The 55,754-nt window shown below is 66.0% G+C and carries 56 protein-coding genes and 1 tRNA gene (2 of these 57 only partly in view); 37 read left to right on the forward strand and 20 right to left on the reverse strand.

The window, feature by feature from the left end; translation table 11 throughout:
• Nucleotides 1-607, forward strand: partial view of an MFS transporter gene (locus AC1DIO_RS11140; protein ID WP_476853404.1) — the 3' end only. Its footprint begins 974 nt before the window's first position; the window shows 607 of its 1,581 coding nt (coding positions 975-1,581); its start codon lies beyond the left edge, outside the window; it ends in the stop codon at nucleotides 605-607.
• Nucleotides 608-962: 355 nt separating this feature from the next.
• Here the strand turns inward: AC1DIO_RS11140 and AC1DIO_RS11145 are convergent.
• A tRNA-Ser gene (locus AC1DIO_RS11145) sits at nucleotides 963-1,052 on the reverse strand.
• 150 nt (nucleotides 1,053-1,202) lie between these two features.
• On the opposite strand from AC1DIO_RS11145, the gene AC1DIO_RS11150 reads away from it, so the two are divergent.
• From AC1DIO_RS11150 to olsB, 8 genes are all read left to right on the forward strand, one after another.
• A complete protein-coding gene (locus AC1DIO_RS11150; RefSeq protein WP_441506292.1) occupies nucleotides 1,203-1,526 on the forward strand; it encodes a hypothetical protein in 324 nt (107 codons plus the stop codon).
• A gap of 81 nt (nucleotides 1,527-1,607) precedes the next feature.
• Nucleotides 1,608-2,264 carry a peptide-methionine (S)-S-oxide reductase MsrA gene (gene msrA / locus AC1DIO_RS11155; protein WP_476853405.1) on the forward strand — a complete coding sequence of 219 codons (657 nt, stop codon included), beginning with the start codon at nucleotides 1,608-1,610 and terminating at the stop codon, nucleotides 2,262-2,264.
• Nucleotides 2,265-2,367: 103 nt separating this feature from the next.
• On the forward strand, nucleotides 2,368-2,943 hold the full coding sequence (locus AC1DIO_RS11160; protein ID WP_441490419.1) for a TIGR00645 family protein: 576 nt from the start codon (nucleotides 2,368-2,370) through the stop codon (nucleotides 2,941-2,943).
• 163 nt (nucleotides 2,944-3,106) lie between these two features.
• Nucleotides 3,107-4,081, forward strand: coding sequence for a TAXI family TRAP transporter solute-binding subunit (locus AC1DIO_RS11165; protein ID WP_441506421.1), 975 nt, complete (start codon nucleotides 3,107-3,109; stop codon nucleotides 4,079-4,081).
• A 162-nt stretch (nucleotides 4,082-4,243) separates the two neighbouring features.
• Nucleotides 4,244-6,409 (forward strand): TRAP transporter permease, encoded by a 2,166-nt coding sequence (locus tag AC1DIO_RS11170; protein ID WP_441506294.1) that lies wholly within the window; start codon nucleotides 4,244-4,246, stop codon nucleotides 6,407-6,409.
• 69 nt (nucleotides 6,410-6,478) lie between these two features.
• Nucleotides 6,479-8,017: a YifB family Mg chelatase-like AAA ATPase gene (locus AC1DIO_RS11175; protein WP_441506295.1), complete on the forward strand. Its 1,539-nt coding sequence runs from the start codon at nucleotides 6,479-6,481 to the stop codon at nucleotides 8,015-8,017.
• Between the two features lie 113 nt (nucleotides 8,018-8,130).
• On the forward strand, nucleotides 8,131-10,233 hold the full coding sequence (locus tag AC1DIO_RS11180) for an ATP-binding protein (RefSeq protein WP_476853406.1): 2,103 nt from the start codon (nucleotides 8,131-8,133) through the stop codon (nucleotides 10,231-10,233).
• A gap of 188 nt (nucleotides 10,234-10,421) precedes the next feature.
• Entirely contained in the window at nucleotides 10,422-11,285 is an 864-nt protein-coding gene (gene olsB / locus AC1DIO_RS11185) for a l-ornithine N(alpha)-acyltransferase (protein ID WP_441506422.1), read from the forward strand.
• Nucleotides 11,286-11,292: 7 nt separating this feature from the next.
• Here olsB and AC1DIO_RS11190 read toward each other — a convergent pair whose 3' ends face one another.
• From AC1DIO_RS11190 to AC1DIO_RS11200, 3 genes are read right to left on the reverse strand one after another with little or no spacing between them, the layout of a single operon-like run.
• The gene (locus tag AC1DIO_RS11190) at nucleotides 11,293-12,159 is read right to left on the reverse strand and encodes an SDR family oxidoreductase (RefSeq protein ID WP_476767918.1); all 867 of its coding nucleotides are present in this window, start codon (nucleotides 12,157-12,159) and stop codon (nucleotides 11,293-11,295) included.
• Nucleotides 12,156-13,394 carry a tRNA epoxyqueuosine(34) reductase QueG gene (gene queG, locus AC1DIO_RS11195; RefSeq protein ID WP_441506298.1) on the reverse strand — a complete coding sequence of 413 codons (1,239 nt, stop codon included), beginning with the start codon at nucleotides 13,392-13,394 and terminating at the stop codon, nucleotides 12,156-12,158. The genes AC1DIO_RS11190 and queG overlap by 4 nt, the downstream gene beginning before the upstream one ends.
• Nucleotides 13,292-13,984: a glutathione S-transferase family protein gene (locus tag AC1DIO_RS11200; protein ID WP_441506299.1), complete on the reverse strand. Its 693-nt coding sequence runs from the start codon at nucleotides 13,982-13,984 to the stop codon at nucleotides 13,292-13,294. Before AC1DIO_RS11200 ends, queG begins: the two co-directional genes overlap by 103 nt.
• A 245-nt stretch (nucleotides 13,985-14,229) precedes the next feature.
• On the opposite strand from AC1DIO_RS11200, the gene AC1DIO_RS11205 reads away from it, so the two are divergent.
• Together AC1DIO_RS11205 and corA are read left to right on the forward strand one after the other, a co-directional pair.
• Nucleotides 14,230-15,027 (forward strand): undecaprenyl-diphosphate phosphatase, encoded by a 798-nt coding sequence (locus tag AC1DIO_RS11205; protein WP_113518344.1) that lies wholly within the window; start codon nucleotides 14,230-14,232, stop codon nucleotides 15,025-15,027.
• Nucleotides 15,028-15,201: 174 nt separating this feature from the next.
• Entirely contained in the window at nucleotides 15,202-16,170 is a 969-nt protein-coding gene (gene corA / locus AC1DIO_RS11210; RefSeq protein WP_476853407.1) for a magnesium/cobalt transporter CorA, read from the forward strand.
• A 20-nt stretch (nucleotides 16,171-16,190) separates the two neighbouring features.
• Here corA and AC1DIO_RS11215 read toward each other — a convergent pair whose 3' ends face one another.
• The gene (locus tag AC1DIO_RS11215) at nucleotides 16,191-17,921 is read right to left on the reverse strand and encodes an MFS transporter (protein WP_476853408.1); all 1,731 of its coding nucleotides are present in this window, start codon (nucleotides 17,919-17,921) and stop codon (nucleotides 16,191-16,193) included.
• Between the two features lie 59 nt (nucleotides 17,922-17,980).
• Nucleotides 17,981-18,877: a protein-methionine-sulfoxide reductase heme-binding subunit MsrQ gene (locus AC1DIO_RS11220; RefSeq protein ID WP_476853409.1), complete on the reverse strand. Its 897-nt coding sequence runs from the start codon at nucleotides 18,875-18,877 to the stop codon at nucleotides 17,981-17,983.
• Nucleotides 18,878-18,994: 117 nt separating this feature from the next.
• Here AC1DIO_RS11220 and AC1DIO_RS11225 point away from each other — a divergent pair, with 117 nt between their 5' ends.
• Both AC1DIO_RS11225 and AC1DIO_RS11230 read left to right on the forward strand, forming a co-directional pair.
• Nucleotides 18,995-19,609 carry an HAD family hydrolase gene (locus AC1DIO_RS11225; protein WP_441506302.1) on the forward strand — a complete coding sequence of 205 codons (615 nt, stop codon included), beginning with the start codon at nucleotides 18,995-18,997 and terminating at the stop codon, nucleotides 19,607-19,609.
• A 78-nt stretch (nucleotides 19,610-19,687) separates the two neighbouring features.
• Nucleotides 19,688-20,998, forward strand: coding sequence for an MFS transporter (locus AC1DIO_RS11230; protein ID WP_441506303.1), 1,311 nt, complete (start codon nucleotides 19,688-19,690; stop codon nucleotides 20,996-20,998).
• 87 nt (nucleotides 20,999-21,085) lie between these two features.
• Here the strand turns inward: AC1DIO_RS11230 and lepA are convergent, their stop codons facing one another.
• Nucleotides 21,086-22,891 (reverse strand): translation elongation factor 4, encoded by a 1,806-nt coding sequence (gene lepA, locus AC1DIO_RS11235; RefSeq protein WP_441506304.1) that lies wholly within the window; start codon nucleotides 22,889-22,891, stop codon nucleotides 21,086-21,088.
• Between the two features lie 114 nt (nucleotides 22,892-23,005).
• On the opposite strand from lepA, the gene AC1DIO_RS11240 reads away from it, so the two are divergent.
• Both AC1DIO_RS11240 and AC1DIO_RS11245 read left to right on the forward strand, forming a co-directional pair.
• The gene (locus AC1DIO_RS11240; protein WP_441506305.1) at nucleotides 23,006-23,605 is read left to right on the forward strand and encodes a helix-turn-helix domain-containing protein; all 600 of its coding nucleotides are present in this window, start codon (nucleotides 23,006-23,008) and stop codon (nucleotides 23,603-23,605) included.
• Nucleotides 23,602-24,141: a GNAT family N-acetyltransferase gene (locus tag AC1DIO_RS11245; protein WP_441506306.1), complete on the forward strand. Its 540-nt coding sequence runs from the start codon at nucleotides 23,602-23,604 to the stop codon at nucleotides 24,139-24,141. The genes AC1DIO_RS11240 and AC1DIO_RS11245 overlap by 4 nt, the downstream gene beginning before the upstream one ends.
• Here AC1DIO_RS11245 and AC1DIO_RS11250 read toward each other — a convergent pair.
• A complete protein-coding gene (locus tag AC1DIO_RS11250) occupies nucleotides 24,138-24,611 on the reverse strand; it encodes a MarR family winged helix-turn-helix transcriptional regulator (protein ID WP_441506307.1) in 474 nt (157 codons plus the stop codon). The two genes, AC1DIO_RS11245 and AC1DIO_RS11250, sit on opposite strands and share 4 nt — an antisense overlap.
• Before the next feature lie 89 nt (nucleotides 24,612-24,700).
• Here AC1DIO_RS11250 and AC1DIO_RS11255 point away from each other — a divergent pair, with 89 nt between their 5' ends.
• The gene (locus AC1DIO_RS11255; RefSeq protein ID WP_441506308.1) at nucleotides 24,701-25,180 is read left to right on the forward strand and encodes an anthrone oxygenase family protein; all 480 of its coding nucleotides are present in this window, start codon (nucleotides 24,701-24,703) and stop codon (nucleotides 25,178-25,180) included.
• A gap of 11 nt (nucleotides 25,181-25,191) precedes the next feature.
• On the opposite strand, the gene AC1DIO_RS11260 is transcribed toward AC1DIO_RS11255, so the two are convergent.
• The 3 genes from AC1DIO_RS11260 to hrcA form a co-directional block, all read right to left on the reverse strand.
• Entirely contained in the window at nucleotides 25,192-25,434 is a 243-nt protein-coding gene (locus AC1DIO_RS11260; RefSeq protein WP_069877953.1) for a DUF3297 family protein, read from the reverse strand.
• Between the two features lie 249 nt (nucleotides 25,435-25,683).
• Nucleotides 25,684-26,346, reverse strand: coding sequence for an ankyrin repeat domain-containing protein (locus tag AC1DIO_RS11265; RefSeq protein ID WP_441506309.1), 663 nt, complete (start codon nucleotides 26,344-26,346; stop codon nucleotides 25,684-25,686).
• Nucleotides 26,343-27,425 (reverse strand): heat-inducible transcriptional repressor HrcA, encoded by a 1,083-nt coding sequence (hrcA, locus tag AC1DIO_RS11270; RefSeq protein WP_441490437.1) that lies wholly within the window; start codon nucleotides 27,423-27,425, stop codon nucleotides 26,343-26,345. The genes AC1DIO_RS11265 and hrcA overlap by 4 nt, the downstream gene beginning before the upstream one ends.
• Nucleotides 27,426-27,567: 142 nt before the next feature.
• Here hrcA and rph point away from each other — a divergent pair, with 142 nt between their 5' ends.
• Genes rph through hemW form a run of 3 tightly spaced genes read left to right on the forward strand, consistent with a single transcriptional unit; the run spans nucleotide 27,568 to nucleotide 30,133 of the window.
• Entirely contained in the window at nucleotides 27,568-28,284 is a 717-nt protein-coding gene (rph, locus tag AC1DIO_RS11275; protein ID WP_069877955.1) for a ribonuclease PH, read from the forward strand.
• A 2-nt stretch (nucleotides 28,285-28,286) separates the two neighbouring features.
• Nucleotides 28,287-28,934: an RdgB/HAM1 family non-canonical purine NTP pyrophosphatase gene (gene rdgB, locus AC1DIO_RS11280; RefSeq protein ID WP_476776741.1), complete on the forward strand. Its 648-nt coding sequence runs from the start codon at nucleotides 28,287-28,289 to the stop codon at nucleotides 28,932-28,934.
• Nucleotides 28,931-30,133: a radical SAM family heme chaperone HemW gene (hemW, locus tag AC1DIO_RS11285; RefSeq protein ID WP_441506311.1), complete on the forward strand. Its 1,203-nt coding sequence runs from the start codon at nucleotides 28,931-28,933 to the stop codon at nucleotides 30,131-30,133. Before rdgB ends, hemW begins: the two co-directional genes overlap by 4 nt.
• 101 nt (nucleotides 30,134-30,234) lie before the next feature.
• Here the strand turns inward: hemW and AC1DIO_RS11290 are convergent, their stop codons facing one another.
• Nucleotides 30,235-31,446 carry a penicillin-binding protein activator gene (locus tag AC1DIO_RS11290; RefSeq protein WP_476853410.1) on the reverse strand — a complete coding sequence of 404 codons (1,212 nt, stop codon included), beginning with the start codon at nucleotides 31,444-31,446 and terminating at the stop codon, nucleotides 30,235-30,237.
• A 194-nt stretch (nucleotides 31,447-31,640) separates the two neighbouring features.
• Between AC1DIO_RS11290 and rsmI the strand changes: the two genes are divergently transcribed.
• From rsmI to gshB, 3 genes are all read left to right on the forward strand, one after another.
• Nucleotides 31,641-32,576, forward strand: coding sequence for a 16S rRNA (cytidine(1402)-2'-O)-methyltransferase (rsmI, locus tag AC1DIO_RS11295; protein ID WP_441490441.1), 936 nt, complete (start codon nucleotides 31,641-31,643; stop codon nucleotides 32,574-32,576).
• Entirely contained in the window at nucleotides 32,573-32,953 is a 381-nt protein-coding gene (locus AC1DIO_RS11300) for a YraN family protein (protein WP_069877958.1), read from the forward strand. The genes rsmI and AC1DIO_RS11300 overlap by 4 nt, the downstream gene beginning before the upstream one ends.
• Nucleotides 32,954-33,023: 70 nt before the next feature.
• Nucleotides 33,024-33,974, forward strand: a complete 951-nt coding sequence (gshB, locus tag AC1DIO_RS11305) for a glutathione synthase (protein ID WP_441506313.1) — start codon at nucleotides 33,024-33,026, stop codon at nucleotides 33,972-33,974.
• Between the two features lie 67 nt (nucleotides 33,975-34,041).
• Here gshB and AC1DIO_RS11310 read toward each other — a convergent pair whose 3' ends face one another.
• A complete protein-coding gene (locus AC1DIO_RS11310; protein ID WP_113518359.1) occupies nucleotides 34,042-34,830 on the reverse strand; it encodes a HesA/MoeB/ThiF family protein in 789 nt (262 codons plus the stop codon).
• A gap of 160 nt (nucleotides 34,831-34,990) precedes the next feature.
• On the opposite strand from AC1DIO_RS11310, the gene AC1DIO_RS11315 reads away from it, so the two are divergent.
• The 12 genes from AC1DIO_RS11315 to AC1DIO_RS11370 all read left to right on the forward strand — a co-directional run bounded on the left by AC1DIO_RS11315 (nucleotide 34,991) and on the right by AC1DIO_RS11370 (nucleotide 46,742).
• On the forward strand, nucleotides 34,991-35,992 hold the full coding sequence (locus AC1DIO_RS11315) for a BMP family lipoprotein (protein ID WP_476853411.1): 1,002 nt from the start codon (nucleotides 34,991-34,993) through the stop codon (nucleotides 35,990-35,992).
• A 61-nt stretch (nucleotides 35,993-36,053) separates the two neighbouring features.
• Nucleotides 36,054-36,791 carry an MBL fold metallo-hydrolase gene (locus AC1DIO_RS11320; protein WP_441506314.1) on the forward strand — a complete coding sequence of 246 codons (738 nt, stop codon included), beginning with the start codon at nucleotides 36,054-36,056 and terminating at the stop codon, nucleotides 36,789-36,791.
• Entirely contained in the window at nucleotides 36,788-38,314 is a 1,527-nt protein-coding gene (locus AC1DIO_RS11325; RefSeq protein WP_476853412.1) for an ABC transporter ATP-binding protein, read from the forward strand. Before AC1DIO_RS11320 ends, AC1DIO_RS11325 begins: the two co-directional genes overlap by 4 nt.
• On the forward strand, nucleotides 38,311-39,411 hold the full coding sequence (locus tag AC1DIO_RS11330) for an ABC transporter permease (protein WP_441506316.1): 1,101 nt from the start codon (nucleotides 38,311-38,313) through the stop codon (nucleotides 39,409-39,411). Before AC1DIO_RS11325 ends, AC1DIO_RS11330 begins: the two co-directional genes overlap by 4 nt.
• Nucleotides 39,412-39,413: 2 nt before the next feature.
• The gene (locus AC1DIO_RS11335; RefSeq protein ID WP_476853413.1) at nucleotides 39,414-40,388 is read left to right on the forward strand and encodes an ABC transporter permease; all 975 of its coding nucleotides are present in this window, start codon (nucleotides 39,414-39,416) and stop codon (nucleotides 40,386-40,388) included.
• A complete protein-coding gene (locus AC1DIO_RS11340) occupies nucleotides 40,388-40,801 on the forward strand; it encodes a cytidine deaminase (RefSeq protein WP_441506318.1) in 414 nt (137 codons plus the stop codon). Before AC1DIO_RS11335 ends, AC1DIO_RS11340 begins: the two co-directional genes overlap by 1 nt.
• A 57-nt stretch (nucleotides 40,802-40,858) precedes the next feature.
• Nucleotides 40,859-41,671, forward strand: coding sequence for a purine-nucleoside phosphorylase (locus tag AC1DIO_RS11345; RefSeq protein ID WP_476776745.1), 813 nt, complete (start codon nucleotides 40,859-40,861; stop codon nucleotides 41,669-41,671).
• Between the two features lie 2 nt (nucleotides 41,672-41,673).
• On the forward strand, nucleotides 41,674-42,435 hold the full coding sequence (gene deoC / locus AC1DIO_RS11350; RefSeq protein ID WP_476776746.1) for a deoxyribose-phosphate aldolase: 762 nt from the start codon (nucleotides 41,674-41,676) through the stop codon (nucleotides 42,433-42,435).
• Entirely contained in the window at nucleotides 42,435-43,763 is a 1,329-nt protein-coding gene (gene deoA, locus AC1DIO_RS11355; RefSeq protein ID WP_476776747.1) for a thymidine phosphorylase, read from the forward strand. Before deoC ends, deoA begins: the two co-directional genes overlap by 1 nt.
• Nucleotides 43,760-44,704, forward strand: coding sequence for a 2-hydroxyacid dehydrogenase (locus tag AC1DIO_RS11360; RefSeq protein ID WP_476776748.1), 945 nt, complete (start codon nucleotides 43,760-43,762; stop codon nucleotides 44,702-44,704). Before deoA ends, AC1DIO_RS11360 begins: the two co-directional genes overlap by 4 nt.
• A 102-nt stretch (nucleotides 44,705-44,806) precedes the next feature.
• Complete coding sequence (locus AC1DIO_RS11365) at nucleotides 44,807-46,165, forward strand: esterase-like activity of phytase family protein (RefSeq protein ID WP_476776749.1); 1,359 nt, start codon at nucleotides 44,807-44,809, stop codon at nucleotides 46,163-46,165.
• 214 nt (nucleotides 46,166-46,379) lie between these two features.
• Nucleotides 46,380-46,742: an SPW repeat protein gene (locus AC1DIO_RS11370; protein ID WP_441506323.1), complete on the forward strand. Its 363-nt coding sequence runs from the start codon at nucleotides 46,380-46,382 to the stop codon at nucleotides 46,740-46,742.
• Between the two features lie 66 nt (nucleotides 46,743-46,808).
• Here AC1DIO_RS11370 and AC1DIO_RS11375 read toward each other — a convergent pair whose 3' ends face one another.
• The 4 genes from AC1DIO_RS11375 to nth all read right to left on the reverse strand — a co-directional run bounded on the left by AC1DIO_RS11375 (nucleotide 46,809) and on the right by nth (nucleotide 50,792).
• On the reverse strand, nucleotides 46,809-47,615 hold the full coding sequence (locus AC1DIO_RS11375; RefSeq protein WP_441506324.1) for an ATP-binding cassette domain-containing protein: 807 nt from the start codon (nucleotides 47,613-47,615) through the stop codon (nucleotides 46,809-46,811).
• A 15-nt stretch (nucleotides 47,616-47,630) separates the two neighbouring features.
• Nucleotides 47,631-48,872, reverse strand: coding sequence for a sugar ABC transporter permease (locus AC1DIO_RS11380; protein ID WP_441506423.1), 1,242 nt, complete (start codon nucleotides 48,870-48,872; stop codon nucleotides 47,631-47,633).
• Between the two features lie 64 nt (nucleotides 48,873-48,936).
• On the reverse strand, nucleotides 48,937-49,986 hold the full coding sequence (gene xylF / locus AC1DIO_RS11385) for a D-xylose ABC transporter substrate-binding protein (RefSeq protein ID WP_441490455.1): 1,050 nt from the start codon (nucleotides 49,984-49,986) through the stop codon (nucleotides 48,937-48,939).
• Between the two features lie 104 nt (nucleotides 49,987-50,090).
• The gene (gene nth, locus AC1DIO_RS11390; protein ID WP_476767935.1) at nucleotides 50,091-50,792 is read right to left on the reverse strand and encodes an endonuclease III; all 702 of its coding nucleotides are present in this window, start codon (nucleotides 50,790-50,792) and stop codon (nucleotides 50,091-50,093) included.
• Nucleotides 50,793-50,812: 20 nt separating this feature from the next.
• Between nth and AC1DIO_RS11395 the strand changes: the two genes are divergently transcribed.
• Both AC1DIO_RS11395 and AC1DIO_RS11400 read left to right on the forward strand, forming a co-directional pair.
• Nucleotides 50,813-51,352 (forward strand): DUF2244 domain-containing protein, encoded by a 540-nt coding sequence (locus AC1DIO_RS11395; protein WP_476767936.1) that lies wholly within the window; start codon nucleotides 50,813-50,815, stop codon nucleotides 51,350-51,352.
• 68 nt (nucleotides 51,353-51,420) lie between these two features.
• Nucleotides 51,421-51,807, forward strand: coding sequence for a YybH family protein (locus AC1DIO_RS11400; protein ID WP_476767937.1), 387 nt, complete (start codon nucleotides 51,421-51,423; stop codon nucleotides 51,805-51,807).
• Between the two features lie 90 nt (nucleotides 51,808-51,897).
• On the opposite strand, the gene AC1DIO_RS11405 is transcribed toward AC1DIO_RS11400, so the two are convergent.
• A complete protein-coding gene (locus tag AC1DIO_RS11405) occupies nucleotides 51,898-53,109 on the reverse strand; it encodes an HD-GYP domain-containing protein (protein ID WP_476767938.1) in 1,212 nt (403 codons plus the stop codon).
• Nucleotides 53,110-53,269: 160 nt separating this feature from the next.
• A complete protein-coding gene (locus AC1DIO_RS11410) occupies nucleotides 53,270-53,872 on the reverse strand; it encodes a class I SAM-dependent DNA methyltransferase (RefSeq protein ID WP_476853414.1) in 603 nt (200 codons plus the stop codon).
• A gap of 199 nt (nucleotides 53,873-54,071) precedes the next feature.
• Between AC1DIO_RS11410 and AC1DIO_RS11415 the strand changes: the two genes are divergently transcribed.
• Nucleotides 54,072-54,974, forward strand: coding sequence for a methylated-DNA--[protein]-cysteine S-methyltransferase (locus tag AC1DIO_RS11415; protein WP_476776764.1), 903 nt, complete (start codon nucleotides 54,072-54,074; stop codon nucleotides 54,972-54,974).
• A gap of 12 nt (nucleotides 54,975-54,986) precedes the next feature.
• On the opposite strand, the gene AC1DIO_RS11420 is transcribed toward AC1DIO_RS11415, so the two are convergent.
• On the reverse strand, nucleotides 54,987-55,754 hold the final stretch of the coding sequence (locus AC1DIO_RS11420) for a hypothetical protein (protein ID WP_476853415.1). It continues 945 nt past the right edge of the window; only the last 768 of its 1,713 coding nucleotides appear in the window; its start codon lies beyond the right edge, outside the window — the gene reads right to left on this strand; the stop codon is at nucleotides 54,987-54,989.

The raw sequence follows: 55,754 nt of genomic DNA on the forward strand, positions 1-55,754 counted from the left end.
GATGGGGCCGCCCGCGCTTGCCATGGTCGCGGCCGGCGTCACGGCACCGCTGATTGCCCGGCGCGTTCGCCCCGGCTTCGTGGTGGCCGGAGCGCTGGGGTTGTCGGTTGCGGGCTATCTGATGCTGACCCAACTGGATAACAGCGCGTCCGGCGTGGCCATTGTCGTCGCCGGCTTCTCGTTGGCCTATCTCGGGCTTGGCACGATCGCTGCGCTGGGTACGGACCTCGTGGTTGGATCGGCCCCCGCCGACAAGGCAGGCTCGGCATCGGCGATGTCCGAGACGGTGCAGGACCTCGGCGTATCGCTCGGCATTGCAGTGCTTGGCAGCCTCRCCACCGCCATCTATCGCCGAGCCATGCTCGACCGCATGCCTGATCATCTCGGTCATCAAGCGCAAGAGGCCGTTGGAGACAGCTTGTGGGCGGCATCCTCGGTTGCGTCGCAGCTGCCTGTCGGCCTGATGGAAGAGGCGCAGGCTGCGTTCACAGCAGGGTTCAGCACCGCGGCCATGTTCAGTGCCGTGAGCGTTTCACTCCTCGCCATCCTCGCTGCCGTCTCGCTGCGGCATATTGGCGTCATTCACGGTAGCGAGCCGCCCCGGTGAAGCGGGTGGAGCCCTTTCGGGACGGTCCGGCGCTGAAGGGCCACATCACCGGCCCCGAGGCGATCCGGGATCAGGCGAGAGCCGGCGCCGACCGCGTGCGGACCCCGCTGGAACGTTCAGGGCAGAAGGTCGTCATGCCTCGCTGGTTCGCATATTCGCGAAAAGCGGCCAGAGCGCGAATGCAGCCCGCAGCGACGATTATCCCGCGGTCACCTCGGGGCGCCGCCCCAACGCGTCGAGGTTACGGGAAGCCAGATGCGCATCATGGCATCGAAAGGGGATCTGCTCAGGCCCCTTGCCGCAGGACCCGGCGCAAAAATCGACCACGCTCGACGTGGCCGGTTCTGTTTTGAAATGGCGGACAGGGCGGGATTCGAACCCGCGATACGGTTTCCCGTATACACACTTTCCAGGCGTGCGCCTTCAACCACTCGGCCACCTGTCCGGCGGGCTGCTTATGACCGCCGAGCCGGCTTCTTTCAAGGCCTGAAACGCGCTTTTCGTATTCTTGCGTGGAGAGCGCCGGACAAGGTTGCAAAGCCGTGCCCGAATGGGCACATCGGATGCGAAGGGCGCGTGCGGGGAATGGGGCGGGATGCTGCGTTTTTTCATCCGTTTGCTGGGTTATCTTGCTGTCGCCAGCGGATTCGTGGCGCTGGTCATCGACGGCGCGCGTTCGATCGCCAATTCCTCGCTTCAGTTCACGCCGCTCGGCGAAATCCTCCTCATTCTGCTGCCGACGCGCTATCCGCTGCTGCAGCCAGCCATCGAGCGCAATCTACATCCGCTGCTCTGGGACCCGATGCTGCTCTCGCTGATGCGGTCGCCCGTCGCGCTGGTCGCGCTGGTGCTCGGTTTCCTCCTGCTCTGGCTCGGCGCGAGGCCCGAGCCGCAGGTCGGTATCGTCACGCGACGGTGAAGGGCCATGCAGGGCGAGCGCCTGTCGGAACGGCGGCGCCATGCTTATCTCGGGAGCAACTGTTGGAGGATGGAGCCGATCATGTTCTCCCTGCGCAAGAAGACGACCCTGCCCAGCCCGGCCGAGGCCCTGCCCGGCCGGTCCGAGCCGATCCCGACAGCCGAGCGCCATTTCCTGAACGATCGCCCGTTGCAGGGCCCGTATCCCGCCGGGACGCAGAAGGCCCTGTTCGGCCTCGGTTGTTTCTGGGGGGCTGAACGCAAGTTCTGGCAGATCGAGCACGGCATCTGGGTCACCGCAGTCGGCTATGCCGGAGGCATCACACCCAACCCGAGCTATGAGGAGGTGTGCAGCGGGCTGACCGGGCATAACGAAGTCGTGCTCGTGGTCTTCGATCCGGCCAGGCTCTCCTACGAGGCCCTGCTCAAGACCTTCTGGGAGAATCACGACCCGACGCAGGGCATGCGGCAGGGCAATGATGTCGGCACCCAGTACCGCTCCGGCATCTATGTCTTCGACGAGGCACAGAAGCTGGCTGCCGAACGCAGCAAGGCAGATTACCAGAGCGCCCTCGCCTCGCGCGGCTACGGACCGATCAGCACGGAAATCCTCGACGCGCCCGCCTTCTATTTCGCCGAGGACTCCCACCAGCAATATCTCGCCAAGAATCCGGCAGGCTATTGCGGCCTCGGCGGCACCGGCGTCGCCTGCCAGATCGGCGTCGGCGTCGACGCCTGATCACGCCCAGCCCCAAACCGATAAGGAGGCCCCGCAGGCTCGCTTGCGGGGCTTCTTCGCATCATGGCAAGAAGCGTCGAGACGATCACGCAGGGGCAGGACGATGGGCGAGCGCGAGATGGAAGCCGGGAACGGGCCCGTTCACCGGCCCTCCGCAGCGACCCGAATTCTGGAATCCATCCTCTTCGCCAGCCGCTGGCTGCTTGCCCCGTTCTACATCCTGCTCGTGCTGGCCCTCGCCGGGCTGCTGATCAAGGCGTTGCAGGAGGCGTTCCACGTCCTGAGCCATGTCTTCACCGCCAGCGAAGCGGACGTGATCCTCGGCGTGCTGGCGCTGGTCGACCTGACCTTCACCGGCTCCCTGATCGTGATCGTGATCTTTTCGGGTTACGAGAATTTCGTCTCGAAGATCGATACCAATGCGCATCGCGACTGGCCGGACTGGATGTCGAAGATCGATTTCTCCGGGCTGAAGCTGAAGCTGATCTCCTCGATCGTCGCCATCTCCGCCATCCAGGTGCTGAAGGCCTTCATGAACGTGAAGGGCACCAGCGACCGCGACCTGATGTGGTATGTCGCGATCCATCTCGTCTTCGTCAGCTCGGGCCTGTTGATGGCTCTCAGCGACCGGATTTCCGGCGATGCGCAGGGCAAGGCCGGCGGCGCAAACGGACACTAAGACGGGCCGCGCTGCACCGGGGGCCGCCCCCCTGTGCCCCGAATTAGCCACACTATTGCGCGCCCTGCGTGCAAAACGCGCCGGCATTGCCAGTCGCGCACTTGATCAGCCGGCAAAAGCTGCGAACACTCCCGGGTTCATAGGGAGCTTCCGTGACATGACCATGACTTTCAGATCGAAACTTGCGGCCGCAGGTCTCGTGCTCGGCGGCGTTGCGTTTGCAGCGGGCCTCGCCTTTGCCCAGGCGCCAGCCTTCTTCCGCATCGGAACGGGCGGCACGGCCGGCACCTACTACCCGATCGGTGGCCTGATCGCGAATGCGATCTCGGCGCCCCCGCAACTGGTCGCAACGGCCGTCGCCAGCAACGGCTCGGTCGCCAATGTCAACGCGATCGTCGGCGGCGCGGCCGAATCCGGCTTCGTCCAGGCTGATGTCGCCTATTGGGCTTATTCCGGCACCGGCGTCTACGAGGGCAAGCCGAAGGTCGCCGATCTGCGCTCGATCGCCAACCTCTATCCCGAGTCGGTCCATCTCGTCGTCCGCAAGGCCTCGAATGTGAAGAGCGTCGCCGATCTCAAGGGCAAGAAGGTCTCGCTCGACGAGCCGGGCTCCGGCACGCTGCTCAACGCCAAGGCGATCCTCAACGCCTATGGCATTACCGAGAAGGACATCTCGGCCGAATTCCTCAAGCCGAACCAGGCAGCCGAGAAGATGAAGGACGGCTCGGTCGACGCCTTCTTCTTCACCGGCGGCTTCCCCGCTGCCGCGATTTCGGAGCTGGCCTCGACCGGCTCGGGCATCGACATCCTGCCGATCTCCGGACCGCAGGCCGAGAAGCTCTCCAAGGAGTTCCCCTTCTTCGCCGCCGACGAAATCCCGGCCGGCACGTACAAGGATGTCGGCGCGATCAAGACCGTCGCCGTCGGCGCGCATTGGGTGACTTCCGCCAAGGTTTCTGCCGACACCGTCTATGCCGTGACCAAGGCCCTGTGGAGCGACAAGGCCCGCGCCGCGCTCGATGCCGGCCATGCCAAGGGCAAGGCGATCCGCAAGGAGACCGCGCTGTCGGGCCTGCAGGGCGTGCCGCTGCATCCCGGCGCCGAGAAGTTCTACAAGGAAGCCGGGCTACTGAAGTAAGCCGCCGCGACCTCCCCCTTCCCGCATGGGAAAGGGGCCAAGGGAGACGGCGCGAGGCCTCACGCGAGAGGCCTCCGGCAAATCCTCCCCGTTCAGACCTCGCTTTCCCTCACCCCTGCCCCTCTCCCCATCCGGGAGAGGGGTTTGCCGTTGAGTTTTGACATGACAACCCAGCCCTCCGCCGCCGAACTCGCCAAGCTCGAGGAAGAACTCGATCCGGAAATGCAGTTCCGCAAGGTGCCGCATGGCACCTCGCTGATCATCGGCGGATTGCTGCTCGCACTCTCGGCTTTCCACTACTACACGGCCGGCTTCGGACTACTGCGCGAGACGACGCATCGCGGCATCCATCTCGCCTTCGTGCTCAGCCTGATCTTCCTGGTGTTCTCGGCCCGCAAGAGCGATGCCCAGACGGTGCACGCCTCGACGCTGCTGCGGCCGGGGGGCGTGCCGCTCTACGATTGGATCTGCGCCGTCGCGGTGGCGATCTCGAGCCTTTACGTGCCCTGGATCTTCGAGGACATGGTCTTCCGCGTCGGCAATCCCTCTACGCTCGACGTCGTCATGGGCACGATCACCATCGTGCTGATGATCGAGGCGACGCGGCGCGCGATCGGCTGGGGGCTGCCGATGATCGCGCTCTTCGCCATTGTCTACGCGATCTTCGGCAACTGGTTTCCCGGCATCTTCCTGCACCCGGGCGCGACCTGGTCGACCCTCGTCAACCATCTCTATCTGACCAGCCAGGGCGTCTATGGCGTCGCGCTTGGCGTGGTCGCAACCTATGTCTTCCATTTCGTGCTGTTTGGCGTGCTCGCCACGCGGATCGGGCTCGGCCGGCTCTTCCTCGGCGTAGCGGCTGCGCTCGCCGGGCGCTTCGCCGGCGGACCGGCAAAGATCTCGATCTTCGGCTCCGCCCTGTTCGGCATGATCTCGGGCTCCTCCGTCGCCAATACCGTGACGGTCGGCTCACTGACGATCCCGATGATGATCCGGCTCGGCTACCAGCGCCATTTTGCGGCAGCCGTCGAATCGACGGCCGCGACCGGGGGGCAGATCACCCCGCCGATCATGGGCGCCGCCGCTTTCCTGATGGTCGAATTCCTGAACCTGCCCTACGCGACGATCGTCATCGCCGCGATCATCCCCGCCTTCATGCATTTCTTCGGCGTGCTGATGCAGGTGCATTTCGAGGCGAAGCGCTCCGGCATGCGCGGCCTGACCGATGCCGAGATTCCGAATCTCCGTGAAGTCTTTGCCCGCGACTGGCCGACGATCGCGCCCCTCTTTGCGCTGATCCTGGTGCTGTTCACCGGCTATACGCCCTATCTCGCTGCGTTCTGGGGCATCACCGGCTGCATGCTGGTTGGCCTCGCGCAGTATCGCGCCGCCTCGGCCCTCGCCTTCGCGCTCGCCATCGGCCTTGCCGCGCCAACCGAGTTCCTGCGCGTGCCCGGCGTCAACGCGACCTTCACGCTGGCCTGTTTCGCGGTGATGGCGCATGGCGTGCTGATGCGCTCGGACGAGGGGCGCCGGCGCATGAACGACATGGTCGATGCCTTCATCCTCGGCGCCAAATACGCCATTGGCGTCGGCGCGGCGGCGGCGACCGTCGGCATCATCGTCGGCGTGGTGACGCTGACCGGCGTCGGCTTCAAGATCTCCTGGATCGTGACCTCGCTCGCCGATCAATGGGCCAAGGGCGTGCTCGATCTCGTGCCGTTCCTGCCCTTCGACATCAAGTCGGCGACGCTGTTCTTCACGCTGCTGCTCACCGGCATCGTCTGCATCCTGCTCGGCTGCGGCGTGCCCACCACGGCGAACTACATCATCATGGTGACGGTGGCCGCGCCGGCGCTCGGCCTGCTCGGCGTCAACCCGCTGGTGGCGCATTTCTTCGTGTTCTATTACGGGGTCCTCGCCGATGTGACCCCACCAGTCGCGATCGCAGCCTATGCCGGAGCGAGCATGGCCGGCGCCGATCCGTTCAAGACCGGCAACACCGCCTTCCGGCTGGCGCTCGGCAAGGTGCTGGTACCCTTCGTCTTCGTGTTTTCTCCCTCGATGCTGATCATGGCGCCGGGCTTCACCTGGACCGAGCTGATCGGCTCGACCGCGGCCTGCATCGCCAGCATCACCTTCCTCTCTGCCGCTTTCGCCGGCTGGTTCCTGGCCCCGCTGGCAATGTGGGAACGCGTTGTCGTCGGCATCGCCGCCCTGCCGATGATCCTGGCGACCCCGGCCAGTGTCCTGGCGGGGCTCGTCATCGCAGCCCCCGTCCTGCTGCGTCAGGTGGGGGCGCGGCGGGCCAGCGTGGCGCCGGCCTGAGTTCCCGATATGTTCTTGCCAGTGAGCTGAGCATTCGCTAGCCTCCCCCAAGGGAACAGGGAGGCGCGGATGGTCACGCGGGTCGCGACGGTTGCGTTCGAGGGCATCGAGGCGCGCGCCGTCGACGTGCAGGTCCAGGTCACAGCGGGCGGCGTCGCCTTCCTTCTGGTCGGCTTGCCGGACAAGGCGGTGGCGGAAAGCCGCGAGCGAGTGCGTGCCGCGCTGATCGCATCGGGACTGGCGCTGCCGGCCAAGCGCATCACGGTCAATCTGGCGCCGGCCGATCTGCCAAAGGAGGGCAGCCATTACGATCTCCCGATCGCACTAGCGGTCATGGCCGCCATCGGCGCGATCCCTGCCGATGCGCTCGCCGGCTATACAGTCCTCGGCGAACTTGCGCTCGACGGCTCCATCACCTCCGTCGCAGGCGTCCTGCCAGCAGCGATGGCCGCCTATGCCCGCGGACAAGGGCTTATCTGCCCCGCCGCCTGCGGCCCGGAGGCCGCCTGGGCTGCCGCCGATGTCGATATCCTTAATCCGCGCTCGCTGATCCAGCTCGCGAACCATTTCAAGGGTACGCAGGTGATGGCCCGGCCAGTGCCGTCCGTGGCCCGGCAGTCCGGGCCCCTGCCCGATCTCGCCGATATTCGCGGCCAGGAAAGCGCGCGCCGCGTGCTGGAGATCGCCGCCGCCGGCGGCCATAATCTCCTGATGAACGGGCCTCCCGGTGCCGGCAAGTCGATGCTGGCGAGCCGCCTGCCCTCGATCCTGCCGCCGCTTTCGCCGCGCGAACTGCTCGAGGTCTCGATGGTGCATTCCGTCGCCGGGCATCTCGCCGAGGGAGCGCTGACCGATCGCCGCCCCTTTCGCGCGCCGCATCACTCGGCCTCGATGGCGGCACTCGTCGGTGGCGGCCTGCAGGCCAAGCCCGGCGAGGTTTCGCTCGCCCATCACGGCGTGCTTTTCCTCGATGAATTGCCGGAGTTCCAGGCTCAGGCCCTCGACGCGCTGCGCCAGCCGATGGAGACCGGCGAGGTGCTGATCTCGCGCGCCAACCACCGCGCCATCTACCCCGCGCGATTCCAGCTTGTCGCCGCAATGAACCCGTGCCGATGCGGCAAGGCAACCGAACCGGGCTATGCCTGCCGGCGGCAGCCGAACGAGCGTTGCATGGCCCAGTATCAGACCCGGATCTCAGGTCCGATGCTCGACCGCATCGACATCGTCATCGATGTGCCGGCCGTAACCGCAACGGACCTGTTTCTGCCGGCCGACAGCGAAGGCTCGGCGGAGGTCGCGGCCCGGGTCGCCGTGGCGCGCCAGGTGCAGACGGCGCGCTTCGAGGCGCTCGGCCTCTCCGAGATCGCGACCAACGCCGCGTGCCCGGCGCCCGTGCTCGACCAGATCGCCCGGCCGGACAATGCCGGCATTTCGCTCCTGCGCGACGCCGCCGAGGCCCTGAGGCTGACAGCGCGCGGCTACCATCGTGTTCTGAAAGTCGCGCGCACACTTGCCGATCTCGACGGCGAGATGAAGATCGGCCGGGTCCATCTCGCGGAGGCGCTATCCTACCGTTCACGCATCGATCAGGTGGCGCAGGCCGCCTGATGTCGGAGCGTGCGGCATCCGTGCCGCCAGGTTAACAAATTCATTCAAACGATCGCGAAAGCAGCGTTCGCGCGCGAACGCTTTCTCAAGGGGACGAATACTAGGCTGGCATCATGGAGCTTCCATCTTTCCCAGTGGTCTGGGCTGTTCTCGCCAGCCTGCTGACCGTTCTGGCCGGCGTCGCCGCCGTGATGCAGCTACGCGCACGCAACCGCGTCGTGGAGCAAGCGCTGGACATGACCCAGGATCTGGAGAAGCTGACCGATCGTCTCTGGGCGTTAGCAGATAGCGAAGAGCGCTATCGCAGCCTGATCGAGGCCCAGGGCGATCTGATCGTCCGCCGGAACGAAAGCAGCATCGTCTACGCCAATGCCGCCTATGCGGCGCTTCTCGGAGCGACCGAGGCCGAGATCATCGGCAGCCGCACGGCACCGCGCGTCATCGAGAGCCGACCTGCGCAGGCACTGACCGACGGCACGCGGATCTTCGACGAATGCATCGCTTCGCCCGAGGGAGGCGAGCGCTGGATCTCCTGGGTCGAGACCATCGTGCCGGTCGCCCTCGGCAAGACCGTGCTGCAGCGTGTCGGCCGCGATATCTCCGCCCGGATCGCCGGCGAGCAGGCGCTGGAAGAGGCGCGCAGCCGCGCCGAGAGCGCCAACGAGGCAAAGTCGCGGTTCCTTGCAACCGTCAGCCACGAGTTCCGGACGCCGCTCAACGGGATTCTCGGCATGGCCGACCTCCTGAACGACACCAGGCTCGACCCTGAGCAGACCACCTATGTCCGGGCACTCAGGACGTCGGGCGAAGCCCTGCTCGGCCTCGTCGACGACATTCTCGACTTCGCCAAGGTCGAAGCGGGCAGACTCGAACTCGCCGAAGAGCGCTTCGATCTCGGCCAGTTGGTCGAGACGGTCAGCGAATTGATGGCGCCACGAGCCCAGGCCAAGGGGCTCGAGATTGCGACCTTCCTCGCACCGGATCTCGCCTCGCACTGGATCGGAGACCGCGACCGGCTGCGCCAGATCCTGCTCAACCTCGTCGGCAATGCGATCAAGTTCACCGAGAGCGGCGGTGTCGGCATTCGCGTCGCCCGCGCGGGCGACGCCATCGCCATCAGCGTTTCCGATACCGGTCCAGGCGTTCCGCCAGGGCGATTGCAGGCGATCTTCGAGGAATTCGAACAGGCCGACAGCTCTGCGGCCCGTCGTCATGACGGCACCGGTCTCGGGCTCGCGATCGTGCGCCGGCTCGTGACCTTGATGGGTGGCTCGGTCACGGCAGAAAATGCGCCGGAATCGGGCGCGATCTTCCGCGTTACATTGCCGCTTCCGGAGGGCGGCGCGGGGGTGCGGGTTACGGTACTGCCGGAGTGGCGCGGCAAGCTGATCTTGATCGCATCTGCCGCGCCGTTCGGACCGGACTATCTCGCTGAGACCATGGAGATCGCCGGCGCATCGATCATGCGCGCCCGGAATGTGACAGAAGCGCTCGCGCTGCTCGCGGGCGCGCGGCGCTTCGATGCCGCCCTGATCGACCAGGCCATCGGGGTCGATGAAGCGCGCGCCGTCGCTGCTGCCGCCCGGCAGGCCGGTGTCGGCGAGTGCCTGATCCTGATGTCTCCCTTTGAGCGCCGCCAATTCGGTTCACCGCTCGCTGGCGGGTTCACCGGCTTTCTCGTCAAGCCGGTCCGCGCCCGCTCGCTCTATGAGCGGCTTGCACCGCCTGCCCGGCCGCGGCAGGAGACTCTGCCGCCCCGGGGGGTGACCCCGATCCAGGCCAAGGACCCCGGTCCGCCTCAACTGACGGTGTTGATCGCGGAGGATAACGATATCAACGGTCTGCTCGTGACACGGACCCTTGAACGCCTCGGCTGCACGGCCGTCTGGGCTCGGGACGGGCGTGAAGCGGTCGCTCTCATCGAGGCCGGGCTCACGGGCAAGCGCGCGCCCTTCGATCTCATTCTGCTCGACATCCGGATGCCTGAGCTTGACGGATTGGAAGCCGCTCGTCGGATTCGCGCCCTGGAGGCCTCGCTCGGGCGGCCAAATTTGCTACCCATTGTCGCGGTCACCGCCAATGTCGCCGAGGAGGATCGGCAAGCCGCGCTGGCCGCCGGAATGAATGATTGCCTGGCTAAACCACTGGCCCGAGAGGCGCTTCGCGCCTGGATCGCGCGTGTCACCGGAACGCCGCGCGTCACACTCCGCGCTTGACGGACAGTCACAACTCTGACGCAGTTCTGTCGCGATCCCGTAGGAACATCGGTACTAGCCTGGCGAACTGCAGATTCGACGGCACAGGGACGAGACGGACAATGGCCTTCGACATGTTGCGCGGCCTACGACAGCCGGCAAATCAGCTGCCAGCGGGCCACCCTCTCTTGTCGCGCTTCTCCCCACTCATGCTGATCACCGGCGACACCATGCGCCGCCTCAGTCGGAAGCAGGATCACCTGGGCGAAACGCTCGGCCGCTCCGGCTCTCTGGAAGTGCGGCTGGCGCGCGGCCCGCGCGAGATCTGGCGCGCGCAGCGACTGCGCTATCGGGTGTTCTACCAGGAGATGTCCGCAAAGCCGGATGTCGTCGCCCGCATGTTCCGCCGCGATGCGGATCGCTATGACGCGGCGTGCGACCATCTCCTCGTCATCGACCATGCGGCGCGCGGCCGGTTCGGCGGTCTGAAACCGAAGGTCGTCGGCACCTATCGCTTGATGCGCGAAGGGTCGGCTCTGCGGCTTGGCGGCTTCTACTCCCAATCGGAATTCGATCTTTCTGGAATGATCGAACGCCACCGCGGCCTGCGCTTCCTCGAACTCGGCCGCTCCTGCGTGCTCAAGCCCTATCGCACCAAGAAGACGGTGGAACTGCTCTGGCACGGCATCTGGGCCTATGTCCGGCACCATCGCATCGATGCGATGTTCGGCTGCGCGAGTTTTGACGGCACCGACCCGGATGCGCTGGCGCTGCCATTGAGCTTCCTGCATCACCATGCCCGCGCCGAGGGCGAGTGGTCCGCCACGGCGCGCCCGGAGCGTCATATTGCGATGGACCGGCTGCCGATCGAAGAGGTCGATGCCAAGGCGGCGCTGAAGCTGCTGCCGCCGCTGATCAAGGGCTACCTCCGGCTCGGCGCCCGCTTCGGCTCCGGTGCGGTCGTCGACAAGCAGTTCGGCACCACCGATGTGCTGGTCATCGTGCCGGTCTCGGCGATCGACAGGCGCTATCTCGACTATCTCGGCGACGAAGGGCAGCGCTACGCGGCTTGAGCAACGCTCACTCGCCTGCTGACGCCAGCGCCCGCAGCGCCTCCCTGTAAGTGGGGTAGCGCAGCTCATAGCGCAGTTCGCGCGTCACCAGGGCGTTCGAGACCCGCTTGTTCTCCCCGTAGAAGCTCGCAGCCATGGGCGAGAGCTTTGCCGGATCGAACGGCACTTCGGGGGGCGGAGTCAGACCCGTCAGTTCGGCGGCAAGCGTGATCACGTCCTGCGGCGGGGCCGGCTCGTTGTCGGTGACGTTGTAGACCGCGCCCGCTCGCGGCCTGGCCAGCGAAGCCAGCAGGATGCCGGCGATATCGTCGACATGGATGCGATTGAAGACCTGGCCAGGCTTGATCAGGCGGTTGGCGGTGCCGGCGCGGAGCTTGGTGATGGCATTGCGCCCGGGACCGTAAATGCCGGAGAGCCGGAATATCTGCACCGGCTTGCCACTGCGCTCGCCCAGGGCAAGCCAGGCTTCGTCGATTTCGAGGCGCTGCTTCGAGCGTCGGCTCGTCGGCCGGCATTCGGCCCCTTCATCGATCCAGGCACCGCCGTGGTCGCCGTAAACTCCAATGGTCGAGAGATAGCCGATCCAGCGCAGGTTCGGCGCAGCAGCCAGCGCCTCGCCGAGTCCGTTCAGAACCGGATCGCCCTCGTCATCGGGCTGGACCGAGACGAGGACCGCGTCAGCCTCGGCAACGGCCTGGGCCAAGGGGCGCGATACCGCAAAACCGTCATAGACCAGCGTATGCAAGCCCTCGCGACTAAGACGCCCCGCCTTCTCGGCCGATCGGACCGTACCGGTGACCTCCCAGCCCTCCGCTTGCGCTGCACGCGCGAAAAACCCGGCGGAGTAGCCGAGACCAAGAATGACAAGCTTCATGCGACGGGTTCCGGGGCGGAGAGAAAGGCAAGCCATTCCTGGCGGACGTCAGGATCTGCTTCGCCAGACAGCGCGGCTTCGGCAAGGCCGCGCGCGCGCTCGGGCGCGAGCCTGATCAAGGCCCAGGCGGCCATGGCGCGCACCAGCGGCGAAGCGTCCGCAATCAGCCGCTCGGCGCTCGCGGCAAGATCCGGCCGGCCGCTATTGCCGATGGCGATCAGCACATTGCGGATGAAGCGATCGCGGCCGGTGCGCTTGACCGGCGTGCCGGCAAAGAGCTGGCGGAAGGATGGGTCGTCGAGCGCCGCGAGATCGGCCAGGGGCAATGCCTCAAGCTCGTCCTTCAGCGCAAGCCGGGTCTCGTGCGCCGCCTCGGCGAACTTGTTCCAGGGACATACGGCCAGGCAATCATCGCAACCGAAGACGCGGTTGCCGATGCCGGGCCGCAAGGCGGCGTCGATATGGCCCTGATGCTCGATGGTGAGATAGGCGATGCAGCGGCGCGCATCGAGCTGATAGGGCGCGGGAAAGGCGTCGGTCGGACAGATATCGAGACAACGCCGGCAGGAACCGCAATGGTCGCGCTCCGGCCCATCGACCGGCAGTTCGGCCGTTGTGTAGATCGCGCCGAGAAAGAGCCAGGAGCCGTGTTCGCGCGAGACCAGTACGGTATGCTTGCCCTGCCAACCAAGCCCCGCGGCCTGCGCCAGCGGCTTCTCCATCACCGGCGCGGTATCGACGAAGACCTTCACATCTGCGCCGCCGCGAGCCGCCAGCAACCCGGCGACGCTCTTCAGCCGGCCCTTGATGACATCGTGATAGTCGCGCCTGCGGGCATAGAGCGAAATCGCAGCCTTGTCGGGTTGACCGAGGATGGCGAGCGGATCGCCCTCGCCCGCATAGCTCACACCGAGCATCACGACGCTGCGCACCTCGCTCCAGAGCCGGCGCGGATCAGCGCGTTCGTCCCTGCGCTCGGTCAGCCAATCCATATCGCCATGGTGTCCGGCCGCCAGCCAGGCGCTCAGCCGTTCGGGCGCCTCGGGGATCGCACTGGCGGAGGCGATGCGAGCGACCACGAAGCCTTCGGCGCTCGCGCGCTCCAGCACCGCGCGCTTGAGCTTCTCGCCGTTCAGAAGTCCAGATTGTCGTAATGGGCGCTCGGCGCCATGCCCGGCACCCGGTCGCTCAACAGCGGCCGGAAGCTCGGCCGGGATTTGATCCTCGCGTACCATGCGCGCGCGGCCTCGTCCTCTTCCCAGGGCACATCGCCGAGATAGTCGACGCAAGAGAGATGCGCGGCCGCGGCGAGATCGGCATAGCTCAGCGCACTGCCTGCGAGCCAGTTCCGTTTGGCCGTCAGCCAGGCGATATAGCGCAAATGATAGCGCACATTGGCGCGGGCGGCGCGGATGGCGCTCATTTCCGGCGGGCCACCGCCCTCATCCCGGCTCATGAAGCGCTTCATGACCTTCTCGAGCACCAGCGGGTTGGTGATCTCGCTATCGAATTTGAGGTTGAACCAGTCGAGCAGGCGACGAACCTCGACGCGCTCTGCCATCCCCTCCGGCAACAGGCGCCGGGGGCCCAGCGCCAGCCCGCGGGTCTCGTCGAGATACTCCGAGATCGGTCCGGCGCCCGGGACGGCAAAGCCGTTCTCCTCGCGAAAAACCGGTGTCGTGCCAGCTGTGTTGAGTTCCAGAAACTCGCGCCGGCGCTCCCAGACACGCTCCTCGATCAGCTCCGCCTCCTGCCCGAACTCGCCAAGGACGAGCCGGATGAAGCGCGAATGCGGGCATAACGGATAATGATGAAGGGACGCCATTGCACTCTTGAAACAGATGGATGCGGCCGAAGCAGGGCTGTCGAAGGGGGGAGGCATCGGGCTATGCGCCGCACATTTGCTATAGTCTCGGCTACGCCCCCTCACAACCCGCTGCCCATGGGAAGCCACGAATCCACGGCATTGGCTTGGCGAAGTGGTAACCAATTGGCAAAGAGCTTGGTTCCATAGAGGGGTACGGTTTACCTCTGCCGCGGCGGCGATCTGAGGCTTCCTGGGAAACAGCCATGCAAAACCTGTTCGAAGCGATCGTGCTCGGCATCGTCGAGGGTCTGACCGAGTTCCTGCCGGTCTCCTCCACTGGCCATCTCCTGCTGCTCGGTCACTTTCTCGGCTTTGAATCGAACGGCAAGACCTTCGAGGTCCTGATCCAGCTCGGCGCGATCCTTGCCATCCTGCTGGTCTATTTCCGGCGGCTACTCGACATCGCGCTGCGGCTGCGGACCGATCCGGCGGCACGGCGCTTCGTGATCGGCGTGCTCGTCGCCTTCCTGCCGGCAGCGGTGATCGGCGCCTTGCTGCATGGCTTCATCAAGGGCGTGCTGTTCAACCCGTTCCTGGTCTGCTGCGCCCTGATCGCGGGCGGGCTCGTGCTGCTCGTCGTCGACGAGCTCGAGCTCGAGGTGAAGCACACCGACGCCACCACCTTCCCGCTGCCGATGTATCTCAAGATCGGCTTCATCCAGTGCCTGGCGATGATTCCGGGCGTCTCCCGTTCGGGTTCGACGATTGTCGGCGCCATGCTGCTCGGCGCGAGCAAACGCGCGGCGGCGGAGTTCTCGTTCTTCCTCGCCATGCCGACCATGGCGGGCGCCTTCGCCTATGACCTMCTTAAGAATTACAAGACCCTKACCTTCGACGACACGATGCTGATCGTGGTCGGCTTCGTCGCGGCCTTCTTCGCGGCGCTCCTCGTGGTCAAGACCTTCCTCGACTACGTCTCGCGCCGTGGCTTCGCGCTCTTCGCCTGGTGGCGCATCATCGTCGGCGCAGCGGGTTTGGCGGGTCTGTGGGTGTTCGGCTGATCGGAAGGCCCGTCGAGAACTGGGATCCCAGCAGTTCCGACTGAAGGCGCTGTCCATCGCGGCCTGCCATGTGGCGCCGCGGCTTTTCCGGCGCTGCCGTGCTAGCCTGCAAGCGCCGCTATGGGGTGACCGGGTGTTTTCGACCGGCCCCGAGATGCCAGGAGCGTGCCTGCCGTGAGTGTCATTGCCGCCTGTCACTATGTCGATGGGAAGCGTGTCGGGACCGTTGCGCTCGACCAGCCTTCGACCTGTGCCCAGGACCAATCCGATTTCGTCTGGATCGGCCTGCTGGAACCCTCCGAAGAGGAGTTGCGCACGCTCCAKAGCAGCTACGGCCTGCATCCACTTGCGGTCGAGGATGCGCTCAAGGCGCATCAGATGCCCAAGGTCGACATCTATGGCGACCAACTCTTCATCGTGGCGCGCACGGCGCATCTCGAGGATGACCAGATCGCGTATGGCGAGACGGCGATCTTCGTCGGCAAGCACCACATCATCACGGTTCGCCACGGCTCCGCACGGGCCCATACGGAGCTGCGCAGCCAACTCGAGGCCGCGACCGCCCAGATGCGCTACGGCGTCGATTATGTCCTGCACGGCGTGCTGGACTTCATCGTCGACGGCTATTTCCCGATTGTGGAGACGATCGAGGAGGACGTCCTGGAGATGGAGCGGGAGATGCTCGCCAGCGAGTTCGGCCGCGTCGACGTGCCACGCATCTTCGGACTGCGCCGCCAGCTCATCCGCTTCCAGCGGGTGCTCGGACCGATGTCCGAGCTCTGCCGCAAGCTGGTGCATCTCGATCTGCCCTGCATCGATGCCGAGGCGAAGCCCTATTTCAATGACGTCTGGGACCATGCGCGGCGTGCCGAAGCCATGGTCGGGAGCCTCCGCGACATCCTGACCTCCGTCTTCGAGGCGAGTCATCTGCTGGAACAGCAGCGCCAGGGCGTCATCACCAGGCAGCTCGCGGCCTGGGCAGCCATCCTCGCGGTCCCGACCGCGGTTGCCGGGATCTATGGCATGAACTTCGAGCACATGCCGGAACTCAAGACCCAGTACGGCTATTTCGTCGTGCTCGGGCTCATCGCGGCGTTCTGCACCGCGCTCTACATGCGCTTCAAGCGTTTCGGCTGGCTGTAAGGACAGGCGAACCCCGTGCCCTAGCCGATCCTGGGATCGGTCGCAGGCGTCGCCGCATCCGGCACGGGCTGTGGCTGGGCGAAGGGCAGCGAGCCGGTCTGTCGTTCGATGACGCGGTGCACCACGGGCGGGTTGGGCCCCTGATGCAGGGCCCTTACCCTGTCACCGATCATGGCATCTGCCTGGGTGACGCGCTGGTTCTGGCGGATATATTCGACCCAGGTCGGGCTGTCATAGCGCTCGATCCAGAGCTGCGGATCGGTCAGGTCGCGCAGCAAGGCCCAGTGCCTGGCACCGTCGCGGCGGCGGATGCGGCGGCGCTCGGCCATCACATTCAGGAAGGGGACGATGTCCTCCTCGCGAATGATATACTCGATGGTGACGATGATCGGGCCGCTGCGTGGCTCGATGTCGACGGCCACTTTCGGAACCTGCCAGCGGCTGAGCGGGTCGAGATTGAGCTGCTCGAGCGGCGGCAGCGCATAGCGCAGGCCCAGTGCGGCTCCGACAAGCAGAACAGCACCCGCACAGTACAGGGCACGGTCGGTGCCGAAATGCAGGGCGATGTAACCCCAGACCCAGCTGCCGAGCGCCATCCCACCGAAGGTCGCCATCTGGTAGAGCGCAAGCGCCCGGCCGACGACCCAGCGCGGCGCCGAAAGCTGCACGGTCGCGTTGAAGGTCGAGAGTGCAAGGACCCAGCTCGCTCCGGCGATGAGCAGGGCCGCCATGGTCGTCACGGTATAGACGCTCAGCCCCGCCAGGATGACCGCAGCCGAGAAGGCGGCAAAGGAGGCGCGCACCAGCGTCTCTGTCGTGAGCGCGCGACGTACCCGCGCGCTCAGAAGGGCTCCCCCGACCGCTMCCGCACCGAAAGCACCGAGCAGCAGGCCGAAGGTCAAAGGCCCGCCCTTGACGAGATCGCGCGCCACCAGCGGCAGCAGCGCCTGAACCGCAATGGCGCCGAATCCGAAGGCCGCACCACGCAGCAGCACCGAGCGGATATTTGGCGACATCGCGACATAGCGGATGCCGGCGCTCATCGCGATGCCGAGCGTCTCGCGTGGCAGCACGCGCTCGATCTTTGGAGGGTTCCAGCGCGCGAGTACGGTGACGAGCCCGATATAGCTCAGTGCATTCACCGTGAAGGAGGCGACGACGCCCGCCGCCGCAACGATGAAGCCGCCCAGCGCCGGCCCGACGCTGCGGGCAATGTTGAAACCGACGCTGTTCAGTGTGATCGCGGCCGGCAGATCGCGACGCGGCACCATCTCGCCGACCGAGGATTGCCAGGCGGGCCCGTTCAAGGCCGTGCCGCAGCCAATCAGGAAAGTCAGGCCGAGCAGCAGCCACGGGGTGATTACGCCGAACCAGGCCGAGACGGCGAGAGCCACGGAGACCGTGAACATGAAGCCCTGCGCCGTCAGCATGATCTTGCGCCGGTCGAAATTGTCGGAGATCGCCCCCGCCGCCAGCGAGAACATCATGATCGGCAAGGTCGTCGAGGCCTGCACCAGCGCAACCATGTCGGCAGAACTGGCGATCGAAGTCATCAGCCAGGCTGCGCCGACCGACTGGATCATCCCGCCGAAATTGGAGGCAAGGCTCGCGAACCACACAGCCCGGAAGATCGGCTGGCGCAGAGGCACGAATGGCGAAGACAGCCCCTCATCGACCGGCCCATCCCCCGTCGCGGCAACATCGGCTGCGGCTACGTCGGCGGTGGGTTGGGCGTTCGGATCGTCAGGCATGCCATAGGGTTAGAGCCTCGCCCGCGGGCTGCCAACCATCAGTTTGGAATGATTTGCTCTTAGGCACCCGTTTGCGCGGAAAGCCCTTCCCTGCGACGCGCACGCCGCTCGACCTGCCGCGCCGCAGGCGCACGCCAGTAATGGGCGAAGGCGACGAGAAGCCCGGCCAGCGCGACCCAATGCCCGGGCCTGAGGGCCTCGAGATCACCATAGACGACGACATCGGCATTGGCCTGGAACACCAGCCAGGCCGAGGCACCGGTCGCCAACGCATACCAGGCCGTCTCGCAAAGCGCAGTCAGAAGGCCGGCCGCAAGCGCCGTCAGGACCAGCCGGGGCGTATCGAGCGTCACGCCGGATCGCGGCAGCAGCCGGTAAAGCATCAGAAGGCCGAAGAGCCCGGTCATCAGCGCCGGCTGGGTGACGTCGATCTTCGACTGCAGGGCAAAGTGCAGCAGCCCCAGGGCAGCGATGGCATAGACGAGGTTATGCAGCAGTTGCCAGCGGGCGGAACCCAGCCTGCGGATCATGCCGTCGGTCGAGGTTGCACCGAGTGCGACCAGACCGGTCAGCCCCGTGATGCCGACGACGAGATAGAACCGTTTGACGATTTCAGAAACGATCAGCCCGGCGTCGAAACCGAGATCGATGCAGTAAAGCGCGAGATGGGCGAGCGCATAAGCCAGCACGGAGAGGCCCAGCATGCGGCGGATGCCGATGAGCTTGCCCCAGTCGAGAAGCCGGCGCAGCGGCGAGACGGCAAGGGTAACCAGCAGCAGCCTGAGCGCCCAGGTGCCGGTATCATGCACCGCCCGCGTCCAGGGCTTCGAACCGAGCTGGCCGGTCCAGGCGTCGAAGGCGAGCCAGAGCGCCGGCACCAGTAAGAGCGCAAATGTCGCAGCGCGCAGCCCCGAGAAGCGCCCCTGCCGGTCCAGCCACGGCAACCATGCCTTCATGCCGATCTCCACCATCGCATGTCCCGAATACGCGAGAGGCCTTGCCTCTGTCTCGCACGTCTGCACACAAGGACGTGAGCCTTCTGCGATCTGCCCCGTATTCAGAATGGACCGGCCATGCCTTCGACTAGCCCCACCGTCGTTTTCGATGTCGGMAACGTCCTGATCCGCTGGGATCCGCGCCATCTTTACCGAGAGTTGATCCCTGACGAAGCGCGCATGGACTGGTTCATGCAGAACATCTGCACCTCGGCCTGGAACCTCGAGCAGGATCGCGGCCGATCCTGGGCCGACGCCGTCGCCGAACGCGTCTCCGCTCATCCCGAATGGGAGCGTGAGATCAGGGCCTTCGACGAGCGCTGGCACGAGACGGTAACCGGCGAGATCGCAGAAAGCGTCGAGGTCCTCACGGACCTGAAGGCCAGGGGCGAGAAGGTCTATGCGATCACCAATTTCTCGCGCGAGAAATGGGACGAGAGCGTTGTCCGCTTTCCTTTCCTCGGTTCGTTCGACGGCGTCGTGGTCTCGGCACATGAACGGCTGATCAAGCCGGATCCTGCGATCTATCACGTGCTGCTGGAGCGCTACGGCCTCACCGCAGGTTCCTGCGTCTTCATCGACGACAGCGCCAAGAATATCGAGAGCGCGCGTCATGTCGGCATGCAAGCCGTGCATTTCGTCGAGCCGATCGACCTGCGGGCGACACTGCGTGGTCTTGGCGTCCAGATCTAGCGCCGAGCCCGTCCCGAACGTACCACGCTACGAAGACCAGAACGGCCAGAAGGCGCCTCGGAGAAAGTTCGCCACGCCATGAGCATTCCTGTCGAGAGCGTTCTGTCCACCGCCGGCACCGGCCCGTTCCAGCGTCGGCTGCTCGGCATCTTCGGCCTCGTCTGGGCGGCTGATGCCATGCAGGTGCTGGCGGTCGGTTTCACCGCCGCCTCCATCGCTGCGACCTTCGGGCTCAGCGTGCCACAGGCCCTGCAGACCGGAACGCTGTTCTTCCTCGGCATGTTGATCGGCGCCGCGTTGTTTGGGCGCCTCGCCGATCGCTATGGCCGCCGTCGCGTGCTCCTGATCACGGTCGCCTGCGATGCGGTATTCGGGCTGCTCTCGGTCTTCGCCCCGTCCTTCGCAGCCCTTCTCGCGCTACGCTTCCTGACCGGCATCGCAGTCGGCGGCACGTTGCCCGTCGATTACGCGATGATGGCGGAATTCCTGCCGCCGAAGAACCGCGGGCGTTGGCTGGTCATGCTGGAGGGTTTCTGGGCGGTCGGCACGATCGCAGTCGCCCTGGCCGCCTGGGCAGCAAGCATCGCCGGGATCGCTGACGCGTGGCGCTGGATTTTTGCTGCGACGGCGCTGCCCGCGCTGATCGGCATCTGGCTGCGCTTCTGGGTGCCGGAATCACCCCTGTACCTGCTGAAGGAAGGGCGAGCGGACGATGCCAAGCGCGTGCTCAACCAGATGCTGCGCACCAACGGGAAAGCGGAACTCTCGTCCGATTCGGCGATCACCCTGCCACCGGCCGCGACGTCTTCCGGATTGCTCGCGCCTGATCTGCGCCGGCGCACCCTGCTGATTCTCGGAATCTGGTTCCTTGTCTCGGTGTCCTATTACGGCGTCTTCACCTGGATGCCGGCCAAGCTCGCCGGCGAAGGGTTCGGCTTCGTCCGTGGCTATGGCTTCCTCGTCATCGTCGCGCTGGCCCAGCTGCCTGGCTATGCGCTGGCCGCCTATGGCGTCGAGACATGGGGCCGGCGTCCGACCCTGATCGGCTTCCTGCTGCTCAGCGCGGCAGGCTGCGCCCTGTTTGTCGGCGCTGGCAGCGCAACAGTGATCGGCGCGTCGATCCTGCTGATGAGCTTTGCGCTGCTCGGCACCTGGGGTGCACTCTACGCCTTTACGCCCGAGCTCTATCCGACGGAACTCCGCGGCACGGGCATGGGGGTTGCCGGCGCCATGGCGCGGCTCGGCGGCCTGCTCGCGCCATCGGCGGTGGCGCTCGTGATTGCGCAGAGTTTTGCCACTGCGATCGCCCTGTTCGCAGCCCTGCTGCTGGTTGCAGCGGTTGCAGCCTTCCTGATCGACGCCGAGACGCGTCAGGCCGTTCTGGCGTAGTCGGACCGGCTGGGCTCGCGTCATCCCGGGCGCACGAAGCCAGCCCCGGGATGACCTTAGCGAGGGAGAGCGGAACCTGAGCTCCGCTCAGGAATCCATCTTTAGCGCAGCGATGAAGGCTTCCTGCGGGATCTCGACCTTGCCGAACTGCCGCATCTTCTTCTTGCCTTCCTTCTGCTTCTCCAGAAGCTTGCGCTTGCGGGTGGCGTCGCCGCCATAGCACTTGGCGGTCACGTCCTTGCGCAGCGCCCGGATGGTCTCGCGAGCAATGATCTTGCCGCCGATCGCGGCCTGGACCGGAATCTGGAACATGTGCGGCGGGATCAGTTCCTTGAGCTTCTCGCACATGGCGCGACCGCGAGCCTCGGCGCGGGTCCGGTGGACCAGCATCGAGAGCGCGTCGACCGGCTCGGCATTGACCAGGATCGACATGCGCACGAGGTCACCCTCGCGATAGTCGGTGATGGCGTAGTCGAAGGAGGCGTAGCCCTTCGAGATCGACTTCAAACGGTCGTAGAAATCGAACACTACCTCGTTCAGCGGCAGGTCATAGACGACCTTGGCCCGCGAGCCGACATAGCTCAGGTCGATCTGCAGGCCGCGGCGATCCTGGCAGAGCTTCAGCACCGAGCCGAGATATTCGTCCGGCGTGAAGATAGTGGCGCGGATCCAGGGTTCCTCGATCGCCTCGATCTTCATCACATCCGGCATGTCCGCCGGATTGTGCAACTCGAGCGTCGTCCCGTCCCGCAGCCTGAGATGATAGACCACGGACGGCGCGGTCGAGATCAGGTTGAGGTTGAACTCGCGCTCGAGCCGCTCCTGGATGATCTCGAGATGCAGCAGTCCGAGGAAGCCGCAGCGGAAACCGAAGCCGAGCGCTGCCGAGGTCTCCATCTCGTAGGAGAACGAGGCGTCGTTCAGACGCAGCTTCGACATCGCCGAGCGGAGCACCTCGAAATCGGCCGCATCGACCGGGAAAATGCCGCAGAACACCACCGGCTGCACCGGCTTGAAGCCCGGCAGCGCCTCGGCGACCGGCTTGCGATCGTCGGTGATGGTGTCGCCGACGGCGGTATCGGCGACTTCCTTGATCGAGGCGGTGAAGAAGCCGACCTCGCCGGGGCCGAGTTCCTTCACTTCCAGCATCTTCGGCTTGAAAACGCCGACGCGGTCGACGCCATAGGCGGCGTTCGCCCGCATCATGCGGATGGTCATGCCCTTCTTGAGCACGCCGTCGATGATGCGCACGAGCACGACGACGCCGAGATAGGCGTCGTACCAGGAATCGACCAGCAGCGCCTTCAGCGGCGCTTCGAGATTGCCCTTAGGCGCCGGCAGTTTCTGGACGATCGCTTCCAGCACGCCTTCGATGTTGAGACCGGTCTTGGCCGAAATCGGCACGGCTTCCGAGGCATCAAGGCCGATCACGTCCTCGATCTGCTGCTTGATACGCTCGGGCTCGGCTGCCGGCAGGTCGATCTTGTTGAGGACCGTGACGATCTCGTGGCCCGCGTCGAGCGCCTGATAGACGTTGGCGAGTGTCTGCGCCTCGACCCCCTGAGAGGCGTCGACAACCAGCAGCGAGCCTTCGCAGGCAGCCAGCGAACGGGAGACCTCATAAGCGAAGTCGACGTGACCGGGCGTGTCCATCAGGTTGAGGATGTAATCCTTGCCGTCCTGGGCACGATAATCGAGCCGGACGGTCTGTGCCTTGATGGTGATGCCGCGCTCCTTCTCGATATCCATCGAGTCGAGGATCTGCTCGCTCATGTCGCGGGCCGCGACCGTGCCGGTCTGCTGGATCAGCCGGTCGGCAAGGGTCGACTTGCCGTGGTCGATATGGGCCACAATCGAGAAATTGCGGATGTTGTCGAAACTGCGCGTGCTCATGGGCGCGCAATAGCAGTGAAGCCGCACGGGGCCAAGGGTTTGTGGCAGGCGCCTTGCTTCTCTGAAGCATGGCAGGCGCTTGACATTCCATTATATTAGATTTCCTCTACTAAAATGGAGAATCCTCCCGAGAGAGACATCGACAGGCGCCTCGCGACGCGCCTGAAGTCAGCGCGCCAACGGCGCGATCTGACGCTCGACGTGCTTGCCGAGCGCACCGGCGTCAGCCGCGCGATGATCTCGCGAATCGAACGGGGCGAATCGAGCCCGACCGCGGCGTTGCTGGACCGGCTGACCGCCGGGCTCGGCGTGACCTTGTCATCGCTGTTCCATGAGGAGCGCCATGTCGGCCCGGTCGCGCGCCTGGCCGACCAGCCGGTCTGGCTCGACCCTGGCAGCGGCTATGTGCGGCGCAATGTCTCGCCGTCGGGCATCGGCTCACCTGTCGAAATCGTCGACGTGACGCTGCCCCCCGGAGCACGCGTCCTGCTCGACGGACCGCGCATGCTGCACCGCCTCGACCAGCAGGTCTGGCTGCTCGCCGGAGAGATCGAGCTCAGCTTTGGCGGCGCCAGCCATCGACTGCGGAGCGGCGACTGCATCCACATGCTGCTCGACGGGCCGATCACCTATCACAATCCCGGCTCGGAGCCGGCCCGCTATGCCGTCGTGCTGATGACGGCAGACGGCCTATCCCAGGAAAGACCCCGATGACGACGCAGCTCGTTGATACGGCCTCGATCACGCGTCTCGATGCCACTGGCGCGCGCAACGCCATCCCTGCGCTTACCGGTATCCTTCGGGATTCCGTCGCGAACGGCGCCTCTGTMGGCTTCATGGCGGAGAATACCGAGGCCGATTTCAAGGCCTATTGGACAGGTGTCGCAGCCGGCGTCGAAGCAGGACAGATCCTGCTTCTGGTCGCGCGGCAGGGCGACGAGATCGTCGGCACCGCGCAGGTCCACCCCGCCGGCAAGCCAAACCAGCCGCACCGCGCCGATATTGCCAAGGTCCTGGTGCATTCCTCCGCGCGCCGGCAGGGTATCGGTGAAGCGCTGATGCTGGCAGCGGAGGCCGAGGCGTCGGCGGCCGGACGGACGCTGCTCTGCCTCGACACGGACGAGGCCGGCCCGGCGCGGCGGCTCTATAACCGGCTCGGCTGGACCGAGATCGGCACCATCCCGCGCTATGCGCTGATGCCCGATGGCAGCGATTGCGGCTCGACCTTCTTCTTCAAGTCACTCGCCTAATCCAGCGGATTGGGGCTGACCGGCAGATCGGGCTTGGCCGGTTTGCCGGAGAGTGAGGAAATGATGCGGCGCATGCCGGCGAGCAGTTGCTCCGCCTCCTCCTCAGGGAAGCCGGCCAGCGCCCGCCGGTTGACCTGCCGCGCCTCCGCAAGCGCAGACTGCTCCAGTTCCCGGGCCCGCCCTGTCAGATGAATGATACGGGCGCGGGCATCGGCGGCGTCGGGCCTGCGCTCGATCAGACCGTCGCGCTCCATGCGCGCAAGCGTGCTGGCCATCGTCGCCTGCTCGACATCGAGCCGCTCGACCAGGTGCTTCTGGGTGACGCCATCTTCTCGCCAGAGCTCGAGCAGGACCATGAACTGCGCCGGCGCAAGCCCGAGCGGCCGGATGGATTCAGCCAGGGCCTTGGCGAAAAGCCGCGCCATGTGGTTGGCGAGATAGCCGGCCGAATGAGTCTTGAAGGTCGTCACGATCGCATCCCCCCGCCGGGTCGAGATACCAGTTGAACAGCATACTATGCAATGATATATAGCATGCTATTCAAAATCGGGAGGTGACGATGCCCCAAGGGACCGACCTCATTTTGCAATCCGCGATCGCCCGGCGCATGGGACCGATCACATTGGCACTGGCGGCGCTGTTCAGTGGCGCAGCGATCTACATCCTCGCGGCCGAGCAGCCGGCGCGGCTGTCGCTCGACGACGGGGCGCTTCTGCGGCAATGGCAAGCGGCCATCGGCCCGGCGACGCGGATGCAGGCGACGCTGGTCGTGATCACGACGCTCTGCGCCGGTCTCTCCTGGCGCTCCACCCGTAACCCCGCCTGGCTGGTCGGAATGTTCGCGATCCTGGCCAATCTGCCGTTCACGCTACTGGTCATCGCACCGATCAACACGGAACTGCAGGCCATGGCCGCGGCGCAAGCCAGCGCCGCGAGCCGCCATCTCATTCAGCGCTGGGGCGAGCTTCACGCCATCCGCGCCGGGCTCGGGCTATTCGCCGTCCTCAGCTTCAGCTGGGCGCTGTCGCGGCGTCCGTGAAGCCCTGAGCCTTACTCCGCCTTGCGATAGTAAGGCTCGACCGGCCCCTTGAGCGTGATCGTCATCGGCCGGCCGAAGCGGTCCTTGGCGGCGCCGGCCGCCACCTTGATCCAGCCTTCGCTGACGCAATACTCCTCGACATTGGTCTTCTCAGTGCCCTTGAAGCGGATGCCGATATCCTTCGCCAGCACCTCGGCGTCGTAAAAGGGGCTGTCCGGGTTGACGGAGAGACGATCGGGGAGCGTGTCGGTCATGTCTTTGGCCTTGTGGTCTGGAGCGCACCTGGGTCGCTTTGGCGGCAGAGGTAACGCCAGAATGCGTCGATGCCAAATCGGGATGCTTGAGCGGCCTCCCGGCCACTGCGAAATTCGGGGCCGGCGACGTCATGGAGCGCGGGCTGGCGGTCCACCTGATCGAGCGACAGAGCAGTCTCGGTCCGGGGCAACCCGAAGCGAACGACCTTCACGCCAGCGAGCAGGTCATGGCCCGCTGGCTGGAATCGTTCAGCGGCCGCCGGCCTTCTCGATCAAGGCCGCGACGGCCCGCTGCCCGCGCTGGCGGGCATGGGCCAGCGGCGAGACACCATCCTTGTCGGCCAGACTCGGATCGGCGCCTGCCTCGAGCACAAGCTTTGCAACCTCCTGATGCCGTGGCCCGCCATCGCCCAGGATGACGATCTCGAGCAGGCAGGTCCAACCGAGATCGTTGACGTGGTCCAGGTCGATGCCGCTGCCCAGGAGCAGCTTGACCGTCTCGACATGGGCGCGCTCGCAGGCCGGGATCAGGGCGTTGCCGCCATAGCGGTTGCGGATCGCCAGGTCGGGCTTCAGCGGGATCATCGCAGCGACGATCTCGGCGCGACCGGCGGCACCGGCGAGCAGCCAGGGCGTGTCGCGATTGGCGGCCTGCGCATTGATGTTGGCGCCCGCCGCGAGCAGCGCCTTGGCGATCGCTACATGATTGCCGGCCACAGCGAGCAACAACGGCGAGCGCCCCTGCGCATCGCGAGCCTCGAGATCGGCCCCGGCCGCGATCAGCCGGGAGACCTCGGCAGTCCTGCCGGCGGCGGCCGCGTCGAGGAGGCTCGCCTGTCCGTTCTGCCCCATCGCCGCCATCGCAAAAACTCCAAGCACCAGAATCAGTCCGGCTCGCAAGACGCGCTTCACCGCGCACCATCCAGAAGCCGCCCCACGACCTTGGCGGTATAGTCCACCATCGGCACGATGCGGGCATAGTTCAGCCGTGTCGGGCCGATGATGCCGACAACGCCGACAATGCGCTGCTCGGCATCATGGAAAGGTGCGGCGATCATCGAAGAGCCGGACATCGAGAACAGCTTGTTCTCTGAGCCGATGAAGATGCGCACGCCGTCGCCGGCCTCGGCGCGGGACAGCAAGTCGATCACGTCGGTCTGCGTCTCCAGATCCCCGAAGAGCAGGCGGATACGCTCGAGATCCTCCTGTGCCTTGAGATCCTCCAGCAGATTGGCCTGGCCACGCACGATCAGATGGCGATCGCTGCTCGGACCTGACGAGGTGGCGATGCCGCTCTCGACAAGCTTCGCCGTCAGCGCATCGAGTTCGCGCTCCATGGTGGCGCGATCGTCGGCGATCTCGCGCTGCAGTTCGCTCAGGGTCTTGCCGAGGACACGGGCATTGAGAAAATTCGCAGCCTCCGTCAGGGCCGAGGCGGGCAGACCCGGCGGAAGGGCGAGCAACCGATTCTCGACCGTACCGTCCTCCGCCACGAGCACCACAAGCGCGCGCACCGGCTCCAGCCGGACAAATTCGATATGCTTCAGCCGGGAATTGGCCTTGGTGGTGACCACAACGCCGGCACCACGCGACAGCCCTGACAGCAGTGCAGACGCCTCGGTCAGCGCGCCGTCCAGCGTCCGGGTCGAGGCCGCTGCCCGCATCTGAGCCTCGATGCGGGCGCGTTCGTCGGAGGTCAGGTTGCCGACTTCCATCATGGCGTCGACGAAGAAACGCAATCCGCGTTCGGTCGGCAACCGACCGGCCGAGGTATGCGGCGCGTAGATCAGCCCCGCCATTTCGAGGTCGGTCATGACATTGCGCACAGTTGCCGGCGACAGGGCCACCGGCAGCAGCCGCGCGATGTTGCGCGAGCCGACGGGCTCGCCCGTCGCGAGATAGCCATCGACGATCTGCCGGAAAATCTCACGGGAGCGTTGGTCGGTCTCGACCAGCCCGCCAGGGCTGTCCTGCCGCGTGGGCGCGCTCATGGCGAGGCGAGTATCTGGTTGCACATAGGCTATTGTCCCTTCGGCGCGGCAGCGGATCAAGAGGCAAGCGCTGGCTGCTTGCCTTGCCGCGCCCGGCCCAAACGCCTACAAGCCGCCGAACTCACGAAATCGGGATGTGAACATGCGACCCTCCAAACGCGCGGCCGACGAGATGCGCAAGGTCACGCTGGAACGCGGCGTGGTGCGCTATGCGGAAGGTTCCTGCATGGTCAGCTTCGGCGAGACCAAGGTGCTCTGCGCCGCGACGGTCGAGGAAAAGGGTCCACCATGGCTGCGTGGCACCGGCAAGGGCTGGGTCACGGCCGAGTACTCAATGCTGCCGCGTGCCACGCATGAACGCACACGCCGCGAGGTCACCTCCGGCAAGCCATCGGGCCGCACGCAGGAAATCCAGCGCCTGGTCGGGCGCTCGCTTCGCGCGGTCGTCGACCTGACCGCCATCGGCGAGCGCCAGATCGTGGTCGATTGCGACGTCCTCCAGGCTGATGGCGGCACGCGCACGGCCTCGATCACCGGCGCCTGGGTCGCGCTGCACGACGCGCTGAAATGGATGGAGGGGCGCGGCATGCTCAAGGCATCGAACCCGCTCAAGGATCATGTCGCCGCGATTTCCTGCGGTATCGTCGCCGGCAACCCGGTCATCGATCTCGACTATGTCGAGGATTCCGGCGCGCAGACCGACGCGAACTTCGTCATCACCGGAACAGGCGGCCTGGTCGAAGTGCAGGGCACTGCCGAAGGCGCTCCCTTCTCGGAGGATGAGCTGATGGCCCTGCTCCGGCTCGCCAAGGGCGGCGTCAGCAAGCTGGTCGCGCTGCAGAAGGCGGCGGTGGCCTGATCATGAGCGGACATCGGCTTCTCCAAGGCAAGGTCGTGATTGCGACCCATAACCAGGGCAAGCTGCGCGAAATGCGCGAGCTGATGGCGCCCTATGGCGTCGATCTGGTCTCGGCCGGGGAACTCGGCCTGCCCGAGCCCGAGGAGAATGGCCACATGTTCTCGGAGAATGCCGCGATCAAGGCGGTGGCCTCCGCGCAAGCGAGCGGCCTGCCGGCGATCGCCGATGATTCCGGCCTGTGCATCGATGCGCTCGACGGCGCCCCTGGCCTGTTCTCCGCCAACTGGGCCGGGCCGGGCAAGAACTTTGCCCCGGCGCTCGCCCGCGTCCAGGCCGAGCTCGCCAAGCGCGGCGCAACGACCTCCGACAAGCGTCGGGGTCATTTCGTCTCCGCGCTGGTCATCGCCTGGCCGGACGGACACCAGGAGCTCTTCGAAGGCCGCGTCTACGGCGAGATCATCCATGAGCCGCGCGGCCCTTCAGGCTTCGGTTACGATCCGATTTTCAAGCCGGACGGCCGCACCAAGACCTTTGGCGAAATGTCTTCCGATGAAAAGCACGGCGTGCCGGATGATGGTTCGGAGGCGCTGTCGCATCGCGCCCGCGCCTTCCAGCTCCTCGCCGCAGCCTGCCTGAGGCTGCCCCAGTGAACGCGCCAGCCGCCATCGCCGAGCGTCAGGCGGTCCCGCCGCATCCGACCGCGGATGCCGGTTTCGCGGCCTATGTGCATTGGCCATTCTGCCTGGCCAAGTGCCCCTATTGCGACTTCAACTCGCATGTGCGGCATACGCCGCCCGACCAGCAGCGCTTCATCGAAGCCTTCAGGCGCGAAATCGCGCACCGCGCCCAGCTAGCGCCCGGACGCACCGTCTCCTCGATCTTCTTCGGCGGCGGCACGCCCTCGCTGATGGAGGGCCGCACGGTCGGCGCAATCCTCGACGCGATCGGCGGCGCCTGGGCGGTCGACCCGAATTGCGAAGTCTCGCTCGAAGCAAACCCGACCAGCGTCGAGGCAGGACGCTTCCAGGATTTCCGCGCCGCCGGCGTCAACCGCGTCTCGCTCGGTGTGCAGGCGTTGAACGACGCCGACCTCAAGGCGCTGGGCCGGATGCACTCGACACAGGAAGCGCTCGATGCGGTGGCGATCGCGCGGCGCTATTTCGAGCGCTACTCCTTCGACCTGATCTACGCCCGCTCCGTCGAGCAGACTCCCGCGCTCTGGCGCGAGGAACTCGAACTCGCGATCAGCCATGCTGCCGAGCATCTCTCGCTCTACCAGCTCACCATCGAGCCCGACACCGCCTTCGCGGCCCTGTACAAGGCCGGCAAGTTGAAGGTGCCGGATTATGAGGTCGGCGCCGCACTCTACGAGACGACGCAGGAGATCACGGCAAAGCACGGCCTGCCGGTCTACGAGATCTCGAACCATGCCAGGCCGGGCGCTGAATGCCGGCACAATCTCGTTTACTGGCGCTATGGCGAATATGCCGGCATTGGCCCCGGTGCGCATGGAAGGCTGGTCACAGCAGAGGGCCGGATGGCGCAGTCGACCGAGAAGCGACCGGAAGTCTGGCTCGAGCGCGTCGAGGCCGAAGGGCATGCGCTGGTCGAGAACGAGTGCCTGAACGCCGAGGCGCAAGGCGACGAATATCTGCTGATGGGCCTGCGACTGGTCGAGGGCATCGATCCGGTCACGTTCAGGGCGCTTTCAGGGCGCGAACTGAAGTCTTCCCGCGTCGACAGCCTGATGAAGGAGGGGCTGCTGACACGCAAGCCCGGCGGCAAGCTCGCCGCGACACCGGACGGGGCGCTGGTCCTGGACGCGTTGGTGGCGGATCTGGCGGCCTAGACCTGCCGCCCCCATGCCCGGCCTCGCGCCGGGCATCATTCTGTTTCTGGAACCGAGGATCTGCGCGTCGCAGCGCCCGGAAACCGCGCGCGGGGGCCCTGTTACGTCCTCGGCCCAAGGTCTCGCGGCGCGGCATTGACCGTCACGATCTGGCCGTTGCGCAGTTCGAGAACCGCAAGCCCGCGCTCGATCTGCCCATCCGGGCGGAAACGGAAGACGCCGTCCGCACCGGCAAAGCCCTGCGGGTTGGTCAGAACCGACTCCGAGAAACGCTGGCTTCCCTGCGTCCGCGCCAACGCCGCTGCCAGCGAGACCGCATCATAGGCCAGAGTCGCGGTGCGGGTCGGCGCGCCGTTGAAGCGCTGCTGATAACGGCCCGCAAAGGCATTGAAACCGGCTGTGTCGGGCGATGCGAACCAGCCTCCCTGGATCGCCGGAACGCGCGCGACGCTGGCATCGTTCCAGACACCGGTGCCGAGAGGCTTCACCTTGGCCGGATCGAACCCGGCTTGCTGAAGTGCCAGTCCCAGCGCCGGCATGGTGTCGGCTGCGGCCKGGACGAAGAGCGCGTCCGCCTGCTGCAAGGCCGGCACGAGGCGCTGGACAGCGGTGCGCATGCTGTTCTGGTCGGAGCCGAAACGCTCGATGATGACCGCCCGCGCCCCGCGATTGGCGACGGCCTGCTGGAACGCGGCCTCGACGACCCGGCCATAGGCGGTATCCGGAACCAGCGCGGCAAAGGACTTGCGCCCCTGCGAAGAGGCGTAGGCGATCACGCGATTGACGTCGTTCTCGGGCGGGAAGGAGAGCAGATAGACGCCGCGCGAAGCGACATTGCTATCGCTGGAGAAAGCCATGATCGGGCGGTTGGCGCCGCGCGCCACTTGAGCGGCAGCCTGCACCGAGGGTGCAAAGAGCGGCCCGATGATCAGTTCAGCACCTTCACGCAGCGCTTCCTGGGCCGCGGCCTGAGCGCCTTCCGGCGACCCGCGATCATCCTTGACCAGCAGCGTGAGGTCGGCGCCCGGGAATTCGGCAAGCGCCATCTCGGCAGCGTTCTTCAGGGAGTTGCCGACGACCGCGCCCTGCCCTTCCGCAGTCAGGGGAAGCACGAGGCCGACTTTGACCTTGCCGGTGCCGATGGTCTGGCCGGTGGGCGCCTGAGCCTCGCCGCCCGGGGCCGCGGAACCGCCGTCAAAACCTGGCAGGCCGGACGTACCGCCGCTGCAGGCCGCGAGCCCAAGCGAAACACCGAGGGCCAGAGCCGCCAGACGCAACCTCGAGACCGGAAGGGGGAGCCGTTGGAGCAGCACGGGATCATCTCCAGTCGAGAACGGGGAACGCGGTCATTGCKACCGTATCCAGCTTGCAGTCCCCCGACCGTGGAGAACTCCTGCCAGTGCGACATGGTATTTTCAAGTTGTTAACTCTGTCTTGCCGCATTTGAAACGAGGCGCAGCTGCATGCGGCCGTGGCATAAGGACCGCGGCTGTGGCAGCTTGCGGACATGTCCGCTCCGTCCTCCGCCCCGCCTGCCTCTGCCCCGCGTGCATCGCAGCGCGCCCCCAGCTACACGGCCTTCGGGCTCCGCGCCGAAGCGGAGACGCTGGCGCCGGGCCTGCACATCGTCGCAACCCCGATCGGCAATCTGCGCGACATCTCGTTTCGCGCCCTGGCGACGCTTGCCGCCGCCGATGCCGTGCTCGCCGAGGACACGCGCACCAGCAAGACGCTGCTGGCACATTACGGAATCTCGACACCGCTCCTGCCCTATCACGAGCACAATGCCGCGCAGATGCGGCCGAAGATCCTGGCCAAGCTGCGGGAGGGCGGGCGGCTTGCCCTGATCTCCGACGCGGGCACGCCGCTGGTGTCGGACCCCGGCTACAAGCTGGTCGCCGATGTCGTCGCCGAAGGCCTGCCGGTCACCGGCATTCCCGGCCCCTCAGCCGTTCTGGCGGCGCTGGTGCTTGCCGGCCTGCCGACAGACCGGTTCTTCTTCGAAGGTTTCCTGCCGCCGAAATCGGCCGCGCGGCGCGGGCGACTGACCGAGCTGGCGGTCATTCCAGGCACCCTCGTCTTCTTCGAATCGCCGCGCCGCCTCGCCGAGATGCTCGCCGATGCCGGCGCAGTGCTGGGCGCAAGGCCGGCAGCGGTCGCCCGCGAACTGACCAAGTACCACGAAACCGTACAACGCGGGACGCTTGCTGAACTCGCCGCCCATTACGGCGAGGAGGAAGAAGCACGCGGCGAGATCGTCGTGATCATCGGTCCACCCGGAGCCGAGGCTCTGCTTCCAGCGGGAGATGTCATCGATGAGCGCCTGCGCGAGGCCATGGCGCGGCTCTCGCTCAAGGAGGCGGTCGCGCAGGTCGCCGCCGAGACGGGGCAGCCGCGCCGCAAGATTTATGCGCGCGCCCTCGAACTGACCCGCGAGCCTTGAGAGCCAGGGCTCGCAGCCAGAAGGCCAGACGAGCCGGAACGACCGGCCAGCGCGGCGAGCTGCTGGCGATCCTCTGGCTTGCCGCGAAGGGTTACCGGCCCCTCGCCCGGCGCTTCGGCGGCAAGGGCGGCGAGATCGACCTCATCGTGAAGCGCGGACGCACCATCGCCTTCGTCGAGGTCAAGGCCCGGGGCCTGCTCGACGATGCGCTGACCGCGATCACTCCGGAGAAACGCCGGCTGATCGAGGCCCGCATCCGGCAATGGCTCTCGCGCAATGCCTGGGCGATGGACCATCATTTGCGAGCCGATGCCGTCTTCGTCGCGCCCTGGCGTCGGCCGCGCCATGTGCCCGGCGCCTTCGAGCTGATCCTGTGACGCGCAGCCTGCCCCTTGCACAGGCATGGGGCCTGGGCCGATATGAGGCCGCGCAACAGGAACCTTGCCCATGACCCTTGCCGTCGCCATCCAGATGGACCCCATCGAACGCGTCAGGATCGCCGGCGATACCGGCTTCGCCTTGATGCTGGAGGCGCAGCGGCGCGGACACACGCTCCACACCTATACGCCGGACCAGCTTTCGATGCGGGACGGCAAGGTCACCGCGCCGATCAGGCCGGTCGAAGTGCGTGACGTCGACGGAGATCACTTCACCCTCGGAACCGAGGAACGCACCAATCTCTCGACGCTCGATGTCGTGCTGCTGCGGCAGGACCCGCCGTTCGACATGGCCTACATCACCTCCACGCATATGCTGGAGCGCATCCATCCGAAGACGCTGGTCGTCAACGATCCCGCGCAGGTACGCAACGCGCCCGAGAAGATCCTGGTCACGCATTTCCCCGAACTGATGCCGCCGACCCTGATCACCCGMGACAGGGCCGAGATCGAAGCATTTCGCGAAGAGTTCGGCGAGATCGTGATGAAGCCGCTTTACGGCCATGGCGGCGCGACCGTGTTCAAGACCGGGAAGGGCGACCCCAATTTCGGCTCGCTGTTCGATCTCTTCTCCGGGATCTTCAAGGAGGCCTGGGTGGTCCAGCGCTTCATGAAGGAGGTCAGCGCCGGCGACAAACGCATCCTGCTGGTGGACGGCAAGGCGGCAGGCGCGGTCAACCGGGTCCCGGCCGATGGTGACCTGCGCGCCAATATGGTGCGCGGCGGCGCCGCCGCTCCGACGGATCTCTCCAAGCGCGAGCTCGAGATCTGCGAGGCGATTGGTCCGACGCTGCGCGAGCGAGGCCTGATCCTGGTGGGAATCGACGTGATCGGCAACTACCTGACCGAGATCAACGTCACGGCGCCGACGGGCGTGCGCGCCGTCAAGAAGCTGGGCGGGCCCGATATCGCCGCCCAGGTCTGGGACGCGATCGAGGCGAAGGTGAGAAGCCGAGGCTAGGGCCCTCACCGCATCGGGTCAGGCTCCGGCCTGTCCCGGCCGACAGCGCAGCATCGGGGCTGAAGGCTCAGGCGCTCCTGGCGACCGCCGTCCCGTTCAACGGATTGGCGGCATCCCAGTCGTAGCGCATCGTATCGAAGCGCATCGTCATCGCGTCGACGAGCAGGAGCTTGCCGACCAGCGGCTCCCCGAAGCCGGTGATTGCGCGAATCACCTCCAGCGCCATCAGCGAGCCCATCACGCCGGCGAGCGCGCCAAGCACACCGGCTTCGGCACAGGGTGCKACCGTGCCAGGCGGCGGCGGATTGGGAAAGAGGCAGCGATAGGTCGGGTTCGGCCGCCCGTCCGGCCGCTTCTCATGCGGGCGCAGCGTGGTCAGCGACCCATCGAAGCGGCCAAGGGCCGCGGTGACCAGCGGCTTCTTCTCGTAGAAGCAGGCATCGGCGACGGCGTAACGCGTCTCGAAATTGTCGGTGCCGTCGGCGATCACGTCGTAGAAGGCAACCATGGCGCGGGCGTTGTGCGGGTCGATGCGGGTGACATGCTCCTCGACCGCGACATGCGGGTTGAGCCGCTTGATGAAGCCGGCAGCCGCAACCGCCTTGTTCGCGCCGAGGTCGGCAGTGCTGAAGATCGTCTGGCGCTGCAGGTTGGAAAGCGAGACATGATCGGCGTCGACGATACCGATCATGCCGACACCCGCGGCGGCAAGATACTGGATCAGCGGCGCGCCAAGCCCGCCCGCGCCGATCACGAGTACGCTGGTGGATTTGAGTTTGGCCTGCCCCGGACCGCCGATCTCCGGCAGCACCAGATGGCGCGCATAGCGTTCGATCTCGTCACCGTGCAGGCTCATGCATCAGAGTTAAGCCGAACCGCTGGATTGGGCAATCGTGGCGTTGGCGGGGCCAAGGGAAATGGCCTGCAGCCCGGCTTGGCCGGGCGAGGAAGCCGTGCCATCGTGCGCACAGGCAGGGGCGGAGAAACCGCGCCGCGCGTTCACAGGGGAAGCACATATGCGGGTCAGATCTCTTGCGCTGGCGCTAGCGGGCGTCGCCTTTTCGGCTCTCGCCGCCATGGCGCAAACCGCAATCAAGCCGGCGGTCGTTTATGACAAGGGCGGCAAATTCGACAAATCCTTCAACGAAGCCGCCTTCATCGGCGCCGAGAAATTCAAGAAGGAAACCGGTGTCGAGTTCCGCGATTTCGAGCCGACCAACGAGGCGCAGATCGAGMAGGCCCTGCGGCGCTTCGCACGCGACGGCCATTCCCCGATCATCGCGGTCGGCTTCAGCCAGGCGACCGCCCTGCAAAAGGTGGCAGCCGAATTCCCCGACCTGAAATTCACGATCATCGACATGGTTGTCGACCTGCCGAACGTACAGTCGGTCGTGTTCAAGGAGCATGAGGGCTCCTATCTCGTCGGCCTGCTCGCCGGGATGGCATCCAAGAGCGGCAAGGTCGGGTTCGTCGGCGGCATGGATATCCCGCTGATCCGGAAATTCGCCTGCGGCTATGTCCAGGGCGTCAAGGCGGCGAAGAAGGATGGCGAGGTCTTCCAGAACATGACGGGCTCGACGCCCTCCGCCTGGAACGACCCGGTGAAGGGCGGCGAGCTTGCCAAGTCGCAGATCGACCGCGGCGCCGACGTGATCTACCACGCAGCCGGCGGCACCGGCATCGGCGTGCTGCGCGCGGCGGCGGATGCCGGCAAGCTCGGCATCGGCGTCGATTCCAACCAGAACGCCCTGCAGCCGGGCAAGGTGCTGACCTCGATGCTGAAGCGCGTCGATGTCGCGACCTACGCCTCCTTCAAGGCAGCCCGCGAAGGCAGCTGGAAGCCGGGCATCTCCGTGCTCGGGCTGAAGGAGGACGGCGTCGCCTGGGCGCTCGACGATGCCAACCGGGCCTTGATCACGCCCGAGATGAAAGCCGCCGCCGACAAGGCGCGCGATGACATCATCGCCGGCACGGTGAAGGTGCACGACTACATGTCGGACTCTAAGTGCACGATGTGAGGAACGGGCGCATGCCGCCCTCTCCTTCTCGGGGAGGGCGGCGCTTCGGGGCMGCATCCGGATGAAGATCACCATTCTTGGCTCCGGCGACGCCTTCGGATCGGGCGGGCGTTTCAACACCTGCCTGCTCGTCGAGGCCGTCGGCGAGCGCATGTTGCTCGACTGCGGCTCGTCGAGCATGGTCGCGCTGAACAAGGCGAACATCGCGCGCAACCCGATCTCGAGCCTACTGTTCACGCATTTCCACGGCGACCATTTCGGCGCGCTGCCGGCCTTTCTGCTCGATGCGCAATTCGTCTCGCGCCGGAACGAGCCCCTGACCATCGCAGGACCGGCCGGCATCGAACACCGAGCGTGGCATGCGCTGGAGGCCGATTTCCCCGGCGCCTCGGCCAATCCCTGGCGCTTCCCGATCCGTTTCGTCGAGGTGACGCCGGATGCACCGGCAATGTTGGCCGGGCTCGCGATCACCGCCTTCCCGATGGTGCATGACGAGCGCGCCGGCCCTTGCCAGGGCTATCGACTGGCACGCGACGGCAAGGTCTTTGCCTTTTCCGGCGATACGGCCTGGAGCGATGAGCTGATCTCCTTGGCCGCCGGAGCCGATGTGCTGCTTGTCGAGTGCTACAATTACGACCGGCCGCTGGCCAACCATCTCGACTACCAGACACTCGCGGCACGGCGCGGCGATCTCGCGACCCCGCGCATCGTGCTGACCCATATGGGGCCGGGCATGCTGGCCCATGACGGCCCTTTGCCGGAAGAGCGGGCCCATGACGGCATGGTGATCGTGCCATGAGCGTTCCCGCCATCGAACTKATCGCGATCAGCAAGCGCTTCGGCCCGGTCCTGGCCAATAAGGACGTCTCGCTTTCCATCGCCGCCGGCTCGATCCACGGCATCGTCGGCGAAAACGGAGCCGGCAAATCGACGCTGATGTCGATCCTCTACGGTTTCTATGAGGCCGATTCCGGCGAGATCAGGGTCGCAGGCCAGCCCTTGCGTATTCGCAGACCGGCGGATGCGATCGCGGCCGGCATCGGCATGGTGCATCAGCATTTCATGCTGGTCGAACCACTCAGCGTCCTCGAGAACGTCGTGCTCGGCGCGGAGGGCGGCAAGCTGCTCAAGGGCGGCATCGCCAGGGCACGGGCCGAGCTTGCGCGCCTCTCTCGGGATTATGGCCTCGCCATCGACCMGGACGCCATCGTCGGCGATCTCTCCGTCGGCCTTCAGCAGCGCGTCGAAATCCTGAAGGCGCTCTATCGCGGCGCCGAGATCCTGATCCTCGACGAACCCACCGCCGTACTGACCCCGTCGGAAGCCGACCAGCTCTTTGCGCTGCTGCGATCACTGAAGGCGCAGGGCAAGACGGTGATCCTGATCACCCACAAGCTGCGCGAGGTCATGGATGTGACCGACACCGTCTCGGTGATGCGCCGGGGTGAGATGATCGCGCATGTCGAAACCGCCCGGACCTCGCCTCCCGAGCTTGCCGAGGCGATGGTCGGACGGCGCGTGCTGCTGCGGGTGGAGAAGACGGCGCATCCGCGCGGGGCCCCCGTTCTGGAGGCTGCCGGCCTCGGTTTCTGCGACGAGCGTGGTTGCGAGAAGCTCAGCGATGTCAGCCTGACGCTGCATGCCGGCGAGATCGTCGGTATCGCCGGCGTCGCCGGCAATGGCCAGAGCGAATTGCTCGAGGTGCTTGCCGGCCTGCTCCAGCCCTCGCGCGGCGTCATCCGGCTCGACGGCGAGATCCTCAACGCCGGCGACCGCACGCCCGCCAATCTGCGCGAACTCGGGGTGATGCATATTCCCGAGGATCGGCACAGGATGGGACTGGTCACCGCCTTTCCCGCGGCCGAGAACAGCATCCTCGGCTACCAGGACGACCCGGCCTTCGGACCAGGCCCCTTCCTCTCACCGACCAGGATTGCGGCGCACGCGTTCGCCGGCATGACGGCCTACGATGTGCGCCCGGCAGACCCCTCCCTGAAGGCCGCGAAATTCTCGGGCGGCAATCAGCAGAAGATCGTGCTGGCCCGCGAGATCGAGCGCGCACCAAAGGTCCTGCTCGTCGGCCAGCCGACACGCGGCGTCGATATCGGTGCGATCGAGTTCATCCATCGCCGCCTGATTGCGCTGCGCGATGCCGGAGTGGCGATCCTGCTTGTTTCGGTCGAGCTCGAGGAGGTGATGGCGTTGTCCGACAGGATCCTGGCCATGTGCGGCGGCCGGATCACCGGCGAGCGAGCGGCCGAGGCCACCAATGAGCGCGATCTCGGCCTGCTGATGGCCGGTGTGAACCAGGAAGCCGCATGAGCGCCACGCCGATCGACCTGCCCCGCTGGGCCGATGCCGGGCTGGTTCCGCTGGTCAGCGTCACCGCAGCGCTCCTTGTCGCCGGACTGGTGGTGCTCGGCATTGGCGAGAGCCCCCTGGAGGCCACGGCCCTGCTGCTGAAGGGAGCGCTGGGCAGCATCGAGGGATTGGGTTTCACGCTCTACTACACCACGAATTTCATCTTCACGGGCCTCGCCGTCGCCGTCGCCTTCCATGCCGGGCTGTTCAACATCGGCGGCGAGGGCCAGGCGACCATCGCCGGCATCTTCCTCGCGCTGGCTTGCCTCTGGCTCGCGCCGCTGCCCGGCATCCTGCTGGTGCCGCTCGCCATCCTGGCGGGAGCGGCAGGAGGCGCGCTCTATGGTTTCATCCCCGGCTGGCTGCAGGCGACGCGCGGCAGCCATGTCGTCATCACCACGATCATGTTCAATTTCCTGGCGGCGACGCTGAGCGTCTATCTGCTCGTCAACGTGATGGGGAAACCTGGTTCGATGCAGGCCGAAACCCCGGAATTCGCCGGGCACGCCGTGTTGACGCCGATGCACCAGTTGCTCGCGCCGCTCGGGATCAAGCTGCCGGCGACCCCGCTCAACACCGCTTTCCTGCTCGCGCTCGCCGCGCTCGTCGCAATCTGGGCACTGATCTATCGCTCGCGCCTCGGTTACGCGATCCGCACCGTCGGCGCCAATCCGCGCGCTGCCGCCTATGCCGGCATTTCGCCCGCCCGGATGACCATGGTCGCGATGGCGCTCTCCGGCGCCCTGGCTGGCGGGCTCGCGGTCAACGAGGCGATGGGCGTGCAGCACCGCCTCCTGATCGATTTCACGGCCGGCTACGGTTTCGTCGGCATCGCCGTCGGATTGATGGGGCGCGGCCACCCGATCGGCGTCGCGCTCTCAGCCTTCCTGTTCGGCGTGCTCTATCAGGGCGGAGCGGAACTCTCCTTCGACAAGCCGACCATTACGCGGGACATGGTMGTCGTGATCGGCGGCGTGGTCATCCTCTTTGCCGGGGCGCTCGACGGGCTCTTTCGCAAGCTCGTCGCCAACGCCCTCCGACTCGGCCGGGTGGCCTAGCCATGGACTGGCTCACGACCATCGCCGTCATCCTCGATTCCACGATCCGACTGTCGATTCCGCTGCTCTGCGCGGCACTCGCCGGACTATGGTCCGAACGCTCCGGCGTCGTCGATATCGGGCTGGAAGGGAAGATGCTGATCGCGGCCTTCGCCTCGGCCGTCGCAGCCTTCGTGACCGGCTCCGCCTGGGCGGGGCTCGGCGCCGGCATCCTGGCCTCGGTCCTGCTCTCGCTCGTCCACGGCTTCGCAGCGATCACCTGGCGCGGCAACCAGATCGTCTCCGGCGTCGCCATCAACATGCTGGCGGCGGGCGTCACCGTGGTGCTCGGCAATGCCTGGTATGGACAGGGAGGACGAACCCCGCCGCTCGAAGGGGCGGCGCGCTTCGGCGATCTCACCCTGCCCTTCGCCAGGGCCATGCGCGAACACGTCCCCGTCCTCGGCCTTCTCTACGACGAGGTCATCTCCGGCCATGGGGCGCCGGTCTATCTCGCCATCCTCGCGGTTCCGATCACTGCCTTCGTGCTGAAGCGCACACGCTTCGGCCTGCAGCTGCGCGCCGTMGGCGAGAACCCGGCAGCCGTCGATACCGCGGGCATCTCGGTCGCCGGGCTGCGCTATGGCGCGGTGGTGATCTGCGGCGTGCTTTGCGGGCTGGGCGGCACCTATCTCGCCGTTTCGCAATCGGCCGGTTTCCTGCCGCAAATGACGGCGGGAAAGGGCTTCATCGCGCTCGCCGCCGTGATCTTTGCGAATTGGCGTCCCTGGCCGGCGCTGGGGGCCTGCCTGCTCTTCGGGCTGCTCGATGCCATCGCGATCCGGCTGCAGGGCGTGCTGCTCCCGGGTATCGGGCAGGTTCCCGTCCAGGCGATCCAGGCCCTGCCCTATCTTCTCACCGTCATCCTGCTTGCTGGTTTCATCGGCAAGGCCGTGCCACCGAAGGCGTCGGGCCTGCCCTATGTGAAGGAGCGTTGATGAGCGAGTCTGCGCCCAATTTCGACGCCCTCTTCGCCACGGCCAGGCGCGCGCAGGTCCGGGCCTATGCGCCCTATTCCGCATTCCGGGTCGGCGCCGCCATCCTCGATGACAACGGCGCGATCCATTCCGGCTGCAATGTCGAGAACGCCTCCTATCCCGTCGGGCTCTGCGCCGAGGCCGGCGCCATCTCCGCGATGATCGCGGCGGGCGGACGGGCGATCCATGCCGTTCTGGTCCTTGGCGACGGCGAGGAACTGGTTACCCCGTGCGGTGCCTGCCGTCAGCGCATTCGCGAGTTCGCTGCCCCGGAAACACCCATCGCGATTGCGGGCCCCGATGGCGTGCGTGCCCGGTTTTCGCTCGCGGAGCTGTTGCCAGCCTCGTTCGGACCGGCCAATTTGCGCATCTGATTTGCGCAGGCCCGCGCGCATCCGCGCGCAGGCCGACCCCGATACCGAGGCATTGGAATGGCGGCTGACCCGAGTTTCGACAAGGCAGCGGGAACGCTGATCGACCGCGGCGTCGACGGTGGGATCGACTGCGCCTTCGTTCTCGGCACCGGGCTCGGCCGCATCGTCGACGATGTGGTCGACCCGGTCGTCATTCCGTTCGCGGAGATCCCGGGATTCCCGCAGGGCCATGTCTCGGGCCATGCCCGGGCCGTCTGCTATGGCACTCTGCACGGCAAGCGCGTCCTGATCTTCCAGGGGCGGGCGCATTTCTACGAAACCGGAGATCCTGCGGTGATGCGCGTGCCGATCGGCATGCTGACAGCCTTCGGCTCGCCGCCACTGGTCCTGACCAATGCATCGGGCTCGCTGAAGCCGGACCTGCGGCCCGGCGGTCTCGCCCTGATTACCGACCACATCAATCTCAACGCGCCGAACCCGCTGATCGGCGACACCGGCGATGGGCGTTTCGTGCCGATGGTCGATGCCTATGATCCGCATCTGCGGGCACGCCTGAAGAAGGCGGCGGCCGCTTCAGGGGTCAATATGGGCGAAGGCGTCTATATGTGGTTCTCGGGGCCGAGCTTCGAGACGCCGGCCGAGATCAGGATGGCGAAGATGCTCGGCGCCGATCTCGTCGGCATGTCGACCGTACCGGAGGTCATCATCGCGCGCCGGCATGGCATTCGCGTCGCCGGTATCTCGGTGATCACCAATATGGGCGCGGGTGTTCTTGGCGGCGCGCCGAGCCACGGGGAGACCCGTGACGTTGCGGCGGCCGCGTCGACGGGCCTGCGCCGCCTGTTCCGCTCTTTCCTGGCGGAGCTCTAGGGATGGCCGATCTTGAAGCCGCGGCCCGTGCACTGAGTCTCCTCGACCTGACCGATCTCTCGGACCAGGCGAGCGAGGCCGGCACCCTGCAACTTTGCGCGCGCGCCGTCGCTGCGCCTGGCCCCGTTGCCGCCGTCTGCATCTGGCCGCGCTTCGTCGAGATTGCGCGCAAGGCGCTGCGCCATTCGACCGTGAAGATCGCGACCGTGGTCAATTTCCCGGCCGGGGGCAGCAACTGCACGCTGGTTGCCGGAGATGTCGCGGAAGCACTGGGGGACGGCGCCGATGAGATCGACCTCGTCCTGCCCTGGCGCGCCTTCCTCGATGGCGACAGCGACATTGCCCGCGAGATGGTTGCGAGCGCCAAGGACCAGTGTGGCGACAGGCTGCTGAAGGTCATCCTTGAAACCGGCGAATACCCTGATCTCCACGCGGTGAAACGAGCCTCAATGCTCGCGATTTCGGCCGGGGCCGACTTCATCAAGACCTCGACCGGCAAGACCGCCCATTCCGCCAGCCTGCCGGCGGTCGAGACCATGCTGGCCGTCATCAGGGCAGCCGGACGACCGGTCGGCATCAAGCCCTCCGGCGGCATCAAGACGCTTCCCGACGCAAACGCCTATCTTGCGCTGGCCGACAAGGCGATGGGACCAGATTGGGCGAAGCCCTCCACCTTCCGCATCGGCGCCAGCGGCCTGCACCAGGTCCTCGTCGACATCATCGAGGGCAAGACCGCCGGCGAACGGATCGACGGGGCCTATTGATGCGACTGCCTCAGGAGATCATTGCCGCCAAGCGCGATGGCGGCACGCTTCCCAGCGAGGATATCCGCCAGATCGTCGCCGGGCTGACCGACGGTTCCGTCAGCGAGGGCCAGGCCGCCGCATTTGCCATGGCCGTATTCTTCCGCGACATGAACGCCGAGGAACGCGTTGCCCTGACGCTCGCCATGCGCGATTCCGGCACGGTCCTGAACTGGGACGACCTGCCCGGCCCCGCACTCGACAAACACTCGACCGGCGGCGTCGGCGACACGGTCAGCCTGCCTCTGGCTGCGGTCGTCGCGGCCTGCGGTGGCTATGTGCCGATGATTTCGGGACGTGGCCTCGGCCATACCGGCGGCACGCTCGACAAGCTCGATGCCGTGCCGGGATATGTGACGCAACCGGATATCGCGCTGTTCCGCAAGGTGGTGCGCGAAACCGGCTGCGCCATCATCGGCCAGACCGCGGATCTCGCCCCTGCCGACAAGCGCCTCTATGCCATCCGCGACGTGACCGCGACGGTCGAGACGATCCCGCTGCTGGTGTCCTCGATCCTGTCGAAGAAGCTCGCCGCAGGCCTGCACGGCCTGGCCATGGACGTGAAATTCGGCTCCGGCGCCTTCCTGCCCGACTTCAACAAGGCGCATGACCTCGCAGAGGCACTCGTCGGCGTCGCCAATGGCGCCGGCCTGCCGACAACCGCGCTGATGACAGACATGGCCGAGCCGCTCGCGTCGGCTGCCGGCAACACGCTCGAAGTCGCCTATGCTCTCGACCACCTGACCGGACGCCGGCGCGAACCGCGCTTCCACGAAGTGACCGTGGCACTGGCCGCCGAGATGCTGCTGCTCGGCAAGCTTGCGCATAACCTCGACGAAGCCCGGGCGAAGATCGAGGCAGCTTTCAGCAGCGGCGCCGCCGCGGAGCGTTTCGCCGAAATGGTGGTCGCGCTTGGTGGCCCGGCCGACCTGCTGGAGAAGCCGACAAAGCATCTCGCGCCCGCCGCGGTCATCCGGGCGGCCTATCCGGCCTCGAGCGGAGTCGTGCGCACCGTCGACACGCGCGGCGTCGGGCTTGCCGTGGTGGCGCTCGGCGGTGGGAGGACGCGCCCGCAGGACGCGATCGACCATGCTGTCGGTCTCGTCGAACTGGCAGGGCTTGGCCAGGATGTCGGGCCGGAACGGCCGCTCGCAATCATCCATGCCCGCGACGAGGCCAGCTTCACCGCGGCCGAGGCCCGGCTGCGGCGGGCCTACACACTCGGCGAGGACGCGGCCGGACACGGTCCGCTGATCGCGCAACGCATCACGGAGACTTCAGGATCATGAGTCTGCTTCTGGCAATGACCGGTTGGCATATCGAGGATTGGCGGGGGCGTTTTGCCGCCCTGCTGCCGGAACTCCCGGTCGTCACGCTCGGCGAGCCCTTCGACCGCCGCGCCGTGCATTACGTCGCGAGCTGGAAGCATCCCGAGGGAAGCCTCGCGGGCCTGCCCAATCTCGCAGCGATCTTCTCGCTCGGCGCCGGCGTTGACCACATCTTCGCCGATAGCCGCCTGCCGCCGGTGCCGATCGCCCGCGTGGTCGATCCTGATCTGACGACGCGCATGAGCGAGTACATCGTACTGCACTGCCTGATGCATCTGCGCCAGCAGCGCCGCTACGACCGTCAGCAACTCGCCAAATCCTGGGAAGACGATCGCAACCAGCCGGCGGCCCGCTCCGTGCGTGTCGGCGTCATGGGGCTCGGCGAGCTTGGGCTCGACGCGGTGCGAAAACTGCAGGTCCTCGGCTTCGACGTCGCCGGCTGGAGCCGTTCGCCGAAGAGCGTCGACGGGCTTGTCACCTTCGCCGGGGAAGACGGCATGGCAGCGTTCCTCGCTCGCACCGACATCCTGGTCAGTCTGCTGCCGCTGACACCGGATACGCGCGAGGTCATCAATGCAAAGCTGCTCGGCGGTCTCGCGCAGGGCGGGCGGCTCGGCGGACCGTTCCTGATCAATGCCGGTCGCGGCGGCCTGCAGGTCGAGACCGATATCCTGTCCGCGCTCGAAACCGGCACGCTGAGGGGGGCGACACTGGACGTGTTCCAGACCGAGCCATTGCCGGCCGATTCCCCGCTCTGGAGCCATCCGGCCGTGACCGTGACACCGCATAATGCCGCGATGTCAGACCCGGAGGCGATCGCGACCCTGATCGCGGCGCAGATCCGGCGGCTGCAGGCCGGCGAAGCGCTGGAGCACGTCGTCGATCCCGCCCGAGGTTACTGAGCGGCCTGCCGCTCCGTCACGCAAGCGTCACGGCACCGTCGTTGTGCTGAGATGCTGCACGGCCAAGCCGGCGCGGTCTTCTTCCCCGCGCCGGAGTGACCCATGCGCCTTGCCCTCGCCGCAGCCCTGCTGCTGTCCTCGACCATGCTCGCCGGTGCGCAGGACGCGCCGAAGGAATTCCCCGCCAAGCTCGTCGGCCATGCCCTCCTGCCGGCCAACACCATCATCCCGGCCCCGGCCGATGCGCCGGCTGACCTCAAGGTCTCCGGCAAGTTCGTCCAGCCCGGCAAACGCGTCGGGGCCGTCGGCACCGTGATGGGTACGTCGGGCGGCCGCCCGACCGGGCTGTCCACGCCATTTGCCGGTCAGCCGGTGCAGGGCTTCTCCGGCATCCGCTCGCTCGGCAATGGCGAGTTCCTGGTGCTGACCGATAACGGCTTCGGCTCCAAGGTGAACTCGCCCGACGCGATGTTGTTCTTCCATCGCCTCAAGGCCGATTTCAACGGCGGCAAGATCGAACGTCTCGCGACCACCTTCCTGCATGATCCCGGCAAGAAGGTGCCGTTCCGCATCGTCCACGAGGGCACCGAGAAGCGCTATCTGACCGGCGCCGATTTCGATCCCGAATCCATCCAGCCAATCGGCGGCAAGTTCTGGATCGGTGAGGAATTCGGACCCTACCTGATCCGCGTCGACGCCGACGGCAAGGTCGAGGCGGTGTTCGAGACCACGGTCGACGGCAAGCCGGCGCGCTCGCCCGACCATTACGCCGTGACGACGCCCGGCGCCCCGAACCTGCCCGTCGAGTTCAATGTGCGCCGCTCCAAGGGCTATGAGGGCATGGCGGCCTCGCCGGACGGGCGCTTTCTTTACCCGCTGCTCGAAGGCCCGCTCTGGAACGCCGAGACCAAGGGCAATGAGGAAGTCGACGGCAAGGAAGTGCTGCGCATCCTCGAATTCGACGTGCAGAACGAGAAGTGGACCGGCCGCTCCTGGTTCTTCCCGCTCGAGCAGAAGGGGCTCGCCATCGGCGATTTCAACATGATCGACGCCACCACCGCCTTGATCATCGAGCGTGACAATGGCGAAGGCACTGCCGACAAGGGCTGCGCGGCCGGCCAGAAGGGCCCGGACTGCTTCCATGACCTCGCCAAGTTCAAGCGGATCGTGAAGATCGAGATGACCGACGCCAATGTCGGCAAGTCGGTGCGCAAGATCGGCTTCATCGACCTGATGAAGATCGCCGACCCGGACAAGAAGGCGAAGCAGGGTGCCATCGACGGCGTGCTGCCTTTCCCCTTCTTCACCATCGAGAACGTCGATGTCGTCGACCGCGCCAATGGCATCATCGTCGTCGGCAACGACAACAACCTGCCCTTCTCCTCGTCGCGCGACCCGAAGAAGGCCGATGACAACGAACTCGTGCTGCTCTCGGTCAAGGACCTGCTCGCCGCCAAGTGAGCGAGACGGCCMAGCTTGCAACGACTAAGTCGTAGCMAAGTAAGCCTGTCCCGGCGCGCAGCACTCGCAACATCATGGCCGGCCTCGCGCCGGCCATTCTCGTTTCGATCCGGCGAGCTTGAACAGCTGTTCTGGCAACACCACATTTTCCTTAGCAGGCGCCTTCGGGCGCTAGGCATGGTGGTTTGGATGATCGTCACTGATGGAGGTGATCATGTTGACCGCGAATACGGAAGGCAAACGGCCGCAGGACTTGTGCAATCTTCTCCTCGCCGCGTGCCTGTTCATCTCTCCCTGGATCATGCGTTTTACGGGCGACATGATGGCCGCCCGCAACGCCTGGATCATCGGCATCGTGCTCGCCCTTGTGGCGGTCGCGGCGCTCTCGATGTTCAAGGAATGGGAGGAATGGGTGAACCTGGTGCTCGGCGTCTGGCTGATGGCAGCTCCCTGGGTGCTCGGCTTTACCGGCAACTTCAACGCGTTCTGGACCCACACGATCCTCGGCGTGCTGACGGCTGCCGTCTCGGCCTGGGCTGTCTGGGACTACCGGCACGAGCCGCACGCGACGGCCTGAACGGGTCGCGACACCGCGCGATCTCCTGACCCGCCGCTGCGAGGCGGCGGGTTCTCGTGGCCTTCGCTACGCCTGGCCGCGCAGCGCGCCCGGCCCCGGAGTGGCGCCCGCGGGACATTTCCCTGAGATGATCATCGCCAGCACCTCGTCCTGCGTCACATCGCTGGTGCGGGCAGTACCGACAACCCGGCCGTTCTTCATCACGCTGAGCCGGTCGGCGAGATCGAAGACGTCATGCAGGTCATGACTGATCAGGAAGATGCCGATTCCCTGACGCTTCAGTTCAAGGATGAGATCGGCAACCTGTTTCGTCTCCGCAGGCCCGAGCGCTGCCGTCGGCTCGTCCATGATCAGAACCCGGGCGTTGAAGTAAATCGCGCGCGCGATCGCAACCGACTGACGCTGGCCGCCCGAGAGCGCTTTGACCGGCTCCTTGAAGCGCCGGAAATGCGGATTGAGCCGTCCCATCACCTTGCGCGTTTCGGATTCCATCGCGGAATCATCCAGCGTGTGCCAGGGCGTCAGCAGCTCCCGTCCGAGGAAGATATTGGCTGCGGCGTCGACATTGTCGGCCAAAGCCAGGGTCTGGTAGATCGTCTCGATGCCGTAGCGCTTGGCGTCACGCGGATTGGCAATCGCAGCCGGCTCACCGCTGATGCGGATCTCGCCGGCATCGGCCTGGTAGGCTCCCGACAGGATCTTGATCAACGTCGATTTGCCGGCACCGTTGTGACCGAGCAGGCCGACAACCTCGCCGGCCTTGAGGTCGACACTGACAGTGTCGACCGCCTTGATGCCACCGAAGGCGATCGAGATGTCGCGCATCTCGACGAGCGGTGGGGTCTCGATGTCCCGGGCCGTGGCGAGGCTCATGACGTCCCTCCTCCCTCAGCTCAGCTTGCGACGGTAGAGCCCGTCGAGCCAGACGGCCACGACCAGCACCACGCCGACGACGATGTTCTGCAGCGGCGTATCGACGCCGATCAGCACCATGCCCGATTGCAACGACTGCATCACCAGCGCGCCCAGCATCGCACCCGCGATGGTGCCGACGCCACCGGCAAGCGATGTGCCGCCGATCACCGCCGCCGCAATGACATAGAGCTCGTCGAGGGCTCCGGCCGAATTCGTCGCGGCATTGAGGCGGGCCGTGGAGATGCAGGCGGATATGCCGACAAGCACCCCCATCAACCCGAAGACCAGGGTCAGCACCTTGCGGGTGTTGACGCCGGAAAGCTGCGCTGCCTCGGGATTACCGCCGATCGCGAAGACATAGCGGCCGAACCGCAGCCGCTTGGTCAAGAAGCTCATCACGATGCCGACCGCCAGCGCCAACAGCACGGGAACCGCAAGGCCATGGCCGATGGTCAGCCCGCCCTCCGGCCAGACGAGGCCTCTGGCCTCGACCAGGCGGCGCGCAACGCCGGCCGGCAGAGGATAGGCATTGGCGACCATCACGGTGCCGAGCACGGCGCCGCAGCCAAGCGCGGCAATGGCGCCTTCAGCCCAGATCGGCCGCAGGCCGAAACCGAAGCGCCGCCGCCGGCGGCGGGCAAGCACGATCCCGGCAAGGATCAAGGCGCAGATCACCAGACCGATCGCCCAGGATGCACCCGTGCCGATCGCGCCTTCGATGCCGCCACCAAGGGGGCGGAAACGCGTGTCCATCGGCGCGATGGTCTGGCCCTGCGTCACCCACCAGGCTGCGCCACGCCAGACAAGAAGGCCACCGAGCGTGACGATGAAGGAGGGGATGGCGAGATAGGCTATCAACGCACCCTGGAACAGGCCGAGGACGCCGCCGAGCGCAACGGAAACCAGGATGCTGATGAACCATGTGGCGGGATGCTCGAAGCCAAGCAGCTCCGGCAGCAGTCGCGCCTGGACCAGCCCGACCACCATGCCGACGAAGCCGAGCATCGAACCGACCGAGAGGTCGATATTGCGCGTCACGATGACAAGCACCATGCCGCAGGCCATGACGGCGATCGATGCCGTCTGGACCAGCAGATTCCAAAGATTTCGCGGAGTCAGGAAGGCTCCGTCGGAAAGCCAGTTGAAGCCGAGCCAGATCACCCCAAGCGCGGCGACCATGCCGATCATGCGCGGATCGAACTCGATCTCGCGCATGTGGTCGGCCACGCTCCTTGCGCCTGGCCCCGGCACCTTCTCAGAAACCGGGGCTGGAGCGACCTCAGTCACAAGCCTTGACCTTGCCGGCTGCGACGCCCTGGCAGACAGCGGCCTTTGGAGCCCAGCCCGCCTCGATCACCACACCGAGATTGTCCTTCGTCACCGGTACGGGCTTGAGGAAGAGCGCCGTCATCGCCTGCTTGCTCGGGCCCTGGTTCCAGCTTGCCGCACCCGCGATCTCGGTCAGCTTGGCGCCGCCGGCAAGCTTGATCGCGATCTCGGCCGCATTACGCCCGAGCTCGCGTGCATCCTTCCAGATCGTCACCGTCTGCGTCCCGAGCGCGACGCGGTTCAATGCCGCGCGATCGGCGTCCTGGCCGGAAACCGGTACCGAGCCGGCGAGCCCCTGCGCGGCCATTGCCGCAATGGCGCCGCCCGCCGTGCCGTCATTGGCCGCGATCACCGCGTCGACCTTGTTGGCATTGCGGGTCAGGAACTGCTCCATGTTGCGTTGGGCGTTCGCAGGGAGCCAGCCGTCGGTAAAAGCCTCGCCGACATTCTTGATCTTGCCGGAATCGATTGCCGGCTTCAGAATCTCGACGGAGCCCTGATAGAGGAAGCCCGCATTCGGATCGGAGCTCGATCCCTTGATGAAGACGAAGTTTCCTTCCGGCTTCGCCTTCTGGACCTCGCGCGCCATCATGCGACCGACCTCGACATTGTCGAAGGTCAGGTAGAAGGCCTGCGGAATCTCGATCAGCCGGTCATAGCCGACGACTGCAATGCCTTCATTGACCGCCTTCTCGACGGCGGGCCGGATGGCCTGCGCATCCTGGGCCAGGACGATCAGGGCCTTGGCACCACGGGCGATCAGGCTTTCGACATCGGTGAGTTGCTTGGCGGGAGAGGATTGCGCATCGGCCGAGAGATAGGTGCCGCCGACCTTCTCGATCGCCGCCTTGATCGCGGCCTCGTCGGTCTTCCAGCGTTCTTCCTGAAAATTCGACCAGCTGACCCCGACGACCGGGCCCTTCGTCTGGGCAAAGGCAGGCGAGAATCCGCCCGCTGCCGCCAGGGTAACACCGGCGGCAAGCATCATATGTCTGAGCATGGCAATCTCCCGCGATTCCTCTGGCCGTGCGCTCTCTTGGGGGATCGCCTGGTCAGCGTCCGGAGCGCCTCACATTCAGAGGACAGCCTATCGCGAGAAAGGCGTCAAGCCACCCGCTTGTCGGGGGAGTCGCAGAGATCGTTGAGCAGGCAGCGGCCGCATTCGGGGCGCAGTGCCTTGCAGATGTAGCGACCATGCAGGATCAGCCAATGATGGGCATGGCGGCCGAATTCCGGCGGCACCGCCTTCTCCAATCCCATCTCGACTGCAAGCACGGTCTTGCCCGGCGCGATGCGCAGGCGATTGGCGATGCGGAAGACATGGGTGTCGACGGCGTGGGTGATCTCGCCGAAGGCGATGTTGAGCACGACATTGGCGGTCTTGCGCCCGACGCCAGGCAGGCTTTCGAGCGCGGCACGGTCGGCAGGGACCTCGCCACCGAACTCCGCAATCAGCTTCTCGCTGAGCAGGATGACATTCTTCGCCTTGGTGCGGAAGAGGCCGATCGTCCTGACCAGCTCGCGCACCTTGTCCTCGCCGAGCGCCACCATCTTCTGCGGCGTGTCGGCAAGCTCGAAGAGCTTGCGCGTCGCCTTGTTGACGCCCGCATCGGTCGCCTGCGCCGACAGCACGACGGCGACCAGCAAAGTGAAGGCGTTGGTCGCCTCGAGTTCGCCCTTGGGCTCGGGATTGGCGGCCTGGAAGCGCAGAAAGATCTCACGGATGCCCGCCGCGCGGCGCGGTCTCGGTGTCGTGATCTTTGCCAGGCCCTGGGCGCGGCCCGCGGGCCTGTTCCGTTCGCTCATGTGGGCGTTATAATTACGCGATGAGCATCGGCAAGCACGATCGCGATGGATATGCCGGAGAGCGGACGCAGGCCTCGGAGCGGCCGGTCTTCGACGCGACCATTACTCCGCATCGCTCGCTCGGCCGGAACGGCTTTCGCATCGTGATGACGCTCGTCTGCCTCGCCAGCATCGTCTCCTCGATTCCCTTCGTCGTGCTGGGCGCCTGGCCCGTCGCCGGCTTCTTCGGCCTCGACATCCTCGCACTCTTCATCGCCTTCAAGGTCAATTTCAACGCGGCGCGCGCCTTCGAGCGCATCGTGGTGACGCCGCTCGAGGTGCTGCTGCGCAAAGTTTCGCATCACGGCAAGGAGGCTGTCTGGCGCTCCAATCCAGCCTGGACCAAGCTCGAGAGGGAGCGAGACGAGGATTACGGGCTGATGGGGCTCTCGCTGGTCTCGCGTGGCCGCAGCGTATCGGTGGCTGCCGCGCTCTCTCCGCAGGAGCGGGAGGGGTTCGCGGATGCACTCGGCGCCGCGCTCGCCAGGGCAAGGCGGGGTACGGATTTCAGCGCGGCGTGAAGGCCGGCAACCTGCCGCACCCAGCAATCATGGCTCTGCGCCGGTCATCGACCCTTGAAGGAGGCGGCATGAGTGATGACGAGAGGGAGATTCGCACGCTCATCGAGAAATGGCTCACCGCGAGCAAGGCTGGCGATGTGGCATCGGTGCTGGAGCTGATGACGGAGGATGCCATTTTCATGGTTCCGGGGCAGGCCCCGTTCGGCAAGGCGACGTTCGCCGCTATGTCCGACACCATGAGCGACCTCAAGATCGAAGGGAACAGCACGATCCACGAGCTGAAGGTCCTCGGCGACTGGGCTTTCGTGCGCAGTCATCTCGACATGACCGCAACATCTCTCGCCACAGGCTCATCGCGGCACAGGACCGGCTACACGCTGACCCTGTTCAAGAAGGAGCCGGACGGGCGCTGGAAGCTCGCACGGGATGCCAATCTGCTGACCGAGATGGGCTGATCCGAATGTGGCGGAAGCGGCAGGCGATCCACTCCAGACTTGAAGGGCTGTGGCCGGGATACGAGCCGAACACGCCGTCTGAGTCGCGACCTAAGGGCCGTCCGAGAATGTCCGGTGGATCGTCTCGAAGCTGGCAGCGATCTCCACGAAGACATCTGTCAGCGCGGGATCGAAATGGCGCCCTCGGTCGCCAACGATGATCTCGACCGCCTGGGCGTGCGGGAGCGCCGACTTGTACGCCCGCTCGGTGACGAGGGCGTCATAGACATCGGCGATCGCCATCAACCGCCCCGAGAGAGGGATCTCCTCTCCCTTCAATCCTCGTGGATAGCCGCTGCCATCCCATTTCTCGTGATGGCTATGGGCGATCTCCATGGCCAGGCTGAGGAACGAGCTCACTCCGCCGAGATGCCGCTCGGCCTCGGCGATGGCCTGCCGGCCCAACTCGGCATGCGTCTTCATCACGGCGAACTCGTCCGCGTCGAGCTTACCTGGCTTGAGCAGGATGCTGTCGGGGATGCCGACCTTGCCGATATCGTGCAGTGGCGCGGATTTGTAGATAAGATCGACCATATCCGTGTCGAGCACCTGCATGTACAGGCCCCGGTCGCGCGAAGCCCTGGCGAGGGCACGAACATAATGCTGGGTGCGGCGGATGTGGTTTCCCGTCTCGCTGTCCCGGGTCTCCGCCAGCGATGCCATTGCCAGGATGACTGCCTCTTTCGCCCGCACAGCCTCTTCCTTGGCTGCCCGGAGCGAGTTGAGGAGGGCGACATTGGTCATCGCGACAGCAGCGCTGTTGGCGATGCGCTTGAGCACGATGACGCTGGCTTCGGACGGCGGCTGCTTGCTTGCCCAATAGGCTCCGATTGCAGCGACGGGGTCCTCCGGTCGAACCGGAACCATGACGAGGCTGCGTACGAATGTCGGACGATAGGCCGCGTGCGGGATACGGCTGTCGGCATAGATATCGTCGATGACGACGACTTCGCGATGCCCCATCGCCCAGCCGGAAATGCAGGATTCGAAGGGAAAGCGCTGGCCCTTCCAGAGCGGCGCGATCGCATCCTCGTCGGCATAGTAGCATTGGTCGCCTTCGCGCAGGACGAAGGTGATTCCGTCTGCCCCGACAAGCCTTCGCGCGCTGCCCCGCACGATCGCCATGATCTCGTCGAGGCCCCGCGCCATCGACAGGCTCAGGGATAGCTCCTCGAGGTCAGTCAGCGGGACGTCGTAAGGGACGTCCTTGGGCGGAGCCCGCATGTCGCTGCCGAGGTTAAGCAGATGAGGCGGCTCGCTCATGGAACAGCTCGATGATTCGCGACATGACGCTAGGGAACCAAGGCCTACCACAAGATGGAGTACACGCCTTCACGTCGTCTTCGACATATGCAGGAATGTCATTAACAAGCAGTACAATACTGCCCCGACAGGAGCGCAGGTTTCAATTGCGGACCGGTGGCTATCTCAATCTTGCGAGCCAGATCGTGTGCCCGCCGCAGTCCGGGTCCTCGGCGACATGGGACAGGACGTCGAAGCCGTTCTCGTCGAGCAGGGCCCCGTACTCCGCCGGGGCCAGGCTGCCGTGATAGAGCCGCTCACCCTCGAAGGAGCCGATTGCCTCGCCATGCCGGGGCCCGATGGTGAACATCAGCGCCGCGCCCGGCGCAGCATGCTCTCTGAAGATCGGGAACATCGGTCGCTGGTCTTCGGGGGTGAGATGAAAGAAACTGTCCCAGGCGATCAGCCCGTCGAAGCGGCGCTTCAGTGAAAGCTTGCGCATGTCGCCGATCTGCCAGTCATTGGCCGGGAAGCGTTGCCTGCAGAGATCGATCAGAGGGGCCGAGGCATCGATGCCGGTCACGCGATAGTCACTCTCGATGAAATAGCGCGCAATCGGCTCCGCGGCGCCGCAGCCGATATCGAGAATCGATGCCCCGGCCGGAAGGAGCTGCAGGAAGCGATCAAGCCAGGCCTTTTCGACAAGCGTCCTCGATCGTAGCTCGTCGAAGGCCCGGGCATGGCGCTGGTAGAGGCCGATGATGTCCTGGTCGGGACGGGACATGGTGGCAGACGGCTCGAATCGCGTGGCAAGGCCGCAGAGCTTGCCAGCTTTCGGGTGGAGGCGGCATCCTCCCGGCCCTAGATTCCCGGTCATGATCCATGACACGAGGCTCACGACCATGAACGCTCAGGTCCCGATGAAAACGGCAATGACACCCACCCGATTCTCCAATGCCGTGCTCGCCCGCGCCGCGCAGGCCATGCCGGCAGAGGCGGATTTTCCCGCCGCTGCGCCCGGGTCCGACTACGATACCGTTCGGCGCATCCTGGCCTACATCACGGAGAACTGGCGCGARCAGCCKACGATCGAGGCGATCGCGGACGCTGCCGGCGCGACCCCGACCGACGTGCACCATCTCTTCCGGCGCTGGTGCGGGCTGACCCCCAAGGCCTTTCTGCAAGCGATCACGCTCGACCATGCCAAGGGCCTGCTCGGGTCATCGGCCAGCGTGCTCGACACGGCGCTGGAGGTTGGGCTCTCGGGGCCCGGCCGACTGCATGACCTCTTCGTCACGCATGAGGCGATGTCGCCCGGCGAGTGGAAGAGCGGCGGCGAAGGCCTGCGCCTCTCCTACGGCTTCCATGAATCCCCCTTCGGCGAAGCACTGATCGTCGTGACGGAACGCGGGCTCGCGGGGCTCGGCTGGGTCTCGACCAGCGTCGATGGCGGCAAGGTCGTTGGCGGCCGGGCGGAGGCCCTGGCCGACATGATGCGGCGTTGGCCGCATGCCGATTATCGCTTCGACCCCGCCTCGACCGGGCCCTATGCAGGCCGGATCTTCGACCCGAAGGCCTGGGCCGCCGAGACGCCATTGCGGGTCGTGCTGATCGGCACGGATTTCGAGGTGCGCGTCTGGGAGACCCTGTTGAAGATCCCGGTCGGCAGGGCGACGACCTATGGCGATGTCGCCTGCCATCTCGGCCGGCCAACGGCGGCAAGGGCGGTCGGCATGGCAGTCGGCAAGAACCCGATCTCCTTCGTCGTGCCCTGCCATCGCGTCATCGGAAAGTCCGGGGCCTTGACCGGCTATCACTGGGGCCTGACGCGCAAGCGCGCCATCCTCGGCTGGGAGGCAGGGCAGACCGGCGGGGTGACGGCCTGAGAGGCAGTTCCCTTACGCCTTCAGATACATGTCCCAGCAGGGCGCCAGCGCGACCAGCCGGCGCCCTTTCAGGGCCTCCGAGAAATGCGCGGCGATGGTCTCGCGCGCCGTCGTCAGAGGGCATTTCGGAACCAGGATGGCGTCGACCTGTTTCAGGCTTTCCAGCGTTGGCGGATCGATCTCCGGCGTGGTCCGGCCGGGATCGACACCGATCGGCACGCCTCGCGGCGGCCTGCGGTCGAGCAGTTGGTTGAACGGATCGGTGAAATCGAGCGTGAAGAGACTGTCGAGCCGGCGCCCATTGGCCGCTTCCCAGGCGCGGATCGCCGTGATGCCCTGCTGCACTTCGAGCAGCCAGGTCGCCTGATAGTCGATCTCCGAATAGAGAATGTAGGAAGGCAGCTCGCCGCGCTCGGCAAGATCGCGATAGCCCGTCTGCTGCGCCGCGTAATGTGCGAGCATGATCATCGCACGTTCGGCGATGTCGGGCTTGACGCTGACCCGACCGAGCGGACCGAGATCGGGCACGGCAAGTGCCTTGTAGTTCACCGCACCGAGGACCGCGCGCGCGCTGCGCTCGACGAAGATCAAGGCCGACGGCAGGGCAACCACCAGGGCCAGGACCGTCACGATCCTGCCGAGCCGGTCGGTGCGACCGCTCCATTCCGCCAGGATCACCAGAAGGACGGGCCAGAGCCCGATGAATTCGAGCGAACCCGTGTTTTGGGTCTCGAACAGGGTCAGCGCCAGCAGAACCGCGGCGAACCATCCCAACGGCGA

The organism is Allobosea sp. 05T439 (genome assembly GCF_056396005.1).

Bases quoted from the DNA above. Each gene is read 5' to 3' on its own strand.
- hrcA (WP_441490437.1), bottom strand. From the start codon at position 27,425: ATGAGCGCGCCCACGCGGCAGGACAGCCCTGGCGGGCTGGTCGAGACC.
- deoC (WP_476776746.1), top strand. From the start codon at position 41,674: ATGGCCGATCTTGAAGCCGCGGCCCGTGCACTGAGTCTCCTCGACCTG.
- AC1DIO_RS11345 (WP_476776745.1), top strand. From the start codon at position 40,859: ATGGCGGCTGACCCGAGTTTCGACAAGGCAGCGGGAACGCTGATCGAC.
- AC1DIO_RS11175 (WP_441506295.1), top strand. From the start codon at position 6,479: ATGGTCACGCGGGTCGCGACGGTTGCGTTCGAGGGCATCGAGGCGCGC.
- AC1DIO_RS11405 (WP_476767938.1), bottom strand. From the start codon at position 53,109: ATGAGCGAGCCGCCTCATCTGCTTAACCTCGGCAGCGACATGCGGGCT.
- rdgB (WP_476776741.1), top strand. From the start codon at position 28,287: ATGAGCGGACATCGGCTTCTCCAAGGCAAGGTCGTGATTGCGACCCAT.
- AC1DIO_RS11180 (WP_476853406.1), top strand. From the start codon at position 8,131: ATGGAGCTTCCATCTTTCCCAGTGGTCTGGGCTGTTCTCGCCAGCCTG.
- AC1DIO_RS11220 (WP_476853409.1), bottom strand. From the start codon at position 18,877: ATGAAGGCATGGTTGCCGTGGCTGGACCGGCAGGGGCGCTTCTCGGGG.
- queG (WP_441506298.1), bottom strand. From the start codon at position 13,394: ATGGTACGCGAGGATCAAATCCCGGCCGAGCTTCCGGCCGCTGTTGAG.
- msrA (WP_476853405.1), top strand. From the start codon at position 1,608: ATGTTCTCCCTGCGCAAGAAGACGACCCTGCCCAGCCCGGCCGAGGCC.
- xylF (WP_441490455.1), bottom strand. From the start codon at position 49,986: ATGCTCAGACATATGATGCTTGCCGCCGGTGTTACCCTGGCGGCAGCG.
- AC1DIO_RS11160 (WP_441490419.1), top strand. From the start codon at position 2,368: ATGGGCGAGCGCGAGATGGAAGCCGGGAACGGGCCCGTTCACCGGCCC.
- AC1DIO_RS11360 (WP_476776748.1), top strand. From the start codon at position 43,760: ATGAGTCTGCTTCTGGCAATGACCGGTTGGCATATCGAGGATTGGCGG.
- deoA (WP_476776747.1), top strand. From the start codon at position 42,435: ATGCGACTGCCTCAGGAGATCATTGCCGCCAAGCGCGATGGCGGCACG.
- AC1DIO_RS11150 (WP_441506292.1), top strand. From the start codon at position 1,203: ATGCTGCGTTTTTTCATCCGTTTGCTGGGTTATCTTGCTGTCGCCAGC.
- AC1DIO_RS11340 (WP_441506318.1), top strand. From the start codon at position 40,388: ATGAGCGAGTCTGCGCCCAATTTCGACGCCCTCTTCGCCACGGCCAGG.
- AC1DIO_RS11375 (WP_441506324.1), bottom strand. From the start codon at position 47,615: ATGAGCCTCGCCACGGCCCGGGACATCGAGACCCCACCGCTCGTCGAG.
- AC1DIO_RS11255 (WP_441506308.1), top strand. From the start codon at position 24,701: ATGCCCCAAGGGACCGACCTCATTTTGCAATCCGCGATCGCCCGGCGC.
- AC1DIO_RS11410 (WP_476853414.1), bottom strand. From the start codon at position 53,872: ATGTCCCGTCCCGACCAGGACATCATCGGCCTCTACCAGCGCCATGCC.
- AC1DIO_RS11400 (WP_476767937.1), top strand. From the start codon at position 51,421: ATGAGTGATGACGAGAGGGAGATTCGCACGCTCATCGAGAAATGGCTC.
- AC1DIO_RS11380 (WP_441506423.1), bottom strand. From the start codon at position 48,872: ATGCGCGAGATCGAGTTCGATCCGCGCATGATCGGCATGGTCGCCGCG.
- rsmI (WP_441490441.1), top strand. From the start codon at position 31,641: ATGTCCGCTCCGTCCTCCGCCCCGCCTGCCTCTGCCCCGCGTGCATCG.
- AC1DIO_RS11395 (WP_476767936.1), top strand. From the start codon at position 50,813: ATGAGCATCGGCAAGCACGATCGCGATGGATATGCCGGAGAGCGGACG.
- olsB (WP_441506422.1), top strand. From the start codon at position 10,422: ATGCTGATCACCGGCGACACCATGCGCCGCCTCAGTCGGAAGCAGGAT.
- AC1DIO_RS11370 (WP_441506323.1), top strand. From the start codon at position 46,380: ATGTTGACCGCGAATACGGAAGGCAAACGGCCGCAGGACTTGTGCAAT.
- AC1DIO_RS11260 (WP_069877953.1), bottom strand. From the start codon at position 25,434: ATGACCGACACGCTCCCCGATCGTCTCTCCGTCAACCCGGACAGCCCC.
- rph (WP_069877955.1), top strand. From the start codon at position 27,568: ATGCGACCCTCCAAACGCGCGGCCGACGAGATGCGCAAGGTCACGCTG.
- AC1DIO_RS11200 (WP_441506299.1), bottom strand. From the start codon at position 13,984: ATGGCGTCCCTTCATCATTATCCGTTATGCCCGCATTCGCGCTTCATC.
- AC1DIO_RS11170 (WP_441506294.1), top strand. From the start codon at position 4,244: ATGACAACCCAGCCCTCCGCCGCCGAACTCGCCAAGCTCGAGGAAGAA.
- AC1DIO_RS11365 (WP_476776749.1), top strand. From the start codon at position 44,807: ATGCGCCTTGCCCTCGCCGCAGCCCTGCTGCTGTCCTCGACCATGCTC.
- nth (WP_476767935.1), bottom strand. From the start codon at position 50,792: ATGAGCGAACGGAACAGGCCCGCGGGCCGCGCCCAGGGCCTGGCAAAG.
- AC1DIO_RS11320 (WP_441506314.1), top strand. From the start codon at position 36,054: ATGAAGATCACCATTCTTGGCTCCGGCGACGCCTTCGGATCGGGCGGG.
- AC1DIO_RS11190 (WP_476767918.1), bottom strand. From the start codon at position 12,159: ATGAAGCTTGTCATTCTTGGTCTCGGCTACTCCGCCGGGTTTTTCGCG.
- AC1DIO_RS11230 (WP_441506303.1), top strand. From the start codon at position 19,688: ATGAGCATTCCTGTCGAGAGCGTTCTGTCCACCGCCGGCACCGGCCCG.
- lepA (WP_441506304.1), bottom strand. From the start codon at position 22,891: ATGAGCACGCGCAGTTTCGACAACATCCGCAATTTCTCGATTGTGGCC.
- AC1DIO_RS11240 (WP_441506305.1), top strand. From the start codon at position 23,006: ATGGAGAATCCTCCCGAGAGAGACATCGACAGGCGCCTCGCGACGCGC.
- AC1DIO_RS11165 (WP_441506421.1), top strand. From the start codon at position 3,107: ATGACTTTCAGATCGAAACTTGCGGCCGCAGGTCTCGTGCTCGGCGGC.